General features: G+C 72.1%; 40 protein-coding genes (1 of these 40 running past the window's edge). 15 read left to right on the top strand and 25 right to left on the bottom strand.

Annotated elements, in window-relative coordinates; genetic code table 11:
* The 8 genes from KUM38_RS33380 to KUM38_RS33345 all read right to left on the bottom strand — a co-directional run.
* On the bottom strand, window positions 1–95 hold the start of the coding sequence (locus KUM38_RS33380; protein ID WP_217135078.1) for a DUF475 domain-containing protein. The gene continues 1,048 nt to the left of window position 1, outside the view; 95 of the gene's 1,143 nt are visible here — the first part of the coding sequence; the start codon lies at window positions 93–95; its stop codon lies beyond the left edge, outside the window.
* Between the two features lie 3 nt (window positions 96–98).
* A complete protein-coding gene (gene rraA, locus KUM38_RS33375) occupies window positions 99–590 on the bottom strand; it encodes a ribonuclease E activity regulator RraA (protein ID WP_106415460.1) in 492 nt (163 codons plus the stop codon).
* A gap of 49 nt (window positions 591–639) precedes the next feature.
* Window positions 640–1,284 carry a 3-oxo-tetronate 4-phosphate decarboxylase gene (gene otnC / locus KUM38_RS33370; protein WP_217135077.1) on the bottom strand — a complete coding sequence of 215 codons (645 nt, stop codon included), beginning with the start codon at window positions 1,282–1,284 and terminating at the stop codon, window positions 640–642.
* Window positions 1,281–2,555: a 3-oxo-tetronate kinase gene (gene otnK, locus KUM38_RS33365; protein WP_217135076.1), complete on the bottom strand. Its 1,275-nt coding sequence runs from the start codon at window positions 2,553–2,555 to the stop codon at window positions 1,281–1,283. The genes otnC and otnK overlap by 4 nt, the downstream gene beginning before the upstream one ends.
* Window positions 2,556–2,645: 90 nt before the next feature.
* Window positions 2,646–3,725: an isocitrate/isopropylmalate dehydrogenase family protein gene (locus KUM38_RS33360; RefSeq protein ID WP_254398150.1), complete on the bottom strand. Its 1,080-nt coding sequence runs from the start codon at window positions 3,723–3,725 to the stop codon at window positions 2,646–2,648.
* A gap of 36 nt (window positions 3,726–3,761) precedes the next feature.
* Window positions 3,762–4,598 carry a sugar phosphate isomerase/epimerase gene (locus KUM38_RS33355; protein ID WP_217135075.1) on the bottom strand — a complete coding sequence of 279 codons (837 nt, stop codon included), beginning with the start codon at window positions 4,596–4,598 and terminating at the stop codon, window positions 3,762–3,764.
* On the bottom strand, window positions 4,595–5,287 hold the full coding sequence (locus KUM38_RS33350) for an aspartate/glutamate racemase family protein (protein WP_217135074.1): 693 nt from the start codon (window positions 5,285–5,287) through the stop codon (window positions 4,595–4,597). The genes KUM38_RS33355 and KUM38_RS33350 overlap by 4 nt, the downstream gene beginning before the upstream one ends.
* Window positions 5,288–5,526: 239 nt before the next feature.
* Window positions 5,527–6,240, bottom strand: coding sequence for a FadR/GntR family transcriptional regulator (locus KUM38_RS33345; protein ID WP_106415466.1), 714 nt, complete (start codon window positions 6,238–6,240; stop codon window positions 5,527–5,529).
* A 352-nt stretch (window positions 6,241–6,592) separates the two neighbouring features.
* On the opposite strand from KUM38_RS33345, the gene KUM38_RS33340 reads away from it, so the two are divergent.
* The gene (locus tag KUM38_RS33340) at window positions 6,593–7,888 is read left to right on the top strand and encodes a CitMHS family transporter (RefSeq protein ID WP_217135073.1); all 1,296 of its coding nucleotides are present in this window, start codon (window positions 6,593–6,595) and stop codon (window positions 7,886–7,888) included.
* A gap of 124 nt (window positions 7,889–8,012) precedes the next feature.
* Here KUM38_RS33340 and KUM38_RS33335 read toward each other — a convergent pair whose 3' ends face one another.
* Window positions 8,013–9,308: a CitMHS family transporter gene (locus tag KUM38_RS33335; RefSeq protein WP_217135072.1), complete on the bottom strand. Its 1,296-nt coding sequence runs from the start codon at window positions 9,306–9,308 to the stop codon at window positions 8,013–8,015.
* Window positions 9,309–9,709: 401 nt separating this feature from the next.
* Complete coding sequence (locus KUM38_RS33330; protein WP_217135071.1) at window positions 9,710–10,642, bottom strand: amidohydrolase; 933 nt, start codon at window positions 10,640–10,642, stop codon at window positions 9,710–9,712.
* A 251-nt stretch (window positions 10,643–10,893) separates the two neighbouring features.
* Between KUM38_RS33330 and KUM38_RS33325 the strand changes: the two genes are divergently transcribed.
* The 6 genes from KUM38_RS33325 to KUM38_RS33300 are packed head-to-tail and all read left to right on the top strand — an operon-like array spanning window position 10,894 to window position 16,581.
* Window positions 10,894–12,297 carry a 2-hydroxycarboxylate transporter family protein gene (locus tag KUM38_RS33325; protein WP_254398149.1) on the top strand — a complete coding sequence of 468 codons (1,404 nt, stop codon included), beginning with the start codon at window positions 10,894–10,896 and terminating at the stop codon, window positions 12,295–12,297.
* A gap of 39 nt (window positions 12,298–12,336) precedes the next feature.
* On the top strand, window positions 12,337–13,416 hold the full coding sequence (locus KUM38_RS33320) for an isocitrate/isopropylmalate dehydrogenase family protein (RefSeq protein ID WP_217135069.1): 1,080 nt from the start codon (window positions 12,337–12,339) through the stop codon (window positions 13,414–13,416).
* Window positions 13,413–14,783: an NAD-dependent succinate-semialdehyde dehydrogenase gene (locus tag KUM38_RS33315; protein ID WP_217135067.1), complete on the top strand. Its 1,371-nt coding sequence runs from the start codon at window positions 13,413–13,415 to the stop codon at window positions 14,781–14,783. Before KUM38_RS33320 ends, KUM38_RS33315 begins: the two co-directional genes overlap by 4 nt.
* A 22-nt stretch (window positions 14,784–14,805) precedes the next feature.
* On the top strand, window positions 14,806–15,264 hold the full coding sequence (locus KUM38_RS33310) for a cupin domain-containing protein (RefSeq protein ID WP_217135066.1): 459 nt from the start codon (window positions 14,806–14,808) through the stop codon (window positions 15,262–15,264).
* Between the two features lie 19 nt (window positions 15,265–15,283).
* A complete protein-coding gene (locus KUM38_RS33305; RefSeq protein ID WP_217135065.1) occupies window positions 15,284–15,580 on the top strand; it encodes an antibiotic biosynthesis monooxygenase in 297 nt (98 codons plus the stop codon).
* On the top strand, window positions 15,577–16,581 hold the full coding sequence (locus KUM38_RS33300; protein ID WP_254398148.1) for a GntR family transcriptional regulator: 1,005 nt from the start codon (window positions 15,577–15,579) through the stop codon (window positions 16,579–16,581). Before KUM38_RS33305 ends, KUM38_RS33300 begins: the two co-directional genes overlap by 4 nt.
* A 64-nt stretch (window positions 16,582–16,645) precedes the next feature.
* On the opposite strand, the gene KUM38_RS43415 is transcribed toward KUM38_RS33300, so the two are convergent.
* The 10 genes from KUM38_RS43415 to KUM38_RS33250 all read right to left on the bottom strand — a co-directional run bounded on the left by KUM38_RS43415 (window position 16,646) and on the right by KUM38_RS33250 (window position 38,955).
* The gene (locus KUM38_RS43415; protein ID WP_308409123.1) at window positions 16,646–16,861 is read right to left on the bottom strand and encodes a GMC oxidoreductase; all 216 of its coding nucleotides are present in this window, start codon (window positions 16,859–16,861) and stop codon (window positions 16,646–16,648) included.
* Window positions 16,858–17,157: a transposase gene (locus tag KUM38_RS33290; RefSeq protein WP_217135064.1), complete on the bottom strand. Its 300-nt coding sequence runs from the start codon at window positions 17,155–17,157 to the stop codon at window positions 16,858–16,860. The genes KUM38_RS43415 and KUM38_RS33290 overlap by 4 nt, the downstream gene beginning before the upstream one ends.
* A 674-nt stretch (window positions 17,158–17,831) precedes the next feature.
* Window positions 17,832–19,130: a glycosyltransferase gene (locus KUM38_RS33285; protein ID WP_254398147.1), complete on the bottom strand. Its 1,299-nt coding sequence runs from the start codon at window positions 19,128–19,130 to the stop codon at window positions 17,832–17,834.
* Window positions 19,131–19,436: 306 nt separating this feature from the next.
* Window positions 19,437–20,324 carry a 3-hydroxyacyl-CoA dehydrogenase family protein gene (locus KUM38_RS43410; protein ID WP_308409122.1) on the bottom strand — a complete coding sequence of 296 codons (888 nt, stop codon included), beginning with the start codon at window positions 20,322–20,324 and terminating at the stop codon, window positions 19,437–19,439.
* A 13-nt stretch (window positions 20,325–20,337) separates the two neighbouring features.
* On the bottom strand, window positions 20,338–21,417 hold the full coding sequence (locus tag KUM38_RS33275; RefSeq protein WP_217135063.1) for an HAD family hydrolase: 1,080 nt from the start codon (window positions 21,415–21,417) through the stop codon (window positions 20,338–20,340).
* Window positions 21,414–22,595: an acyl-CoA dehydrogenase family protein gene (locus KUM38_RS43405; RefSeq protein WP_308409121.1), complete on the bottom strand. Its 1,182-nt coding sequence runs from the start codon at window positions 22,593–22,595 to the stop codon at window positions 21,414–21,416. The genes KUM38_RS33275 and KUM38_RS43405 overlap by 4 nt, the downstream gene beginning before the upstream one ends.
* Complete coding sequence (locus tag KUM38_RS33265; RefSeq protein WP_217135062.1) at window positions 22,592–22,846, bottom strand: acyl carrier protein; 255 nt, start codon at window positions 22,844–22,846, stop codon at window positions 22,592–22,594. Before KUM38_RS33265 ends, KUM38_RS43405 begins: the two co-directional genes overlap by 4 nt.
* Window positions 22,847–22,863: 17 nt before the next feature.
* Entirely contained in the window at window positions 22,864–23,871 is a 1,008-nt protein-coding gene (locus tag KUM38_RS33260) for a 3-oxoacyl-ACP synthase (protein ID WP_217135061.1), read from the bottom strand.
* Window position 23,872: 1 nt separating this feature from the next.
* On the bottom strand, window positions 23,873–30,811 hold the full coding sequence (locus KUM38_RS33255; protein WP_217135059.1) for a non-ribosomal peptide synthetase: 6,939 nt from the start codon (window positions 30,809–30,811) through the stop codon (window positions 23,873–23,875).
* Window positions 30,808–38,955 carry a non-ribosomal peptide synthetase gene (locus tag KUM38_RS33250; RefSeq protein WP_217135058.1) on the bottom strand — a complete coding sequence of 2,716 codons (8,148 nt, stop codon included), beginning with the start codon at window positions 38,953–38,955 and terminating at the stop codon, window positions 30,808–30,810. Before KUM38_RS33250 ends, KUM38_RS33255 begins: the two co-directional genes overlap by 4 nt.
* Window positions 38,956–39,042: 87 nt before the next feature.
* Between KUM38_RS33250 and KUM38_RS33245 the strand changes: the two genes are divergently transcribed.
* From KUM38_RS33245 to KUM38_RS33230, 4 genes are all read left to right on the top strand, one after another.
* Window positions 39,043–39,336 carry a hypothetical protein gene (locus KUM38_RS33245; protein ID WP_217135056.1) on the top strand — a complete coding sequence of 98 codons (294 nt, stop codon included), beginning with the start codon at window positions 39,043–39,045 and terminating at the stop codon, window positions 39,334–39,336.
* 58 nt (window positions 39,337–39,394) lie between these two features.
* Window positions 39,395–39,706, top strand: coding sequence for a hypothetical protein (locus KUM38_RS33240; protein WP_217135054.1), 312 nt, complete (start codon window positions 39,395–39,397; stop codon window positions 39,704–39,706).
* A gap of 392 nt (window positions 39,707–40,098) precedes the next feature.
* Window positions 40,099–40,305 (top strand): MbtH family protein, encoded by a 207-nt coding sequence (locus KUM38_RS33235; protein WP_254398146.1) that lies wholly within the window; start codon window positions 40,099–40,101, stop codon window positions 40,303–40,305.
* A 92-nt stretch (window positions 40,306–40,397) separates the two neighbouring features.
* A complete protein-coding gene (locus tag KUM38_RS33230; protein ID WP_217135052.1) occupies window positions 40,398–42,350 on the top strand; it encodes an AarF/ABC1/UbiB kinase family protein in 1,953 nt (650 codons plus the stop codon).
* Window positions 42,351–42,444: 94 nt separating this feature from the next.
* Here the strand turns inward: KUM38_RS33230 and KUM38_RS33225 are convergent, their stop codons facing one another.
* The 5 genes from KUM38_RS33225 to hppD all read right to left on the bottom strand — a co-directional run bounded on the left by KUM38_RS33225 (window position 42,445) and on the right by hppD (window position 49,635).
* Entirely contained in the window at window positions 42,445–43,653 is a 1,209-nt protein-coding gene (locus tag KUM38_RS33225; protein WP_254398145.1) for a cytochrome P450, read from the bottom strand.
* Between the two features lie 44 nt (window positions 43,654–43,697).
* Complete coding sequence (locus KUM38_RS43400; RefSeq protein WP_308409120.1) at window positions 43,698–44,654, bottom strand: hypothetical protein; 957 nt, start codon at window positions 44,652–44,654, stop codon at window positions 43,698–43,700.
* Window positions 44,655–45,053: 399 nt separating this feature from the next.
* A complete protein-coding gene (locus KUM38_RS33215; RefSeq protein WP_217135050.1) occupies window positions 45,054–46,166 on the bottom strand; it encodes a prephenate dehydrogenase in 1,113 nt (370 codons plus the stop codon).
* Complete coding sequence (locus KUM38_RS33210; RefSeq protein WP_217135615.1) at window positions 46,163–48,601, bottom strand: aminotransferase class I/II-fold pyridoxal phosphate-dependent enzyme; 2,439 nt, start codon at window positions 48,599–48,601, stop codon at window positions 46,163–46,165. Before KUM38_RS33210 ends, KUM38_RS33215 begins: the two co-directional genes overlap by 4 nt.
* Before the next feature lie 2 nt (window positions 48,602–48,603).
* Entirely contained in the window at window positions 48,604–49,635 is a 1,032-nt protein-coding gene (hppD, locus tag KUM38_RS33205) for a 4-hydroxyphenylpyruvate dioxygenase (protein WP_217135049.1), read from the bottom strand.
* Between the two features lie 303 nt (window positions 49,636–49,938).
* Here hppD and KUM38_RS33200 point away from each other — a divergent pair, with 303 nt between their 5' ends.
* The 4 genes from KUM38_RS33200 to KUM38_RS33185 all read left to right on the top strand — a co-directional run.
* Window positions 49,939–50,676, top strand: coding sequence for a thioesterase II family protein (locus tag KUM38_RS33200; RefSeq protein ID WP_217135048.1), 738 nt, complete (start codon window positions 49,939–49,941; stop codon window positions 50,674–50,676).
* A 13-nt stretch (window positions 50,677–50,689) separates the two neighbouring features.
* Complete coding sequence (locus KUM38_RS33195; RefSeq protein ID WP_217135047.1) at window positions 50,690–51,514, top strand: mycofactocin-coupled SDR family oxidoreductase; 825 nt, start codon at window positions 50,690–50,692, stop codon at window positions 51,512–51,514.
* 72 nt (window positions 51,515–51,586) lie between these two features.
* Window positions 51,587–54,442: an amino acid adenylation domain-containing protein gene (locus KUM38_RS33190; RefSeq protein WP_217135046.1), complete on the top strand. Its 2,856-nt coding sequence runs from the start codon at window positions 51,587–51,589 to the stop codon at window positions 54,440–54,442.
* 2 nt (window positions 54,443–54,444) lie between these two features.
* On the top strand, window positions 54,445–57,671 hold a 3,227-nt coding region (locus tag KUM38_RS33185), incomplete at its 3' end, for a condensation domain-containing protein (RefSeq protein WP_254398144.1).

Below are 57,671 nucleotides of genomic sequence, written 5' to 3'. Positions count from 1 at the left end.
ACGACACCGAAGGCGGCCCACCCCCCGTAGAAGATCGCGGCCACCAGGCCGAGCGCGGTGACCGCGAACGACCACCCGAAGGTCTTGAGAACCACGGGTCAGCTCACCGTGCCTTCGGGGAGGAGGGCGATGCCGTCGTCGTCGGCGTGCAGGATGTCGCCGGGGCGGAAGGTGACGCCGCCGAAGGTGAGGGGGACGTCGACGGCTCCGGCGGAGTCCTTGGCGCTCTTGCGCGGGATGGTGCCCAGCGCCTTGATGCCGAGCCGGAGTCCGGCGAGTGTGGCGCTGTCGCGGACGGCGCCGTGCAGGACGAGGCCGGCCCAGCCGTTGTCCTGGGCAGCGCCGGCGATGAGGTCGCCGACCAGGGCGGTGCGCAGGGAGCCGCCGCCGTCGACGACGAGGACGGCGCCTTCGCCGGGAGTGCGCAGCAGGTCGCGCAGGAGCCCGTTGTCCTCGTGACAGGAGACGGTGCGGACGGGTCCTGCGAAGCCGCGGTGGGCGCCGAACTGGCGGAACTGCAGGTCGCAGACGCGTAGTTCGGTGCCGTACCGGTCGACGAGGTCGGCGGTGGGGACGGGGGTGACCATCATGTGCTCCTTCTTCGCTGGGTGGCTGCCGCGCTCGCGGCTCATCCGGCCGTCAGGGGGATGGGGGTGCGAGTGCGGCAGCCTGCTCGGGGGTGAGGGGACGGGTGGTGCGTCCGCGCAGGAGGAGGTGCAGCTTGGCGGTCTCCTCCAGTTCCTCGATGGCGTCGGCGGCCTGCTCCATGGACGCGCCGGCGATGACCGGCCCGTGGTTGGCGAGGAGGACGGCGTGGTGGGTGCGCGCCGTCCGCTCGGCGAGCGGTTCCAGGGCGCTGTCGCCGGGGGCGTGGTAGGGGAGGAGGGGGAGGGTGCCCACGCGCATGGCGTAGTACGCGGTGAGCGGGGGTAGCGCGTCGGCGGGGTCCACGTCGGCGAGGCAGGAGACGGCGGCGGCGTGGGTGGAGTGCAGGTGGACGACCGCGTGGGCGCCGGGCCGGGCGCGGTAGAAGGCGGCGTGCAGGAACGCCTCCTTGGTGGGCCGGGGTCCGTCGAGGTGCTTGCCGTGCAGGTCGGTGCGCGACAGGTCGGTCTCCTCGACCGTGCCGAGGCTGGAGCCGGTGGGCGTGAGCAGCAGGCTGCCGTCGGCCAGGCGGACGGACAGGTTGCCGGTGGAGCCGTGGGTCAGACCGCGCGTGAAAAGGGAGCGGGCGGTGCGGACGATGAGCGTGCGAGCCGCCGACTCGTCGGTGTAGGTGGTCACTTGGTCTCCTCGACCGGGGCCGCGAGGGCGCGGGTGAACAGGTCGGGTGCGCCGAAGTTGCCGGACTTGAGCATGAGGGCGAGGTCGCCGTGCTGGGTGGTGGCATAAGTCCAGGGCACACCGGGGTCGGCCTCCTCGCCGACCAGGACCGCACGGACGCCGAGGGCCGTGGTGACGGCGCCGGACGTCTCCCCGCCGGCGACGAGGAGTCGGCGTACGCCGCGCTCGACGAGGTGGGAGGCGAGGGTGCCGAGGAGTTCCTCGACCTGCGCGGCTGCTTCCGTGACGCCCAACTGGGCCTGTACGGCCGACAGTTCCTCGGGTGAGGCGGAGGCGTAGATCAGGACGGGCAGTTCGGGGTCCTGCTGGTCGTACCAGGCCAGTGCCTCGCCGGTGACGTCGCGGCCGGTGGCGGCGGCGAGGACGTCGAGGTGGAGGGAGGGCAGGCCGGCGGCGTAGAACTGGGCGATCTGCTCCAGGGTACGGGCGGAGCAGCTGCCGGCCAGGACGGCGGCCCGTCCCTGGGACGGCGTCGGTTCGGCGACGGACGGACCGGTGGCGGGGTAGGCGTGCCCGAGTCCTTCGGCGAGGCCCGCGGCCCCGGCGGCGACCGGCAGTTCGAGGGTGGCGGCGCCGAGCACGGCGAGGTCGTCGTCGGTGAGGGCGTCGGCGACGACGTGCCGGACGCCGGCCTGCTGGTGGGCGGTCACGGCGTCGCGGACGGCCTCGACCCCGCGCCGCACGGTGGCCCAGTCGACCAGGCCCACCGGGTGGCGGGTCTGCGCGGACAGCAGACGCACCAGGGCGGAGTCCGTCATGGGGTTGAGGGGGTGGTGGCGCAGCGGCGAGTCGGACAGCAGCTGGTCGTGGACGAACAGGTGGCCCTGGTAGACGGTGCGGCCGTTGGGCGGGGAGGCGGGGCAGTGCAGGGTGACGGCGCCGCCGGCGGAGTCCAGGAGGGCGTCGGTGACGGGGCCGATGTTGCCCTGGGGCGTGGAGTCGAAGGTGGAGCAGTACTTGAAGTAGACCTGCGCCGCGCCCTCGGCCCACAGCCAGCGCTGGGCGGTGAGGGAGTCGGCGACGGCCTCGTCGACGGGCGTGGACCGTGACTTGAGGGCGACCACGGCGGCGTCGCAGTCCGCGGGCAGGGTCGTGGTGTCGTCCGGGGCGCCGAAGACCAGGGCGGTGCGCAGGCCGGCCCGCCGGAAGGCGGCGGCGACGTCCGTGCCGCCGGTGAAGTCGTCGGCTATGCAGCCGATGCGCAGGGTCATGGTCGGGCTCTCTCCTCGGGCTGTGCGTGTGCGGCTCATGGGGCCCGGGGCGGGCGGCGTGGGAACCCGCCCCGGACGACCGGGGTGCTGCTACCGGGCGGCGCCGATGGCCTTGATGACGGCGGCGGTGAACTCCGTGGTGGAGGCGGAGCCGCCGAGGTCGCGGGTGGAGGTGCCGGCGGCGATCGCGTCGGCCACGCCCTTCTCGATGATCTTCGCGACGGTGGCGAGCTTGTCGTCCCCGTGCTTCGCGCCGAGCCACTCGAAGAGCATGGCGCCGGAGAGGATCATCGCGACCGGGTTGGCGATGTTCTGTCCGGCGATGTCGGGGGCGGAACCGTGCGACGCCTGTGCCATGGCGGTGGTGGCGGAGGAGTTGATGGACGGGGCGGTGCCCAGCGAGCCGGAGATCTCGCCGGCCAGGTCGGAGAGGATGTCGCCGAACATGTTCTCGGTGACGATGACGTCGAAGTCCTGGGCGCGGCGCACCAGGTGGACGGTCATGGCGTCGATGTGGAAGTCGTCCACGGCGACGTCCGGGTAGTCCTTCGCGACTTCCTGGCAGACCGTGCGGAACAGACCGGTGGTGAGCTTGAGGACGTTGGCCTTGTGGACGATGGTGAGCTTCTTGCGGCGCGAGCGGGCCAGGTCGAAGGCGACGCGGGCGACGCGCTCGGTGGCCTCACGGGTGATGATGCCCAGCATGATCGCCGTGTCCGGGGTGGGCATGAACTCGCCCGTGCCGGCGAAGGTGTTGCGGTCGGCGTAGAAGCCCTCGGTGTTCTCGCGGACGATGACGAGGTCGGCGTTGCCGCAGACGGCCTTCGCGCCGGGGAAGGACTTGGCGGGGCGGATGTTGGCGAAGAGCTGGAAGTGCTTGCGCAGGGTGCCCGAGGGGTTGAGCGCGGACTTGTGCGGCTCGGGGTAGCTCACGGAGTCGTGCGGGCCGAGGTACCAGCCGTCCAGCCCGGCGAGGGCGTCCTTGGTCTCCTCGGGGACCGGGGTGCCGTGCGTCTCGATGGCGGAGGCGCCCAGCGGCAGGGTCACCCAGTCGACCTGGACGCCGGCGGCCTGCGCGGCGGCGGTGGCGATCTCGACGGAGGAGGGGACGATCTCGGGGCCGATGCCGTCGCCCTCGAGGACGCCGAGGCGGTAGGTCTTGCTGCTCATGGTGCGGGTTCCTCTCAGAACAGGGGGTGGGGCGGGTCAGGAAAGTGCTGTCGCGGCGTCGGTGAGCGCGGTCCAGGAGCGGGCGGCGGCCTTGGTGCTGTCGCCGTCCTGGGTGTGCTCCAGGGTCAGCCAGCCGGTGAAGCCGCCCGCGCGCAGCGCGGTGAGCAGGGCGGGGAGCCGGGGGTCACCGATGGTCAGGGGGCCGCGGCCGGCGGGGGCGGCGAGCTGCAGACAGCCGGTGACGGCGGCGTGCCCGGTGACGGCCTGGACCGCGTCGACGCCTTCGGCGTCGAGGTGGTGGGTGTCCAGCACCAGTCCGGCCGGAGCGTCGAGGGAGTCGATGACGGCGAGGGCTTCGCCGGGGGTGTGCCACAACGAGGTGGTGGCGCGTGACTGGGGTTCCAGCAGCAGGCGGCTGCCGCGCGCGGCGGCCTCCTCGGCCAGTCGCTCCACGGCCCGTTCGGCCCACAGCCGCTGCATGTCCGCCAGCCCGGGCAGGAAGGTGCCCCGGGTCTGGCCGAGGGTGACCGGCACCCCGAGAGCACCCGCGAGACGGGCCGCACCCAGCAGACGGGACAAGGCGTGGCGGCGGACGTCGGGGGAGGCGTCGGTCAGCGTCAGCCGGTCCTGGGCCGCGACCGGCCCGGTACCGACGCCCAGGACCTTCAGACCGGCGGCCTCGACGGTCCCGGCCAGGGCCTCGGCGTCCCGGGCACCGACCTCGCGGACCTGTACCTCCACACCGTCGTAGCCCAGTTCGGCCAGTTGGCGGGCGGCCTCGGCGAGCGGCGCCGAGTGGCCGAGCGGCATGGGGGCGAGACAGTCTTCACCGGAGACGGTGTAGGCCAGCGGCCACGGCAGCCCCGTGCTCATGACGCGACCACCGGTGCTTCCGCCGGGGCGAGCAGGCCGCGCAGTTCGCGCGCGGCGGCGCCCGCGCCGTCCAGCACCGGCACGCCCAGCAGGTCGGCCAGGGCGTCGCGGGCCGGGGTGAGCGAGTACTGCGCCAGCAGCACCGCGTCGGCGTCGGCACCCCCGGCTGCGCGCAGGGCGTCCGCCAGGTGCCGGGCGGCCTCCTCGGGGCGGGCCCTGGCGGCCTCCTCGCTCAGGGCGGTCACGATGCCGACCGGCCGGTCCGGGCGTACGGCCGGGACGAGCGCTTCGAGCTGGGCGACGGCCGCCGGTACGGCAGGCGGCGTCGAGGCGACGACGGCGATACGGCCGTACGGGCCGGCCAGTGCGGCCTTGAACATCGCCTCGTCGGACTTCAGGACGGGCACGTTCCACAGGGTGCGGGCGGTGTCCACGACTTCGCCGTAGGAGGAGCAGGTCAGCAGCAGGGCCTGGGCGCCGCCGTCCACCACGTGGCCGATCAGGCGCAGCATCCGCCGGCGCAGCGCGCCGGTGAGTCCGCCGGCGCCGCGGGCGTCGTCCAGGAGACGGTCGTCCAGCACGTTCCAGACCGTGGCCTGCGGGAACTCCCGTGCGAACGCCTCTTCGGCGATGCGGTGCGCGGCCGGCACGGCGTGGATCATGGCGACCAGAGGTTGGGGTTCGATCACCGGGGTTCTTACCTCTTCCGGTAGGCGGGGACCGGCAAGGGTCCCGACCGCGGGCCTGCCTCCGGCCGACGTGGGACATGTTTCCCGACGGCGGGGGCGCGGGCCCGAGATGGGGGACGGCGGCGTGGTGTCGCGGTGCCGTGCCGCCACTGTAGGCCGAACCGGTCAACCGGTCAACCGGTTGCGTCGACGGGGAGCCCGCGGGCGCCGGTACCGACCCGGCTGCCCGCGGTCTCCCGCTACGCCTCGCGCTGTTCGAGCGCCTTCATCAGGCGGCGGGAGGCGCCCTCCATGTGCCGGGCCATCGCCGTGCGGGCGGCCTCGGCGTCGCCCTTCGCGACCGCCTCATAGATCGGCACGTGGTCGGCGTAGGCCACCTCGCGGGACCGCACGGCGCCCGTGCGCTCGACCCAGCCGCGCTGGATCATCGCCCGCATGCCCTTGAGCATGTCGCGCAGCACCGTGTTGCCGGCCAGTTCGCCGAGGGCGGCGTGGAAGGCGGTGTCCGCCTCGGGGAACTCCTCGTCCGGGCACTCCCGCATCGCCGTCAGCCGGGCCCGCAGCAGTTCGACGCCCGCCTCGTCGCGCGCCTGCGCGGCCAGGCCGGCGACGATCACCTCCAGCTCGGCGCGGGCCTGCACCATGTCGCGGGCGCCTCGCTCTCCCAGGACGAGCCCCAGCTCGAACAGGCGGTAGAGCACGTCGGAGTCGGTGCCGCGGAAGTACGTCCCGCTGGACTGGCGGATCTCCAGCAGGCCGAGGAACCCGAGCGACTTGATCGCCTCCCGCACCGTGGGCCGGTTCACACCGAGCATCTCGGTGAGCTGCCGTTCGGAGGGGATACGGTCGCCGGGCTGGACCTCGCCGGACATCAGGTAGTCGATCAGGCGACGGGAGACCTCCGCGGCCAGCGGCTCACGCGGCTCGACCGTGATCCTGGCGAGTTCGGCCATCGATTTCCTCACTTCGGTATTGACGCGATGGCCGGATTCTAGTTACCTACCGGCAATCCGGTAAACCGGTTGTCCGGAAGTGGCGAGCCAATCCGCCGTCCGTGAGCGACCGGGTGTCCCGGTAGTCCCAGCCATGCCAGGCGCACTGATCACATCCTCATCGGGCCATCGCCCGCCGCGACCATGCGTTCGCCGAACCGCCGTACAGGAGCCCGCAGCCCCCGTGACCGATCCGACGCACGAGCCGAGCAAGGCACCGCGTGCGCTGCCGGTCGCCGCCTGAACCGACCCCACGCGCCGTCCTGCGCCGCCGTCCGACCGGCGGCCCTCAGTCCTGCCCCAAGGAGCAACGATGCTCGCCGTCCTCGGCTTCGCCACTCTGGGCAGCTTCATGCTGCTCGTGATGCGGAAACACCTCTCCGCGTTCACCGCCATCATGCTCACCCCGATCGTCGCCGCCCTCATCGCGGGCAAGGGCACGAAACTCGGCGACATGATCATGAACGGCCTGGACACGGTCGCGCCCACCGCGGCGCTGCTGCTGTTCGCCGTCCTCTACTTCGGCCTGATGATGGAGGTCAAACTCTTCGAGCCGATCGTCCAGGCCATCGTCCGCGCCTCCAAGGGCGACCCGGTCCGCATCGTGGTCGGCACCGCCGTGCTCTCCCTGCTGGTCGCCCTCGACGGAGACGGCACCACCAGCTACATGATCGTCTGCTCGGCGTTCCTGCCCATCTACCGGCGCCTGGGGATGAACCCCCTCATCCTGGCGACGCTGGCGGCCATGGCGCTGGGCACCATTTCCGGCACTACGCCCTGGGGCGGCGCGGCGACCCGCGGCATCAGTGTCCTGCACCTGAGCGCCACCGAGTACTTCGTCCACATGATCGGCCCCATGGCCCTCACCAGCCTGGCCATCGTCGCGGTCGCGTACTGGCTCGGCCTGCGCGAGCGTCACAAGATCGACGGTGAGAAGCTCGCCGCCTACAAGCTGGAGATCGCCTCCGGCGAGGCGTTCGAGCCGGTCAAGGCGGACTGGCGCATGTGGTTCAACGCCGCCCTCACCCTGCTCCTGATGGTCCTGCTCATCATGGAGGTCGCCGATCTCCTCGTGTTGTTCATGGTGGCGTTCGTCATCGCCCTGCTCGTCAACATCCGTGCCATCGGTGACCAGCAGGAACTCATCAAGCGCCAGGCCGCCAACGCCGTGCCGGTGATGATCCTCGTCCTGGCCGCCGGCGTCTTCACCGGCATCATGACCGACTCCGGAATGATCAAGGCGATGGCCGACGCGGCCCTCTCCATCGTCCCCGAGGGCTGGGGCGACATCATCCCGCTGTTCACCGCGATCCTGGCCCTGCCGCTCGGCTTCTTCATGTCGAACGACGGCTACTGGTTCGGTGTCGTCCCCGTGCTCGCGGAGTCCGCCGCGCACTACGGCATCCCCGCCAACGAGATCGCCCGGGCCGGCGCCATCGGTCAGATCCTCCACATGATGGGCCCCACTTCCGCGCCCCTGTGGGTCCTCCTCGGACTGGTCAAGGCCGAGCTGGGCGACTTCCAGAGGCACGCCCTGCGCTGGGGTGTCCTCGTCTCCGTCGCGTACATCCTCTTCGCCGTCGTCACCGGCGCCATCAGCGTCACCTGAGCCGCACACTGTGCCTCGCAGTTCTCCTCGTGCCCGGTGGGCCGCACCCCGTATCGGTGCGGTCCACCGGGTTCGTGCCGTGCCGGGGCGGGGGCCCGACGGTTCGTCGCCCCGGCACCCGGCGTCAGACGACCGTGATGGCGCCGGTCATCACGGCGAAGGTGATGTAGGCGAGCGAGACGGGAACGCCCCAGCGCAGCGCCGTCTTCTGGAAGTCGCCGAGGTCCGCCTTGACCAGCCCGAGCAGCACCCACAGGGGCGCGGAAGTGGGGCCCATGCTGTGGAGGATCTGGCCGATGGCGCCGGCCCGGGCGATCTCGTTGGCGTGGATGCCGTAGTGACCCGCCGATTCGGCCAGCACGGGGACGACGCCGAACCAGTAGGCGTCGTTCGACATGAAGAAGCCGAGCGGAAGCGCGAGGAGGGCGGTGAAGAGGGGCACCATAGTGCCCCAGCCGTCCGGGACGATCGAGAGGGCGGCGTCGGCCATCGCCTTGATCATGCCGGAGTCGGTCATGATGCCGGTGAAGACGCCGGCGGCCAGGACGAGGATCATCACGGGGACGGCGTTGGCGGCCTGGCGCTTGATCAGCTCCTGCTGGTCGGCGATGGAGCGGACGTTGACGAGCAGGGCGACGGCGAACGCCACCATGAAGAGCACCACGAGGTCGGCGACCTCGAGTATGAGGAGCACCATCAGCAGCAGGGTGAGCGCCGCGTTGAACCACATGCGCCAGTCGGCCTTCACTGTGGGGATGGCCTCGCCGGAGGCGATCTCCAGCTTGTAGGCGGCGAGCTTCTCGCCGTCGATCTTGTGACGCTCGCGCAGGCCGAGCCAGTAGGCGACGGCGACGATGGCCAGGCTGGTGAGCGTCATGGGGCCGATCATGTGGACGAAGTACTCGCCCGCGTCCAGGTGCAGGGCGCTGATGCCTCGGGTGGCGGCGCCGCCCCAGGGGGTGGTGCCGGAGATGGTGCCCAGGGCCATGGTGGCCAGCGTCGCCAGGATGAGGGGGTTCATGCCCAGGCGCCGGTAGATGGGCAGGAAGGCGGAGCAGACGATCATGTAGCTGGTGGTGCCGTCTCCGTCGAGGGCGACCAGCAGGGAGAGCACGGCGGTGCCGACCACGATGCGGACCGGGTCGCCCTTGGAAGCGCGGATGATGAGGGCCGAAATCGGGTCGAAGAGCTTCGCCTCCATCATCAGGCCGAAGTAGAGGACGGCGAACAGCAGCAGCGCCGCGGTGGGCGCGACCGTGTCCAGGCCGTTCATGATCATGTCGCCGAGTTGGGTGCCCTTGCCCGCGATGAGGGCGGCGACGATCGGGGTGAGCATGATGGCGGTGAACGCGGAGAGGTGTTTCCGCATCACGAGCAGCATGAAGCTGCCCAGAGTGGCGAAGCCGAGGACGGCGAGCATCGTTGCTCCTTGGGGCAGGGTGAGGCCGCCGCCGGGGAGGCGGCCGTGGTGCGATCAGCGGGCGGAAGCGGACCCCGCCGCGCCCGTGGGTCTTCTCGGGCGCGGACTGCGACGCGGCTCGCGGGGTCGCGGTGACCGGTGCCTCGGTGTCACGGCGGAATGCACGCCGGGAGGACTGTCACCTCTCACGCGAGGAGGCTCGGTACCTGGTCGGAGGCGGTGCGTGCACGAGGGCGGATCCCAGGGGCGCTCGGGGGTCCGCACCGGGCACGACCGGTGACGGGGCACCGGTTTACCGGTTGGCCGGTACACAACTAGAGTCCCGGCTGATCGTCAAGAGCCGCGCCGAGGAAAAGCGTCTTGCGTCGGAGCGGCGATGGCTGCCGCCGGCGGCGGCGAACTCACCAGCCGTAGAGCGCCGCCGGGTTGTCGACGAGGACCTGCCGCAGGTGAGACGCGTCGAGGTGCGCGCACAGACGGGTCAGGGAGAGGCCGTCGTCCACGGACAGGAAGGGCTCGACACGCTCGGGGTGCCGAGTGGTGGGGGAGCCGCCGGTGTGCGGCCAGTCGGAGCCCCACAGGGCCCGGTCGGCGCGCGTGCCGAGAAGGGCTTCGAGGGCCGGCCCGAGATCGTCGTAGCTCCCGCCGGCGGCGGCACGGTACGGGGCGGACAGTTTCACCCAGACGCGACCGGTTTCCAGCAGCCGGCACGTACGCGCCAGGCTGTCGGTGTCGGTGTCGGTGTCGGTGTCGGTGCCGGTGGAGGGCTTGATGCCGGCGAAATGGTCGAGGACCACCGGGACGGGAAGCCGGGGAAGCAGGTCGTCGACAGCGGCCAGGGCGGCGGCGTCCAGGTGCAGGTCCAGGTGCCAGCCGAAGGCCGCGATCGTCCGTGCCGTGGTGCGGATGCGCTCGCGCGCCCGCTCCAGGTCGTTGGAGGCGTTCGCGCCGAGGTTGACACGGACTCCGCGCACGCCGGCCCGGTCCATGGCCCGCAGTTCCCGGTGGTCGGCGCCGGGGTCGATGACCGCGACGCCGCGCGCCGACTCACCCAGCGTGCGCAGGCCGTCCAGGAGCCGGGTGTTGTCGGTGCCGTACGGGCTGGGCTGGACCAGCACGGTCCGGGTGATCCCCAGGTGGCGGTGCAGGGCACGCAGGTCGGTGGGGAGGGCGTCGGGCGGGAGGTAGCCGCGGTCGGCCGCGTACGGGTGCCGGTCGGCGGGGCCGAAGACGTGCACGTGGGTGTCGCAGGCGTGGTCGGGGAGGTCCGGTCCCGGACTGTGCCGGGTCCCGAGGACCTCGACAGTGCGGGCTTCGGACGGTGGTGCGGACACGCTGGCTCCTCGCGTGAGCTGGGGGTTACGCGGCGAATGTGCCGCGTTCGGACAGTACTCCCAGCCATCTTTTGGTACAACGCTCTTTCAAAAAACCAACGGATGTGCTTAACGTATCCGCAGCAGGGACCTGCCGGGGCGCGGCAAGTCCACTGCTCATCTCGGCGATCACTCGCCACGGACGGCCCGGACAGCCGCGTCACCCGTCCGGGGCCGGCCGTCTCCTCCCCGAGCCGCTGTAAGGACGCACCATGTCCGACCTCGCACGCTCCGCGACACCAGCGGAGCACAAGCCACCAGGCGTACCTGGCCGGCGAGAGCGCGACTCCGACGGCTTTCCGTCGGACGACCGCACCCCCACCCTGTGGCACCGGTGCATGGACCGGGACATCGGCATCGTGCCGCTGCCGGTGTTCGTGGTGCTCGCGGCGCTGATCGCCGCCTTGGCCGCCACCGGTCACATCACTGGTGAACTCGCCGTGGTCATCGGGATCATGGTGGTCTTCGCCTTCGCCTTGGCCGAGATCGGCAAGCGGGTTCCCGTCCTGCGTTCGGTCGGCGGAGCCGCGATCTTCGTGACGTTGGTGCCGTCCTGGCTCGCCCACCAGGGGTGGATCCCGAAGGCCGCCGTGGAGTCGATCGGAGGGTTCTTCACCGATACGAAGGTCCTGAGCCTGTTCATCGCCTTCGTCATCGTCGGCAGCATCATGAGCATGGACCGCACGGTGCTGGTCCGGGGCTTCGCGAGGATTTTCGTTCCGCTGCTGGCGGGCAGCGTGGTCGCTCTCGTGGTGGGTACCGCGGTCGGCACCGCCACCGGCCTCGGTTTCAAGCACACGGTGTTCTTCGTCGTCGTACCGATCATGGCCGGTGGCGTCGGCGAGGGCGCCATCCCGCTGACCATCGGTTACGCCGGTGTCCTCGGTGCCGCGCAGGGCGAACTCCTCGCCCGTGTGCTGCCCGCCATCTTCGTCGGCAACCTGACCGCCGTCCTGCTCGCCGGGCTCCTGAGCCAGGTGTGCCGCAGGCGTCCGGACCTGACCGGCAATGGACGCCTGGACGCCGGCGAGGGCCCCGATCTGCTGGAGGCCGCCGAGTCCGGTCCGGGTGAGCGCACGTCGGTGACCGCGCAGCAGGTCGCGGCGGCGGGCATCACCGCCGTCACCCTCTACCTGGCCGGCGTCCTCGCCCACAGCCTGCTCGGCTGGCCGGCCCCGGTCGTGATGCTGGTGCTCGCGGTGATCCTCAAGGTCGCCCACGGCGTCACCCCGCGCCTCCAGTACGGTTCGCGGTTCGTCTACGACTTCTGCCTGGCCGCCATGGCCTTTCCGATGCTGTTCACCTTCAGTGCCACCCAGACACCGTGGGAGACCCTGGTCGAGGGATTCTCCCCGGCCCCACTGGTGACCTGCGTACTCACGGTGTGCGCCATGGTCGGCACCGGATTCCTCGTCGCCCGCAAGGTGGGTCTCCACCCCGCCGAGACCGCCCTCGTCACGGCCACGCACAGCGGCATGGGCGGCGCGGGCGACATCGCCATCCTGACCGCGGCCGACCGTATGCGGCTGATGCCCTTCGCCCAGATCGCCACCCGCATCGGCGGCGGCATCACCGTGACCCTGGCCCTCGTGGCCGCGCACACCTTCGGCCTGTGACCGATCCCCTCCCCTCCACTCCCCACTGAAAGGCCCCCCGTGAACATCCTCGTCCTACCCGGCGACGGCATCGGTCCCGAGATCACCGCGGCCACCCTCGACGTGCTCGGCGCCGCCGACAAGAAACTCGGCCTCGCCCTGACCTACGAGACCCACGACATCGGCTTCGCGTCCCTCGCCGCTTCGGGCTCGACCCTCCCGGACGCCGTACTGGAAAGCGTTCCGCAGGCCGACGGCGTACTGCTCGGTCCGGTCTCGCACCTCGACTACCCGCCGCGCCCCGAGGGCGGCATCAACCCCTCGGCCGAACTGCGCACCGCCTTCAAGCTCTACGCCAACATCCGCCCCTGCCGCTCCCACCCCGACCTGAGCATCCTGCGCGATCCTATGGACCTGGTCATCGTCCGGGAGAACACCGAGGGCTTCTACTCCGACCGCAACATGTACGCGGGCGCCGGTGAGTTCATGCCCGACGAGGACTCGGCTTTCTCGATCCGCAAGGTCACCGCGACGGCCAGCGAGCGGGTCGCCCGGACCGCGTTCGAACTGGCCCGCGTCCGCCGCAAGAAGGTGACGGCCGTCCACAAGGCCAACGTGGTCAAGCTGTCGGACGGACTGTTCCTGCGCGAGGTGCGCAAGGTGGCCGAGGAGTTCCCCGACGTCGAACTGGAAGAGCTGATCGTGGACGCCACCGCCGCGCTCCTCATCCGCAGCCCGCAGCGGTTCGACGTCGTCGTCACCACCAACATGTTCGGCGACATCCTCTCCGACGAGGCCTCCGAACTCTCCGGCAGCCTGGGCCTCGGCGGCTCCGTGAACGCCTCCGACACCCTGTGCGTGGCCCAGGCCCAGCACGGATCCGCCCCCGACATCGCCGGCCAGGGCGTCGCCAACCCCACGTCCCTGATCCTGTCCGCCGCGATGCTGCTGGACTGGCGCGGCCGGCGCGACGGCGACGACCGGCTCACGCGGGCCGCCGCCCTGATCACCGACGCGGTCGGCACCGTCCTGGACAACCCCGCCACCCGCACCCGCGACATCGGCGGCAGCCTCGGCACCGCCGACTTCGCCGCCGAGATCGTCCGCACCATCGCGCACACCGGAGAAACCTCCCGATGATCGTTTCCAGCAACCCGGCCACCGGCACCGAACTCGCCCGCCACACCCCGCATTCGCCGCAGGAGGTGGACGGCTTCCTCGACGCGGCGGTCTCGGCCCAGGCCGCCTGGCGCCGACGCGACGTCACCGACCGCACCCCCCTGCTGCGGGAGATGGCCCGCCTCCTGCGCGAGGGCAAGGAGGAGTACGCCGCCCTCATCACCGCCGAGATGGGCAAGCCCGTCACCGAGGCGCGCGCCGAGATCGAGAAGTGCGCCATGACCTGCGAGTACTACGCCGAGCACGCCCCGGCCCAGCTCGCCGACCGGCCGGTCGCCTCCAACGCCACCGAGAGCGCCGTCGTCTACGACCCCCTCGGCGTCGTCCTCGCCGTCATGCCGTGGAACTACCCCTTCTGGCAGTTCTTCCGCTTCGCCGCCCCCGCCCTCGCCGCCGGCAACGGCACCCTCCTCAAGCACGCCAACAACGTCCCGCAGTGCGCCCTCGCCGTCGAGGAGGTCGTCCGCAAGGCCGGTGCCCCCGAGGGCCTGTGCCGGACCCTGCTGATCGAGGTCGGCCAGGTCGCCGGGATCATCGCCGACCCGCGCATCGCCGCGGTCACCCTGACCGGCTCCACCGAGGTCGGCGCGATCGTCGCCGCGCAGGCCGCCGCCGCACTGAAGAAGCAGGTCCTCGAACTCGGCGGCTCCGACCCGTTCGTCGTCCTCGCCGACGCCGACATCGAGGCCGCCGCCGCCACCGCCGTCAAGGCCCGCTACATCAACGTCGGCCAGTCCTGCGTCAACGCCAAGCGGTTCATCGTCGAACAGGCCGTGGCCGACGCGTTCGTGGCGGCCTTCACCGCCGCCGCGGCGGCCCTGAAGGTCGGCGACCCGACCGACCCGGACACCGCCATCGGCCCCATGGCCCGTGCCAACCTTCGCGAGACCCTGCACGACCAGGTCCGCCGCACCGTCGACGCCGGCGCCGTCCTCGCCCTCGGCGGCGAGATCCCCGACGGACCGGGCTGCTACTACCCGCCCACCGTCCTCGACCACGTGACCCCCGGCATGGCCGCCTTCGACGAGGAGACCTTCGGCCCCGTCGCCGCCATCACCCGGGTCGCCGACGCCGACGAGGCCATCGCCCTGGCCAACCAGAGCGAGTACGGTCTCGGCGCCGCCCTGTGGACGAGCGACCTCGACCGGGCCCGCCGACTCGCCCGCGTCCTCGACGCCGGCGCCGTGTTCATCAACGGCATGGTCGCCTCCGACCCGCGCCTGCCCTTCGGCGGCATCAAGAAGTCCGGCTACGGCCGGGAACTCGGAGCCGAGGGCATCCGCGAGTTCACCAACACCAAGACCGTCTGGATCGGCCCGGCCGCCTGACCACCCCCACCTGGAGAACACCATGCACCACCACGACACCGACGAGCCCTGCTTCAGCTCCTTCGAGCCCGCGGTCCTGCGCCCGGCCGAGCTGACCTCCTTCAGCCGCGGCGGCGGCGCCCGCACCATCCCCCTGGTCACCAAGGCGACCGGCGCCGAGGTCTTCCTCACCGGCCAGACCCTCTTCGACGGCGGCGCCGGCATCGCCCTGCACACCCACAACTGCCCCGAGAGCGTCACCATCCTCGAGGGCGACGCCATCGTGGAGATCGACGGCGCCGAACACCACGTCACCCGCTTCGACACCACCTACGTCCCCGCCGGCATGCCCCACCGGTTCCGCAACGCCTCCGCCACCGAGCCGATGCGCATCCTGTGGATCTACGCGTCGGTCGACGCCACCCGCACCATCGTCGAGACGGGTGTCACGGCGCGGGTCGACGCCGAGCACGACAAGGCCGCCGCCGCAGGCCGCGACTGACACCGGGAAGAAGCATCACTTGATCACCGAAATCGCGCAGATCGAGATCCATCCGGGCCAGGAGCAGGAGTTCGAGGAGGCCGTCGTCAAGGCTCTTCCCCACTTCCTCGCGGCCGACGGCTGCGACGGAGTCCACCTGCACCGCAGTGTCGAACGCCCCTCACGCTACCGGCTGATGGTCCGGTGGGAGACGGTCGAGCACCACACCGTCACCTTCCGCGCCTCCGAGGGCTTCGCCCGCTGGCGGGCCCTGGCGGGGCCGCACTTCGCCGCTCCACCGCAGGTCGAACACGTATACTCCGTTCTCGCACCATGACGTCGGCGGCCGGGACCGCACCGCCCGTCCCGGCCGGCCCCGGCACTCTCGCGGAGGCACAGACGATGACCCCGCCCACCACGCGGAACGGGACGTCCCGGCCGGACGAAGGAGCGGCACCCACTCCGCTGACGCGTCGGACAGCCGCACGTATCGTGGAGCACATCACGGCGGAAGGACTGGCCGTCGGCACCCGCCTGGTCGAGCGCGTACTCGCGGACCAGCTGAAGGTCTCCCGCTCACCCGTCCGCCAGGCCCTGCGTCTGCTGGCGGAGGAAGGTACCGTGGCTCCGGCCGAACGCGGCGGCTACACCGTCGCCCTCTCCGGACCGGCCCTCACCGAGGCGGCAGTGGGTCCGCCGACCGAGGACCACGCCGAGGACGCCTACCTGCGTATCGCCGCGGAGCGCCTCGACGGGAACCTGCCCGACCGGGTCACCGAGAACGCCCTCGCCCGACGCTACGACCTCACGCCCGGACAACTCGCCCACCTCCTGCGCCGCATCGCCGTCGAAGGCTGGATCGAACGCCTTCCGGGCTACGGCTGGGAGTTCCAGCCCATGCTCACCTCGATGGACGCCTACCAGGACAGCTACCGCTTCCGCCTGACCATCGAACCCGCGGCCATCCTCGAACCCGGCTTCGTCCTGGACCGCGAAGCCCTCGAAACCGTCCGCGCACAACAACAGCGACTGGTGGACGGCGACATCCGCGCCATCGGCAACGCCCAGTTGTACGACCTCAACAGCCGCTTCCACGAAGCCGTGATGGCGTGCAGCCGCAACTCCTTCTTCATCGACGCGCTGCGCCGCGTCGACCGCCTGCGCCGCCTCATGGAATACCGTCGCTCGCTGCAACGGGACCGCGCACTGGTCCGGTGTGCGGAACACGTGGAGATCGCCGACCTGTTGCTGGCCGACAAGCGCGACGAGGCATCCGCCTACCTACGTGAGCACCTTTCCTCGGTCGGTGTGGAGAAGGCGAGCCGACCGGACGGCTGATCCACCGACGGGCGCAGGTGGTCCAGGAGCGAAGCGGCGCCTCGGACGGCGAGGGCGACGGAGGTCAGGGTCGGGTTTTGCAGGCGGTGGCGGTCGGGATGACGTTGTTGCCCGCGACCCACAGGCCCCGGGTGCCCCAGACGCGGCCGTGGCTGTCGCAGACGCCGGTGCCGTCGTCGGCGGGACCCATGCGCGTGGTGCCCTGGTAGTACAGCGAGCTGCCGGCGGGCAGGAGGACGGGGGAGTCGTCCAGGGGGCCCCCGAACTGGAAGCGGTTCACCAGCGCGTCTCCCCGGCGAAATACTTCGCCGCCTTCCGCAGGATCTCGCGCTCTTCCTCCAGCTCACGGACCTTCTTGCGCAGAGCGGCGTTCTCCGCCTCCAACGGCGTCGGCGGCTCCGCCGGCACCTCCGCCCGGCGCCCCCGGGTCCGGCTCGCTCCGGCCGCCCGGACCCAGTTCCGCAGGGTCTCGGGGTTGATCCCCAGATCGGCAGCGCCCTGCCTGATCGCTGCCTCGGGCCGCGACCGGTACAGCGCGACCGCGTCCGCCTTGAACTGAGGCGGATAGTTCTTCATGACCACGAGATGTCCGTTCTCAGATCCTCAAGATCCAGTGTCTCGTGTGTTCAGGATCAAGGGTCAAGGCCCATTGCTGGCACCGGCGACCGCGGCTTTGTGAACACGGTCTGTGACCGCTGGCGAGCTTGGCTGGAGCGCGTCGCGGTAGCGTCCTGGATCGCCTCGTGGGCCTCTACCAGCACGGGGAGATCCCGGTGCTGGTTCGGTGCTGACTCGAACGCCCGAGATCAGTCGAACCCGCAGGTCCTAGCCCCGGTCGGATGAGTTGTCGTACCACTCGATGGTGGTGCCGATGAGGGACGTGGCGACGATGCGCTTGAGGTTGTTCGGGGCTGGTGGAGTGGTTGCGGGCGACGACATCGGCACCACTTCCTGGCGTTTCGACGGGGACGTTTGCGTGTCGCCACACCGTAGGAACACGCAGGTGAGAGGCGTATGTGGTGGGGCGTCATAGTTCCGGGTGCGGGAGTGCGTGCGTCCACCATGGAGAGGGCGTCGAAGGCCTCTTGATGGCTGGGATGAGGCCGCGAAGGGGACTGAGCTGTTTCCCACCTGACGGTGGCGCCCGGGTGTGGGCGACGGGAGGCCGGCACCGGGTGGCGGCGGCCGGCGGCACCCGGGGCGCGAGCGGTCGGGAGCACGGGGACCGGTTCGCCCGAGGGCCGGTGGGGTCAACCCGTGGCGGCCCGCTCGATCAGGTCCGCGGCCGTGTGCAGTCCGTCGCGCGCCCGGATCGTCTCACCGGTCTCGGTGAGGGTGCGTCGCAGAGCCGTGTCGCCGAGCAGGCGGTCGATCGCGCCGTGGAGTCGGGCGTCGGTGAAGCGGTACGGGTCGAGCCGGACGCCGTAACCCAGTTCGGCCATGCGCTGGGCGTTGTCGTGCTGGTCCCAGAACAGCGGCAGCAGGATCATGGGCTTGCCGAAGTGGAGGGCCTCGGTGGTCGTGTTGTTGCCGCCGTGCGTGATGACGAGGTCGACGAGCGGGAGGATCCGGGGCTGCGGCAGGAACTCCTCGCCCCACATGTTCGGCGGCAGCTCGATCTCCTCGTGCAGCGGGCCTTTGGAGACGATGTAGCGGTGCGGGGTGCGGGCGAGCGAGGCGATGACCCTGCGCATGAGGTCCACGTCGGCCGAGCCGAGCGATCCGAGGCTGAAATAGATCAGCGCGCCGCCGCCGTCGGCCAGGCCGGGCGGCAGCGTGAACCTCTCCCGCGTCTCGCGGACCGAGGAGTCCAGCCGGTGCCAGGTGGGGCCCAGCGGGCGGGCGTCCGTGTAGTCGGCCGACTCGGGATAGACGTACAGGTTCAGATCGCCCTCGTGGATGAACTCCAGGTCGGGCAGCGGACGCGCGCCCTGCTCGGTCACCCAGGCGCTGAAGTCGCTCCACAGGCTCCGGTGCGTGCGGTCGTATTCGGCGCGGAACGCGTCCCACTCGCTCCGGTCCCCGGCCGGACATCCGGAGAACGGCGGCGGAACGCGCTCGCCTTTCATCTCCAGCGGGTTGCACGAGACGATCCGCACGAAAGGAACGCCCGCCGTGGTCAACGCCGGGAAGCACACGACGTTGTCCTCGACTATCACATCCGGCCGGACCCGGTCGATGATCTCCTTCAGCTGCGGTTCGCAGTACCGGGCGCCGGAGATCAGCTCCTCCCACACCGGCTTGATCCAGGTGCCCAGCTGCTCGATGGTCGGCTTCCGGAACTCGGGCGCGGTGTCGCGTATGAAGTCTTTCCAGAACTGGCCCGCGTCCTGGGGCTGTTCGGGCGGCGGGGCCAGATCGACCAGGTCCTCCTCGAAGCCGAACGGCGTGAGGCGGCCCTTCCAGGACGCCTCCGCGGCGAACACCACACGGTGCCCCCGGCGGCGCAGGACATCCCCGATCCCCACGCAGTTGTTCGTCGGCCCGTACGCGCTCTCCGGTGCGAAGAGGACGGTCAGGGGCCGTGACGGTCCTCCCGTAGGCGACAAGCCCAACTCCTTTGCGTGTGAAGGATGTTCCGAAGTCTCGCACCGGATCCGGACGCCGGGCAAGACCGCCGGAACCACCGTCCGGCGGCGGGCCCGGGTCCACTCGTCGTCCTGAACCCGCCGATCACCCTGCCCCCGCGGTCACATCGGCGCGGAAGAGCCGCCGACGTGCGTCTCCCGACCGGCACTCGAGGTGAACGCCGCGATCGTGCGCGTGGATTCCGCCACCGGCGCGCCCCGGTGGCGGAAAACCCGCGTCGATCGCTGCGCGCGGTCTCTCGGGGCGCGCCGGCCGGGCGACGGTCGTCAGGCCCGCCGGGTCGCGTAGCGATGGAACCCCTCGCCGGTCTTGCGGCCGAGCTTGCCCTGTGCCACCAGGTCGGCGAGCAGCGTGCACGGGGTGAAGTGCGCGCCGCCGGTGAGTTCGCGCAGCACGTGCAGGGTGTCGACGATGACGTCGAGCCCGATCAGATCGGCGGTGCGCAGCGGGCCCATCGGGTGGCCGAAGCAGTCCTGGAAGATCGCGTCCACCGCCTTGGCGTCGGCGGTGCCCGCCTGGACCACGCCGGCCGCGTCGTTGACGGTGGCCATGAGAACACGGTTGGAGACGAAGCCCGGGGAGTCGTGGACGACGATGCCTTTCTTGCCCATGGTGTGCAGCAGATGGCGGGCGCGGGCCAGGGTGGCGTCGCTGGTGTGCTCGCCGCGGACGACTTCGACGCTGTCCGTGGCGTACGCCGGATTCATGAAGTGCATGCCGAGGACACGTTCGGGAGCCTGGACGCGGACGCCCAGGAGTCCGACGGGGATGGCCGACGTGCAGGTGGCGATCACGGTGTCGCGCGGGCAGAGGGCACCGAGTTCGCTGTAGAGGCCCTCCTTGAGGGGGATGCGTTCGGGGGCGCACTCGATGACGAAGGGCGCCTCGCGCACGTCCCGCAGTGTGCGGCTGAAGCGGACGCGTACGGCTGTGGGGCCTGTCGAGGCGGCGTCCTGCCTGCCCATCAGCACGGCGGCGCGCAAGCCCGTACGCAGCCGGCCGGGGGCGCTCTCCAGGGCGGCGGGGACGGGGTCGACAACGGTCACCCGGTGGCCGGCGGCGGCAAGGGCCTGGGCCACGCCCAGTCCCATGGTGCCCGCGCCGATCACGCCGATGTCCCCGGGCACGGCAGCGGGGGGCGAGGTGGTGTGCACAAGCGTCTCCGGATCAGAGAGGTGACGGGGCGGGGGGTACGACGATGCGGACCGCGCCCTCGGCGGGGCGCGGTCCGGCGGACGGGTCGAAGCCCAGAAGGATCCGCCCCGGGCTGCGGCTGATGACCTCGAAGCCCGCGAAGCGCAGGTTGACCAGCATCACGCGATTGAGGTCGGTGGGGACGAACTCGGCGACCGGGCGGCGGCCCGCGGCCAGGGCCTCGCGGACCAGGTGGCCGATCAGTGCCGGGCCCACGCCGCGCGACATCACTCGGCAGGACAGCAGCAGCAGTCCCAACGTGCTGGTGCCCGGGGTCAGTTCGCTGACTGCCAGCCCGATGGTGCCGTACGAGCCGTATCGGTCCTCGAGGCCGGCGACCAGGATCCGGTGGTGCGGCGAGCCGATCAGCGCGCGCAGCTCGGCCATGTCGTAGGTCCGGCCGGTGGTGTTCAGCTGATGGGTGCGGATCGTCAGCTCGTGGGCGCGCCGGAGATCGTCCAGGTCGGCGGGGCGGACGGTCAGGGTGAGGCCGAGGGTGGCGAGGAAGTCCCCGGCGGGCCCTTCGAAGGACTCCTGGGCCTTCTTCCGGCTCAGTTCGGCGCGGTAGAGGTGACGGCGGACGCGGCTCTCGTCGGTCACGGAAGGTGGCTGGAATTCGGGCAGTTCGGGCAGTTCGGCGGCCTGCTCGGCCCGGTAGCAGCGCACGGCGGGGTGAACGGAGGCCACTTCGGCGCGCTCGACGGCGTCGTTGTCGATGAACGCCAGAGTGCCGATGCCGATGTTGAGGGTCTCGGCGATGCGTCGGACGGTCCGTGACTTGGAGCCCCAGCCGACCTCCACGACGGTGAACAGGTCTTCGAGCCCGAGGGCCGTCAGGTGCGCGGTGGCCAGGGCGTGGTCGCCGCGGCTGGCCACGGCGTGCAGGATGCCGCGTTCGTCGAGAGCGCGCAGGGTGGCGAGGGCCCCGGGGTCGGGCCGGGGCACGTCGCCCTCCAGGACGGTGCCCTGCCACAGGGTGTCGTCGAGGTCCCACACCAGGCACTTGACCGTGGGGGAGGGGCCGGTCGCGGCCGCGGTGGCGGGCGTGGTCATGAGGCGGCCTCCGGAGGGTGGGAACCGTCCGCGCGACGGACGCCGTGCCGGCGCAGCAGACGGTCGGCGATATGGAGTTCGGACACGTGCTCGGAGCCTTCGATGAGCTGCATCACCTTGGCGTCGCGGAAGAAGCGCCCGGCCAGGCTGTCCGGGGCGATCCCGGTCGCGCCGAGTATCCGCACCGCGCCGGAGCTGACGTCGGCGGCGGTACGCGCGGCGGCGTACTTGGCGAGCACGGTCTCGGTCACGGCTTCAGGACGCCTTTCGGCGCGTGACCGGGTGGCCCGGGTGCACAGCGCGTGTGCCGCGGCGGTGTCCACGGCGGCGCGGGCGAGCACCGAGCGGACCAGCTGGTGTTCGGCGAGTGCCACGCCGCCCTGGGTACGGCGCGCGGCGTGGACGGCGGCGGCGTCGAGGCAGGCCTCGGCCATGCCCACGCACCCCCAGGCGACGGTGAACCGGCCGTGGTCGAGTGCGGTGCCGATGATGTGGTGCAGGCCCAGGCCGGGCGGGCCGACCAAGTGGGAGCGCGGCACGCGTACGCCCTCGAAGGAGACGTGCGCGATGCCGGCGGCGCGCATGCCCAGGTGTCCCTGAACGGGCTCGCGGTGTACGCCGGGCCGGTCTCCCTCGACGAGCACGGCGAGCGGGCCGCCCGCGCCCTTGCCCAGGACCAGGAAGACGTCGGCGGTCTGTCCGAAGGTGATCCACAGCTTGCGGCCGGTGATCAGCACGTCGTCGCCGCTGTCGCGCACGCGGGTGTCCACTTCGGCCAGAGCGGTGCCCGCACCCTCCTCGGTGGCGGCGAAACCGGCGAACACCTCCCCGCGCGCCAACGGCGGCAGCCACTGTGCGCGTTGCTCGGGCGTGCCCCAGCGCAGCACCGCGGCGGCCACCATCTCCTGCACGGTGACGAGCCCGCGCAGGGAGCTGCACACCGCGCCCACCCGGACGCACACCCGGGCCAGGTCGTCCGGTGAGCCGCCGGCGCCGCCGTAGGCGGTGGGCAGGGCGACTCCCAGCAATCCGGCGCTCGCGGCCTGCCGGCGCACCGAGTCGGGCAGGCGTCCCCGCAGGTCCCACACCGCGGCGTCGTCGCGCACCGACGCGGCGAAGGCGGTCGCGTCGACGGCCGTGGCCACGCCGGGCCCGAAGGACCCGGGCGTCGCGCTCACGGCCCCACCGTGACCGAACCGGGCGCCTTGTCGTGCACGAAGGCGAGGACGCGTGCGGCGGTGCGGAAGTGGTCCAGGTGCAGGTCCTCGACTTCGACGGTGAGCCGGAAGCGGTGCTCGACGAAGGTGACCAGTTCCAGGGCGAACAGCGAGTTGGCGAGCCCGGTGGCGAAGTAGTCGTCGTCGGGGCCGACTTCGGTGCCCAGTGCCGTGGCGAGGAACGCGAGGAGATCCGCGGTCGCCTTGTCCATGAGGTTCTCTCCTTGGGCTACAGGTGGTGCGTACGGTCTTCGGCGTGACCGGTCTCGATGAGGAGCAGGCTCCAGGCGGCCACCGGGCTCACGTTGATGAGGACGGTGCGGGCGGCGTCGGGAAGCTGGCCCCGGTCGAGAGCCGTGTAGAGATTGAGCAGGACGTCGTTGGGCCCCAGATGGCCGTAGCCGTCGAGATTGTCGCGGCAGGCGGGCAGCAACCGGATGCCGAGCGCGTCCTCGGTGAAGGCGAAGCCGCCGGCGGACAGGTTCTGGCAGGCGTACCCGTCGATGTCGTCGCGGCTCAGGCCGGCGCGGTGCAGCAGGCCGGTGAGCATGGTGCGCAGCCGGTGGCGGGTCTCCAGGGCGAGTTGGAAGGAGTAGGCCGCCGTGTCCCGGCACTCCTCGCGCCACTCGGCCACCGGGCGGTCGCGGAAGGGCACACGGAACAGGTCCCAGTGGGCGCCGTTGGTCTCCTGGGCGATGTCGAGGACGCGCACCGGGCCGGTGCGGCCGAGCAGCAGGGCCTGGCCGCTGTCCCCGTTCACGGTGACCGGGTGCCGGTAACGGGCGGGCGTGGCGGGTTTGTTGCCGTGCACCACCAGGACGTGCTCCAGGTGCGGGTCGGCGGCGAGCAGGCCGCGGGCGGTGAGCAGCGCCGGGGTGACGGAGACGCATCCCAGACCGCCGACGGAGAACACGGTCGCCTTCCGGGCGCCGAGCAGGTCCTGCAGCCGGGTCGCCTCCGAGGCCATGAGTGAATCCGGGGCCCGGGATTCGACCACCACGAGGGCCTGCAGGTCGGCGGGGTCCAGGCCGACCTCGGCGAGGACCTGACGGGCGGCCGCGAGCGCCAGCCCGTCCGCGCCGAGGGTGTCGTCGGCGGTGACCGTCTCGATGCCCAGCGACCGGCAGGTGTGCCGCTCGTGGGGATCCAGCGCGGCCAGCTCGGGCAGGTCGGCCACGGCGATGCGGTGGCTGGGCAGGTACCAGGAAGCGGCGCGGACGGCGAGCGGGGCGGCCATGTCAGTCCTCTCCGGCGAGCTCGGCGAAGGCCTCGACGAGAAGATCGGCCAGTTCATCGAGGCGACGGTCGTCGAGACGCGCGTCGTGGGCGACGATGATGTGCAACTCCCCGTCGGTCACTTGGGTGACGATCGCGAGCGGCAGGTAGGACAGGAGCGCGTTCTGCGGCAGAGCGAGCGGCTCTCCGATGTGCGCCGGTCCGGACGACGCGTTGAGGGTGTGATGGCCGGTCGCGTTGTGTTCGACCAGGATCTCCGGCTCCGGCAGGGCGCGCAGCGCGCGGGTGGCGGGGCTGTCGGGGCTCAGATGGCGCAGGACGCCGTAGCCCACACCGTCGTTGGGCACCGCGCGCAGGACTTCGGCGACCCGGGGCAGCGCCTCATCGGCGCGTTGCCCGGTGGCGGCGGGCAGGACGAGAGGGAAGGCGCTGGTGAACCAGCCCAGTGAGTTGGCGCGGTTCTCGGGCCGGTACGCGTGGGGCGAGCCTTCGCTCACGGTCAGCACGTAGGCGTCCGGCGCGCCGCGCCAGCGGCTGACGGCGCAGCCCACGGCCGCCAGGGCGGCTTCGCGTCCGGGTGTTCCGGAGGCGGACAGCACCCGGGCCACCCGGTCCACCGGCACCCGCCGCCGCAGTACGGCCGTCCCGGTGCAGGGGGACGCGGGCCGGGAGGACAGGGCGACGCGGGCGCGTCCGGCGTCCAGGACGTCGCGCCAGTAGACGACTTCGCCGGACAGTTCGTCGGACCGGGCGATGCGCGACAGATGTTCGGCCCAGGCGCGCCAGGCGCGCCGTGAGGCGGCCGGCACGTCCGGCAGCGCGCCGGGCCGGGGGTCACGCAGGGCGGCGTTGAGATCCTCCAGGAGCGAGACGACGGAGATCTGGTCGAAGGCGAAGTGGTGGATGGCCAGCAGCAGGACGCCGGGGCGGTCCGGGCCGCGGTGGTAGTAGCGGCCGCGCAGCATGGGCCCGCGCACGGGGTCGACGCCGGCGACCACGTCGGGGGCGTCGCCGGCCACGAAAGCGGTCAGGCCGTCGTCGTCCAGGTGCGGCACCGCCCGTGTGTCGAGCAGGTCGGCGTGCTCGCCGTCCGCGCATTCCAGGCGGTGGCCGAGCGCGTTGCCCCTGAGCCGGTAGCGCAGCGGTTCATGGAGAGCGACGAGCCGGTCCAGGGCGGCCCGGACCGTTTCGGCGGGGACGCCCGGGTCGATGCGCAGGGTCTCGGCGACGACGAAGTCACGAGCCTGATCGGGGGCCCGTTCCAGCAGCGCGTGCATGATCGGGATGAGCGGGACCGGCCCGCGGGGCGGTCCGGACCCGGCGGGTCCGGCAGCGGCGTAGGTGGGCAGGACGCGCTCGGCGAGGTCGCTCAGGGTGGGGTGTTGCAGGACGTCGTGGGGGGTCAGGGCCAGTCCGGCGCGTTCGGCGCGGGCGGCGACGGCGATGGAGAGCACCGAGTCGCCGCCGATGTCGAAGAAGTTGTCCTCGGGCCGCACCGGACGGTGCCCCAGCAGTCCTTCCCAGATCCCGGCGAGCACGCGCTGTGCCGTTTCCCTGTCGACCGCGGGAGCGGGCCGGGTGGACGGGTCGGTCACGATGGTGTTCCCGTCGTCGTGGAGCGTGGCGGCGCCGGCCGCCGGAGGCAGCAGCGCGGCACGGTCGTACTTGCCGTTGGGGGTCTGCGGCAGACGGTCGTGCGTGGTCAGCAGGTCGGGGACCAGGTGACCGGGCAGGCGCTGCTCCAGCCATGCCCTGAGGTCCGCCGGTGCGGGCGCGTCCTCGCCGGCGATGTGCGCGCTCAGTCGGTTCCCGGTGGCGGTCGGCTCGGCCAGGACGGCCGCCTCGGTGACCGCGGGGTGTTCCAGGAGGACGCGCTCCACCTCGGCGGGTTCCACCCGGCGGCCGCGTATCTCGACCTGCCGGTCGTTGCGGCCGTGGAACTCCAGCACCCCGTCCGCGGTCAGGCGTACCAGGTCGCCGGTGCGGTACATGCGGGCGCCCGCCTCCCCGGCGTGGGGATCGGCCACGAAGCGGGCGGCGGTGGCCGCGGGGAGGCCGTGGTAGCCGCGGGCGACACCGGCCCCGCCGAGGTACAGCTCGCCCGTCCGCCCCACCGGGCAGGGCCGGAGACCCGGATCGAGCACGTAGGCGTGGGTGCCGGGGATCGGGCCGCCGATGTCGGGCAGCGCGGGGCCCGTCGAGGGAACGACCTCGCCGCAGGTGGAGACGACGGTGCATTCGGTGGGCCCGTACATGTTGGCCAGCCGCCAGCGGGCGGGCCGGCCGGGGCGGACGCGCAGCCGGTCGCCACCGGCCGCCAGCGCCCGCAGGGCGAGGTTCCCGGGGTGCTCGTCGTGCTGGAGGACGAGTTCGGCCAGCGCGGTCGGCAGGCAGGCGACGGTGATGCGGTCGTCGGCGAAGCGGCGCAGCAGTGCCGCGGGGGTCTGCAGGGTGTCGTGGACGATGTGCAGGGTGGCGCCGTGCCTGAGGGTGCCGAGGATCTCCATGACCGCGCCGTCGAATCCGGCGGCGAAGCACTGGGCGACCCGGTCGCCCGGCTCGAGGCGGGCCCAGTCGCCGAACCAGTCCAGCAGGCTGTCCAGGGAGCCGTGGCTGATCGCGCATCCGTGCGGGCGGCCGGTGGAACCCGAGGTGAAGCAGACGTAGGCGAGGCTCTGCGGGTGCGGCCCCGGGTCGGGCACGGGTGCGGCGGAGCTCCCGTCGTCCGGGCACAGGGTCAGCACCGTGCGCCCCTCGGTGCGGGACGGCGTCAGGGAGGCCGTGGTGACGAGGACGCGGCAGCCGAGTTCGTCGAGGATCTCCTCGATGCGGCCGGCCGGGGCCGCCGGGTCGAGGGGCACGAACGCGGCTCCGCTCCTCAGAACGCCGAGCCAGCCCGTCACCAGCTCCACACCACGCGGCGCGAGGACCGCGACGGGCTCCTGCGGGCCGACCCCGGCGGCGGTCAGGCGGGCGGCGAGCCGGTCGGTGAGCCGGTCGAGTTCGGCGTAGTCGCAGACGCGGTCGCCGTCGACGACGGCCGGCTGGTGCGGCCGGCGGGCGGCGAACGCGCGGAGCGCCCGCGTCGCCGGCGGACCGGCGGGCCGCGCGGCAGGCGTGGTCAGGATGCTCGGCGGGGTCTGCGCGGTGTCGTGCGCCAGGTCGGCCAGCCTGCGGTCCGGTTCGCTCAGCACGGCACCGACGAGTGTCACGAACCGGGAGAGCAGAGCGTGCATGGTGCGGGAGTCGAAGAGGTCGACGGCGTACTCGAGATAACCGCTCATCGGTCCGTCGACGTTGTCGTAGACGCCGAGGGTCAGGTCGGCCTTGGCCGTGCCGGGCGCGACCCCGGCGAGGTCCTTCTCGGACACCAACGTCAGCCCCGGCAGGGCGCGCGGGCGGGACGCGGCGTTCTGGTGGGTGTACATGACGGTGTACAGGGGGTGCCGGGAGGGATCACGCTGCGGCTTCAGATCAGCGACGATCTTCCCGAAGGGAATCTCCTCGTGGTCGAGGACGCCGGTCACGGTCCGGGCGCTGCGCCGCACCAGCTCGCGGAAGCCACAGGTGGGATCGACCGGCGTGCGGAAGGGCAGCACGTTGTTGAAGTAGCCGATCAGCGGATGTGTCGCGGGGTTGAAGCGGCCGCTGGTGGCGGCACCCACCACCACGTCCTGCCAGCCGGCCCAGTGGTGGAGCAGGGCGTTGACCGCGGCCAGCATGGTCACGAAGGTGCTGACGCCTTCTTCCTGGCTGAACCGCCGTACCCGGGCGGCGTGCTCCGCGGGCAGGGTGAACTCGATCAGGGCTCCCGCGTGCGACTCCACGGCCGGGCGGGGCCGGTCAAGCGGCAGCTCCGCGGGCCTGACGCCGGCCAGTTCCGCACGCCAGAACCGCAGGCCCGCACGGAGACGCTCGTCCCGGAGCCAGTCGTGCTGCCACGCCGCGAAGTCACCGAAGCCGAGGGGAAGCCGGGGCAGCTGCGGGGCCCGGCCCTCGCGGCGAGCGGCGTAGCTCTCCTCCAGTTCGTCGAAGAAGATGTCCCAGGAGGCGCCGTCCCACACGATGTGGTGCCAGGTCAGCAGCAGAACGTGCTCGTCGTCGGCGACAGTGATGAGGGTGGCGCGCATCAGCGGCCCGGTGGCCAGGTCGAAGGGCGCGAGGGCCTCCTCGGCCCGCAGCCGCGCCACCTCGGCCTCGCGCAGGTCCTCGGACACTTCCCGCAGGTCGACCTGGTGGAGCGGTGGGACGGGCGCGTCGAACACGACGTGGGGACGCCCGTCCTCGTCGGGTATCCGGGTCCGCAGTACCTGCTGGTGGGTGACCACGTCGGCGAGGGCGGCGCGCAGCGCGGGCACGTCCAGAGGGCCCCGGTAGCGCAGCACACCGGGAATGTTGTAGAGCGGGCCGGGGGACGAGACGCGGTCCAGGAACCACAGCTGTTCCTGGTTGTACGAGAGCGGGACCCGGCTTCCGGCCGCCAGCGGGGGGATCTCCCAGTCGGCGCGTTCCCCGCCGCCGGCGCGCCGTTCCTCGATGACGGCCGCCAGTTGCCGCACGGTGCGGTGCCGGTACAGGTCGGCGAAGGTGACGCGGACCCGGAAGTGGGCCTCGATCCGGCGGATGACCGTGATACCGCCGATCGAGTTGCCGCCGAGCGCGAAGTAGTCCGAGTCCGGGCCGACGGCGGGTTCGTTCAGCACACGCGACCACAGCTCGGCCACCGTGCGCTCGGTGTCGTCGTCCGTCGGCGCCGGACGGGTCTCGGGAGGCGGCCCCGCCGCACCGCGCCGGGTGGGCTGGGGGCCGTACCAGCAGGGGGTCTCCTCGAACGGGTAGGTGGGTACCTCGACACGAGCCAGGTCGGTGTGTGCGTAGGCGCGGTTCCAGTCGATGGCGGCACCCAGTCCGTACAGCTGGGCCAAGGCCTCCAGGACACCGCGGCGTCCCTGGTCCGCGGGCAGGGACACGATCGGGAGGCCGGGCCCGAGGCCGCGCATGCGCCGGGAGAGCACCCCGTCGCCTCCCACCTCGACCAGGAGGGCACCGCTTCGGACGAAGTCGCGGACGGCGCGGCCCAGACCTTCGTCGTCGACGGCGTCGGTGAGGTCCCCGTCCGCCGCGCTCTCCAGCGCCTCGGCCAGCGACATGCGCCCGCGGGCGACGTGCACGGCGAGATTGCCCGGCCCGCTGCCGACGAGCCGGCCGGTGTCGAGGCCGAGAGCCTCGAGGATCCGGCGGAGGACGTGCTGGCGGCGCAGCAGCCGGGCGGCAGCCGTCTCCCCGGCGGCGGGGGCGCCGTCGGCCACGTCCAGCTCGGCGCACAGCCGCAGCCAGGCCGCGTCGTCGACGCCGGCGACGGAGCTGTCGCCGGAGAACAGCAGCACCACGGGCGGCGCCGTGGGCGGCACCGGCTCCTCGGGCGGCACGGCCGCGGCGAGCGTCTCGGACAGTTCGCCGGTGCTGCGAGCGACCACCGCGAGGCGGTGACGGTGGTCGTCCCGGCCTCGGTTGAGGGCATGGGCCACCTCGGCCAGATGGTGCTCGGTGGTCGCGGCGAAGGCGCTCAGCCGTCGCGTGTAGCGCGCCAGCGCGGCGGGGCTCGCGGCGGAGACGGTGACGAGTTCGGCGGGGGTCGCCGCGGGCGCGGGGCGGGCCGGCCGCGGCGCTTCCTCCACCATCACGTGCACATTGGTGCCGGTCAGCCCGAAGGAGCTGACCCCGGCGCGGCGCGGCTGCCCGGCCCCGCGGCTCCGCCAGGGGCGCGGCACGTCATTGACCCGGACCGCGCCGCCGTCCCGCATCGCGGTGTGCGGGGTGGTGAAGTGGGCGGTCGGGTACAGCGTGTGGTGGCGCAGCCCGGCCAGCACCTTCAACAGTCCCGCGACACCGGAGGCGTGGTCGAGGTGTCCGACGTTGCCCTTGACCCCGCCGATCCAGTACGGCTCCCGGGCGTTCGCGCCGTCCAGGACGCGTTGCAGGCCGGCGATCTCCACCATGTCGCCCAGAGGCGTTCCGGAACCGTGTCCCTCGAAGTAGCCGGCGCTGGTGAGGGGCACGCCCGCGTCCTGCCAGGCGGCGGTGATCGTGTCGGCCTGACCGTCCTGGCTGGGGGCGCTCATGCTGGTGGCGCGGTAGCCGTTGTGGCTGATGGCGACACCGCGCAGCACGGCGTGGATGTGGTCGCCGTCCGTCAGGGCCTGGGCCAGCGGCTTGAGCAGCACCACGCCGCCGCCTTCACCGCCGACGGAGCCGTCGGCCGCCGTGTCGAAGGGGCGGCACAGACCTGTCGGGGACATGATGCCGGGCAACTCGTCGACGCTCTCGCGCGGGTGCAGCACCGTGTGCAGGCTCACCCCGCCGGCCAGGGCCAGATCCGTCTCGCCCCTGCGCAGTTCGCGTACGGCCATGGCCACGGCCGCCAGGCCGCTGCTGCACGCGGTGTCGACGGTCAGGACGGGACCGTGCAGACCGAGGAGGTAGGCGACGCGGGCAGGGGTCGCCGACGGGATGGTGCCGAGGATCTGCTGCGGGTCCGGCTCGGTGAACAGACTCGCGTAGCGGGAGTGGGGAGCGCTGAGCATCACCGCCGTACGGGAGCCCTTGAGCGCGCCCGGTGCGTAGCCGGCGTTCTCGATGGCCCGGTGGGACAGCTGAAGGGCGATGCGCTGCTGCGGGTCCATGAATTCCGCTTCACGCCGCGAGAGTCCGAAGTAGGCGTGGTCGAACTGGTCGATGCGGTGCAGGTAGGCGCAGGGGGCGTAGGCGGCGTCGGGGTCGCCTCCCGCGTGGCGGACGCGGTCGGTGGCCGGCGGCCGTACGCTGACGCGGCCGGCGCCGAGGTTGTCGTGCAGTGCGGACAGGTGTTCCGCTTCGGGCAGCGTGAACGCCACCCCGATGATCGCGATGGCGTGCTGAGCCGGGTCGCTTCCCTGCGTCACAGTTCCCAGTCCTCCGTCTGCTCGTGGTCTGCCGCGACCGGTCCGCCCACCGCGGTGGAGGTGCGGGGGCGATCACGCTCTTCCACCAGGCGGGCCATGGCCTCGATGGTGGAGTTCTCGAAGAGGGCGGCCAGCGGAATCTCGGGCCGGCCTGCGGCCTGCAGGCGGGCGGCCAGTTCGAGAAGGGTCAGTGAGGTGCCTCCGGCCTCGAAGAACTTCTCGTGGACGTCGATGACGTCACGGCCCAGAAGTTCGGTCCAGAGCCGGGCGACATGGCGTTCCACGTCGTTGCGCGGGCCCTGGACCGAGGCGTCCCGGACGGCCGGGACGGCGTGCAGCGCACGCCGGTCGGTCTTGCCGTTGGGCGTCAGGGGCAGTCGGTCGTGCACGACGAAGACCGAGGGCACCAGGTGGCCGGGCAGCCGTCGCACGAGGCCGGCGCGCACGTCGGCGACGGTGCCGTCCTCGCCGAGCACCACGTGCGCTGTCAGGCGCCGCCGGTGCCGGGCGCCGTGGGCGGTGACGGCGGCCTGCCTCACCGCCGGATCCGCGGTCAGGGCGGCCTCGATCTCGCCGGGCTCCACCCGGAAGCCGCGGACCTTGACCTGGTCGTCGCTGCGACCGATGAAGTGCAAGGTGCCGTCGGCCTGTTGGCGCACCCGGTCGCCGGTGCGGTACATCCGGCTGCCCGGAGGCCCGTAGGGGCAGGCCACGAACCGTTCCGAGGTCAGCGCGCCCCGGCCCCGGTAGCCGCGGGCCAGCGCCGGACCGGCGAGGTGGAGATCGCCGACCGCGCCGAACGGCACGGGGCGGAGCCCGGAGTCCAGCACGTACACCGCCGTACCGGGGACCGGAGCGCCCAGGGGCGGCTCACCGTGGGCCGGCAGCGGCCCGGTCAGGGTGGCGCACACGGTGTTCTCGGTGGGGCCGTAGGCGTTGTGCACCGGGCGTTCGGCTGCCAGGGATCCGGCCAGGTCGGCGGGCAGCCGTTCACCGGCGGCGATCACCGTCGTGCCGGTGGGCACGTCGGCGGCGGAGAGCAGGGAGAGGACCGCGGGCGGCAGCGTGACATGGGTGATGCGCTGCCGGGCGAGGGTGCCGGCGAGCGGCCGGCCGGATCTCAGGTCCTCCGGCTCGACCAGGACGAGGGTGGCGCCGGTCAGCAGCGCCATGCCGAACTCCCACAGGGACGCGTCGAAGCCGGGAGGGGCGAATTGCAGCACGCGGCCGCCGGGGCCCGCCCCGGTGCCGCGCACGGCGGCGAGCAGCCCGGTGACTCCGCGGTGCGAGACGTCGACCCCCTTGGGGCGCCCGGTGGACCCGGAGGTGTAGATGGTGTACGCGAGGTGGTCGGGCCGTCCGGGCACCCCGGGCGCGGTGGCCGGCAGGCCGGCGAGCGCGTGGTCCAGGCCGTCCAGGGCAAGGGCGCGGACGGCGGCCGGCTTCCAGGAGGCACCGGCCTCGTCGGCGGTGAGGAGCAGGGCCGCACCCGAGTCGGTGGTCATCCACGCCAACCGGTCGGCGGGATGGGCGGGGTCGAGCGGCAGATAGGCGGCGCCGGCCTTGAGCACGGCCAGCAGAGCGACGATCTGATCGACGCCGCGCGGCAGGGCCACCGCGACGAGGACCTCGGGGCCGGCCCCGTGCCCGGTCAGCAGATGCGCCAGCCGGTTGGCCCGCTCGTCGAGTTGCCGGTACGTCAGGACGGTGCCGTCGGAGTGGCTGAGGGCGGGGGCGCCGGGGGTGAGGAGGGCCTGCCGGGCGTACAGCCGGTGCAGACACGCGGGCGCCGGGGCCGGGACCGCGGCACCGCTCACCTGGCGCACGGCGCGGTGGTGCTGGTCCGGCCGCAGGGCGCTCAGGTCGGCCACCGGCCGGTGCGCCACTTCCGCCATGCCCTCCAGCAGGGTGCGCAACTGCGCGGCGAGCTCCGCGGCCTCCTCCGCTTCGTACCGGAGGGTGTCGTGACTCAGCCGGAGGACGAGTTCGCCGGAGGCGTGGACGACCAGGGACAGCGGATAGTGCGTGGTGTTGGCGATGTCGAGGTCCGACACGCCGATGCCCGTGGCCTGTGCGACGCCCGGGTCGAAGGGGACGTTCTCGAAGGCGACCGCGGTGTCGAACAGGACGGTGCCCTGCTCGAGTCCGCTCACCGCGAGTTGGTCGGACAGCGGGAAGGTGTCGAACCGGCGGGCCTCGACCTGCTCCGCCTGGAGACGGCGCAGCCACTGCACGAGCGGGGCTGCTTCGTCGACGCGGACGCGTACCGGCAGTGTGTTGATGAGCAGCCCGATGACGGAGTCCGCCCCGGTGAAGTCGGCGTCACGGGTCGATACGGTGGCGCCGAACAGCACGTCGTCGCGGCCCGCGTGCCGTGCCAGCAGCAGAGCCCAGGCGGCCTGCACCAGGGTGTTGACGGTCAGCCGGTTGTCGCGCGCGAAGGTGCGCAGCCGGTCGAAACCGTTCCCGGAGAGCGTGATCACCTGCTCGGCGGATGCGCCCGGCCGGTGGTACGGCCCGCTCACCCGCCCGTACGGCAGAGGGGTGGGGCTGTCGAACCCGGCGAGGACGCGGGCCCAATGGGCGCGTGCCCCACCGCGGTCGCGGCGGTTCAGCCACGCCCCGTACTCCTGGAAGGTCCTGCGGGCGGGCAGCCGCGGCGTGCGGCCGTCGACGAGCGCGGCGTAGGCGGTCAGAACGTCGGTGAGGACCTGCGCCATGCTCCAGCCGTCGAGGAAGAGGTGGTGGAAGGTCCACACGACGACGACCTCGTCGTCGGCGGCGTGGGCGAGGGCGAGGCGCATCGGGACCGTCGCGCGCGGGTCCGGCGCGTTCGCGCGTTCCGCGTCGACGAGTGCCCGCAGGGCGTCCCGGTGCGGGGCGGCGTCGGCTCCGCGCCAGTCGTGGTGGCCGACCGGCAGGGTGAAAGCGGGGTGCACGACGTGCGCCGGCGGTCTGCCGCCGCCCCAGCGCACGCTGCTGCGCAGCGCGGGCACCCGGTCCACGACGCATTGCCAGGCCCGGGCCAGCGTCCGTGGGGCGCGCACGCCGGTGAGCGTGAAGACGGCGCGGCGCAGGTAGACGTCGTGTCCGCCGGCGGCGTGTCCGGCCAGGGAGTGGTACAGCAGCCCGGTCTGCAGAGGCGTCAGCGGGTGGGCGACGGGTATGCCGGAGCCGGCCGCGGCCGGTGCGGCGGCCGTCCCGGAGACGGGGAGCGCCTCATGCCCCGAGGGCGTGCCGACGTCGGTCACCACCTCGGCCAGGGACCGGATGGTGGGCCGCTGGAACACGTCCTTCGGAGTCAGGACGAGGCCTGCCGCCCGGGCCGCGGTGACCAGCAGCATGCTCGTGACGGAGTCCCCGCCGAGCTGGAAGAAGTCGTCGTCGATGCCGATCCGCTCGCTGCCGAGGACCCGGCTCCACACGTCCACGAGGGTCCGCTGCACGCCGGTGGTGGGTGCCGCGTGCACCGTCTCCGCCGGCGCGGGGGGCGGCAGGGCCTTGCGGTCGGCCTTTCCGCTGCTGTTCAGGGGCAGCCCGGCCAGCGGCACGAAGGCCGTGGGCACCATGGCCGCGGGCATGGACCGGACGAGGTGGGCGCGCAGCTCCGAGGCCGGGGGGAGTTCGTGTCCGGGCTCGGGCACGAGGTAGCCGACCAGCCGCTGCCGTCCCCGGTGGTCCGGCCGGACGGTCACCAGCGCCTCGGCGACGTCCGGATGCGCGAGGAGTTCCGACTCGACCTCGCCGGTTTCGACGCGGTGGCCGTGGATCTTCACCTGGTCGTCGGTGCGGCCGAGGAAGACCAGCTCGCCGTCGGCGGTCCAGCGGACGAGGTCGCCGGTGCGGTACATGCGGCTGCCGGGCGGGCCGAACGGGTCCGCGGTGAAGCGCGCGGCGGTCTCCCCGGCCCTGTCGTGGTACCCCCGCGCCAGAACGGGGCCCGCCAGGTACAGCTCGCCGGGTGCGCCGATCGGCGCGGGACGCAGCCACCGGTCCAGTGCGTAGTGGCGTACGCCGGCCACCGGGGCGCCGATGGGGACACGACCCGTCCGGGCGGGCAGGGTGCCGCGCGGCACGGTGTGCAGGGTGGAATAGACCGTGGCCTCGGTGGGGCCGTACAGATTGGCGAACGGGTGCACGGCCGCCCAGGCTTCGGCCAGGGGGACGGGGCACTCCTCCCCGCCGACGCAGACCAGGTCCAGCGCGGGCAGCCCGGCCGGGTCCAGGGTGCCCAGGATCGAGGGCGTCAGCAGGAACAGTGTGATCCGGTCCTGCCGGATGCGATCGGCCAGAGCCTGGGGGTCGTCGCGTTCGCCGGGCAGGCTGAAGCACACCGCCGCGCCCGTCAGCAGCGGCATGAGCATCTGCCACAGGCCCGCGTCGAAGGCGGGCGAGAGGTGCTGGAGCATCCGGCTGCCCGGGCCGAGGCCGATGCTGCGCCGGCTGTCGGCGGCGAGGTGGGTGAGACCGTCGTGCTGCACCTGGACACCCTTGGGGCGCCCGGCCGAGCCGGAGGTGTACACGAGGTACGCGAGATTCGTGGGCCGCACGCCGGTGTGGGGGGCGGTGCCGGGCCGGCGCGCGAGGCGAGTGCGTTCCGCCTCCCCGTCGAGGCACATGACGGGCACGTCGCCGACGGGCAGCGAGCGTTGTGCCTCGTACGTCGTCACCAGCAGCCGCGGAGCGGCGTCGGCGAGTGTCGCGGCCAGCCTGTCACGCGGGTGCCCGAGGTCCAGCGGCAGGACCGCGCCGCCCGCTTTGAGCACCGCGAGGGCGGCGACGGCGAGGTCCGCTCCGCGTTCCAGGCCGAGCGCCACCACGACATCGGGGCCCACGCCCCGCGCGGTCAGGTCGTGGGCCAGGCGGTTGGCCCGGACGTCGAGTTCGGCGTAGGTCAGGCGTCGTTCACCGTGCTTGACCGCCAGTGCCTCGGGCCGCGCGCGCACCTGCCGCCCGAAGAGGTCGTGGGCGCAGGTGGCCTCGGCCACCGCGGGGACGGCGGTGTTCCACGCGTCGAGCAGGGCCTCGTCGGCCTCGGGCAGCGAGGGGAACCGGCGCAGCGGCCGGTCGGGAGCGCGCACGACCTCGGCCGGCAGATCGGCCAGCGCGGTGGCGAGGCGGGCGATGAACCGTGCGTCGAACAGGTCCGCGCGGTAGCGGAGGTCGACGCGCAGCCCTCCGTCGCTCTCACGGAAGCGGACGTCGAGGTCGAAGGCGGTGGTGACCGTGGGCGCGTCGGCCGTGGTGACGGTCAGGCCCGTGAACCCGGTGACGCGGGAACGGGCGCTTTCCATGCTCACCATCACGTCGACGAAGGGGGTGCGGCTGGGGCGGCGCGACGGCGCGAGCTCCTCCACCAGCCGGTCGAAGGGCAGGGCGGCGTGAGCGAGGGCGCCCGTCAGGGTGTCCGCGACCGAGCCGACCAGGTCGGTGAACGTCGCGTCCTCGGTCACGGTCGAGCGCAGTACGAGGGTGTTGACGAAGAGGCCGACGACGTCCTCGTACGCCACCTCGTCGCGGCACGAGACGGGTACGCCGACGAGGACGTCCTGGCGGCCCGTGCAGCGGGAGAGCACGACGTCGCAGGCGGCGAGCAGGGTCGCGAACAGTGTCGTGCCGTTGTGCCGGGCCAGTCGGCGCAGTGCCTCGGTGGTGCGGGCGTCGACGGTGCGGCGCTCCAGCAGGGCGGGGGCGTGGCTCGTGTCGCCCCGGGGGCGGTCCGTGGGCAGCTCCAGTGGGGCCGCCTCATCCAGTTGCCCGCGCCAGTAGGGCAGTTGATCGGCGGCGAGCCCTGACTCCACGCGACGGCGCTGCTGTGCGGCGTAGTCGGTGTAGCGAACGGTGGGTGCGGGCAGGCGGTCCGGCTCGCCGGTGACGGCCGAGGTGTAGGAGGCACCCAGTTCCTCCGTGAGCACCTCGAACGTCCGCTCGTCGCTGATGATGTGGTGGAGCGTCAGGACGAGAAGGTGCTCGGTGCCGCTGAGGCGGATCAAGCGGGAGCGGAGCAGCGGGCCGGTCTCCAGGTCGAACGGCTCGGTCATGTCCGCCCGCCACAGCCGGTCGGCTTCCGCGTCGCACTCGGCCCGGGGGAGCGCCGAGAGGTCGGTGTGCGCGAGAGGGACCGGGGCGGGCGGGCGGACGACCGGGACACAGCCGCCGGCCACCGTGGCGAACGTGGTGCGCAGCCCCTCGTGGCGTGCGGCGAGCCGGTTCAGCGCCCGCGCGAGGGCATCGGTGTCCAGGGCCCCGGTCAGGCGGAGGCCGCCGCTGACGTGGTGGGAGGGGCCGCGTTCGAAGCGGTCCAGGAACCACAGGCGCTGCTGGGCGTAGGACGACACCGGGCCGGCGTCGTGCTCTGCCGACGGGTCGGGGCGGACGGGCGTGATGCCGTCCGAGGTGCCGACCGCCGCGGCGAGAGCCGCGACGCTCCGGTGCCGGTACAGGGCACTCGCCGGGAGGTCGGCCGACAGCGTCTCCCTCACCCGTGCCACGACACGCATGGCGAGGAGCGAGTCGCCCCCGAGCGTGCCGAAGAAGTCGTCGTCGACGCCGACCCGGTCGAGTCCCAGGGTTTCGGCGAAGACAGCGGCGAGGCCGGCCTCGACCGGGGTGCGCGGAGCCCGGTGGACGGCACCGCGGAACTCCGGTTCGGGCAGCCTGGCGCTGTCGAGCTTGCCGTTGGGGGTCAGGGGGAGTGCGTCCAGGACGGTGAAGGCCGCGGGGACCATGTGGTCGGGCAGGTGCCGTACGGCATGGTCGCGCAGCTCGGGGAGGGACGGGACCGCCGCCGGACGGGCTGCGACGACGTAGGCCACCAGCCGTCTTCCCGCACCGGGGGTTTCGTGGGCCGTGACGACGGAGTGGGTGACGCCGGGGTGGGTCTCCAGGACGGCCTCGACATCACGGGGCTCGACACGGAATCCGCGGATCTTCACCTGGGCGTCGGTGCGGCCCCGGAAGACCAGCTGCCCGTCCTCGTTCCGGACCACGAGGTCACCGGTGCGGTACATGCGCGCGCCCGGCTCGGTGGCGAACGGGCAGGCCACGAACCGCACGCTGGTCAGGTCCGGGCGGCCCGCGTAGCCTCGGGCGATCGCCGGGCCGGACACGTACAGCTCCCCGGTCTCCCCGGGACCGACGGGCTCCAGGGCACCGTCGAGGACGTGCAGGCCCGCGTCGGTGACGGCCGTGCCGATCGGCGGTGCGGTTCCGTCGCCCGGCAGCGGGTCGCTGATGGTGACGCAGACGGTGGTCTCGGTGAGACCGTACGCGTTGATCAGGCGCCGTCCGCTCGACCAGGTGGCGGCGAGTTCCGGCGAGGCCGCGTCCCCGGCGACCACCAGGGTCCGTACGCCCTCCAGCGCTCCGGCCGGAAGAGCGGCCAGTACGGGAGGCGGCAGCGTCATATGGGTCACGCCGTACCGGGCGGCCGTCTCCGCGAGCCGTGCGCCGGCCTCGAGCCGCTCCTTGTCCGCGAGCACCAGGGTCGCTCCCGTCAGCAGGCTCATGACCAGTTCCCAGACGGACGCGTCGAAGCCGGGCGAGGCGAACTGCAGGACCCGGCTCCCCGGGCCCAGGTCCAGGTGCTTGTGCTGGGAGGCGAGCAGGGAGGCGAGGCCCGCGTGGCTGACGACGACGCCCTTGGGACGGCCGGTCGATCCGGACGTGTAGATCACGTACGCGGCGTTCGCCGCGCGCGGTGCCCCGACTCGTCCGGTGACCGGTGTCGCGTCCCGCGCGCCCACCGCGGCGGTGAACGCCTTCTCGTCCAGCCGTACGACATCGGCGGGCAGTTCGGGCAGCTCGGCCGCGGTCGCCCCGTCGGCCAGCACCAGGCCGGCCGCGGAGTCGACGACCATGAAAGCGAGGCGCTCCGCAGGGTGGGCGGAGTCCATCGGCAGAAAGGCCCCGCCCGCCTTGAGCACCGCGAGGACCGCCACCGGCCACGCGGGGGAGCGCCGCAGCGCCAGCCCCACCACGGACTCCGGGCCGACCCCGCGCCCGACCAGCTCGTGTGCCAGCTGGTCGGCCCGCGCGTCGAGTTCGCGGTACGTCAGTCCCGTGGTGCCGTGCATCACCGCGAGCGCGTCCGGCGTCGCGGCGACCTGCCGCCGGAACAGCTCGGAAAACGTCCCTGTCGACACCAATCGCCTCCGCACGACTCGGCTCCCGGGCAACGGTCCATCGTCGAGGCCCGCTGGTTGCAGCAGTGATTTCGACTTGTTGACAACATGACGCGGCTTTTGGATCCGGCGCCGGTCGCACACGAACTGCGGCAGGGTGAACGGCGATCGGGATCCGGAAAAGAGAAAGCAGATGAAGAAATTAACCAGTTGGCGACACTGGCACGGGTGTACAAGTCCGTCAAGTGGTCCGCCAAGTTCCTGTGCCTGACCTGTCGCCGGAACAGTTCTTATTCCCGGATGGCATCTTCATGCAAGGCGGCGGTATTGCGGGCCGACCGGTTCGGGCCTGATTTCAAAACCCTTGATGCAGGGTTGAATGCCGGTCGCCGCGTTCATTGAATGAGGTTTTCGGGATGTCCGGCTGTGCGGATGTCCCGCCTATCAGGAGGGAGAAGGCATGAGGAAGCTGGCTTCGGCGATCGGTGCCGGACTGTCCGGGCTCGTGCTGCTCGGTGCCATGCAGGGCAGCGCGCAGGCGGCGCCCCAGTCCGTGCCGGCCTGCGTGGAGGGCGAGGCGACGTACCTGGTCTCGATCTTCGTGAGCATCACCAACAACTGCAGCTCCACCCAGCAGGTGAAGGTCGAGTACACCAAGGGCGGGGTGACGGTGATTCCCGACCGGTGCCACACGGTCGCGCCGGGACAGACGGTCTCGACCAGCGCCCCCATCTATGTCGCCGACCGCTATGTGGGGCTCGTTCCCTGCTGAGTCGCGCCCCGTACGCGACGGCCCGGAACCGGACGACCGGTTCCGGGCCCGTCCGCCTCCGTCCACGTCCCGGTCCGGGCACGGACCTCGAGGCCGCGTGCGGCCCCGCGGAGCACCGTGCCGTGGGCGGGGCGGCTGGCAGCTTTATGCAACCGACCTTGTCGGTGACGACTCCCGTCTCGTAGAAATACTCCGACCGAGTTCGCCATTGCGGCCGGAAATGATCAGGGTGACGAGGGGGCTGAATGATCCGGTACGGGCACCGGTCACCGAGACCGGGAAACCGACCGGGACGGGCGTAGCCGGCTCTGCCGCGGCGGTCCGGGCCGCCCGGGCCGCCGCCCCTCCACCGACGTAACCACTGCTACGACCCGCAGGGAAGGTACCGCATCATGAGCAACCCGTTCGAGGACGACAGCGCGCAGTACTACGTCCTGGTCAATGACGAGCTGCAGCACTCCCTCTGGCCGGCCTTCGCCGAGGTCCCGGCCGGCTGGACCACCGTGTTCGGTCAGGACACCCGCAAGGCGTGCCTCGACTACGTGGAGGCCAACTGGACCGACATGCGCCCCAAGAGCCTCATCGAGGCCATGGGATAACCGTCCTGCCGCCTCGCGAAGCCCGGAGCCGTTCCCGGCTCCGGGCTCTCTTTCCGTTTCCTGACAGCTCCCTACTTCATTGAGGGATGTACATGATCGTGGGAATCGCTGTCCTCGTGGCGGCCAGTTTCGCGTTCTTCCTCGTGGTCTTCCCGGTGATAGCGCGCAGGCTGCTCGGAATCCAGGTGGGCATCACCAGGACCGTTCTGACGGGGGGCGTGGCGACCGGGGGGATCTCTCTGGCCAGCACCCTCATCCGTACCCCGGAGCGCCAAGGGCTGCTGATGGGCGTGCAGATGGGCATCGCGCTGATGCTGGCCATGGTGTTCCTGGTCGTGTCCGAGATGGTCGTGCCCAGCGCGTCCGGTGCCGGCCGGCTCCGCACGATCCGCTCCCGCATCGCCAGGATCCGCCGCTACTCACAGATCAGCGGTATCGCGGTGCGGCACGGCCTGAGCCCGTACCTGCGCGGCCGGGGCGATCGATCGGGAAAGGGGAAGGCGCCGGGCAGCGCCCGTCTCGCCAAACCACTGCGACGGGCGCTGGAAGAGGGCGGGCCGACCTTCGTCAAGCTCGGACAGGTGCTGTCGACCCGGCACGACCTGCTGTCGCCGGAGTTCATCGCGGAACTGAGCCGGCTGCAGTACCAGGTGCGTCCGGAGTGCCCCGAGCGCATCGCGGCACAGTTGCACGAGGAGTTCGGCAGGCCTCCGGAGGACGTCTTCGCCCACTTCGAGCACGAGCCCCTCGCCGCGGCGTCCATCGCGCAGGTCCACCTGGCCCGGCTGCACTCCGGTGAGAACGTCGTGGTCAAGGTGCAGCGCCCCGGAGTGCGCGCGGGCATCGAGCGGGACCTGGACATCATCTGCCGCATGGCGCGCATGCTCGACCGGCGCGCCCGTTGGGCCCGTGACCTCGGAGTCGTCGAACTGGCCGAAGGATTCGCCGGGTCCGTACGGGAAGAGCTCGACTTCCGCGTGGAGGCACGCAACCTGGCCACCGTCCGGGCCGCCTGGGCACAGCGCGACGCCGGCCCCTCCGTGATCATCCCGGGCGCGGTCGACGACCTGAGCGGCGAACTCGTCCTGGTCCTGGAACAGTTGCCCGGCCTGCCCATCGGCGCGGGCGGCACCGAGCTCGCCGGGTCCGAGGAGGAACGCGCTGACCTGGCACGCTCCTTGCTCGGCAGCCTGCTGACGCAGGTCCTGGTCGACGGCACGTTCCACGCCGACCCGCACCCCGGCAACATCCTGCTGCTGGACGACGGACGGATAGGACTGATCGACTTCGGCTCCGTCGGCCGCCTCGACGGTCAGGTACGGTCCGCGCTGCGGCGCTTCCTCATGGCGGTGCACCACGCGGACTCGGCGGCCCTGCGGGACGCGTTGCTGGACCTGATCACCCGGCCGGAGGAGATCGACGAGCAGGGGCTGGAGCGTGCCCTGGGCCGGTTCATGGCACGCCACTTCAGCACCGGTTCCGCCCCGGACGTCAAGGTGTTCGTCGATCTCTTCCGGCTGGTCTCCGCGCACGGTCTCGGCATTCCGCCCGAGGTCGCCGCGGTGTTCCGCGCGCTGGCGACGCTGGAGGGGACACTGACCCGGCTGTCGCCGGGCTTCGACATCGTGGCGGAGTCCCGGGCCTGGGCGTCCGACGACCGGGGCGGCGCACGGGCGGGCGGCTTCGCCTCCGTCGGCGCTCCGCTGGAGAGCGAGCTGTACTCCGCCCTGTCCGCGCTGCGGCGCCTGCCGCGCAGGCTCGACCGGGTCACCAGCGCCCTGGAGGAGGGCCGGCTGTCGGTCAACGTCCGGGTGCTCGCGGACAGCCGCGACCGCCGTTACCTCCGTGTGCTGGTCCACGAGATCCTGCTCACCGTCCTCGCGGGCACCGCCGGGCTGATGGCGGTGATCCTGATGCACGCCACGGGCGGCCCCATGGTCACCGAGTCGATCCGTCTCTTCGAGGTCATCGGCTACCACCTGCTCGTCTTCAGCGGTGTGCTGTGCCTGCGGATGCTGTACGTCATCTTCCGGGCCCAGCGCTGAGCCGCACCGCACGGGCCGGGAACGGTCCCGCCCCCGGCCGGGAACACCGGCCGGGGGCGGGAACCCCTCGGTGAGGGCGCGTCCGCGGCGCCTTTCACCACACCACGGGCAGCGACTCCCACGGGCGTACGACCATGCTCTGCGTGTGGCGGAGAGCGGACGGAGCCACGGCCAACCGGGCGTCGGGGAACCGCTCGAAGAAGCGACGCACCGCCACCTCCGTCATCAGCTTCGCCAGGTGTGCCCCCGAGCAGTAGTGGATGCCGTGGCCGAAGCTGAGGTGGGCGGGCTTGGGCCGCTTGAGGTCCAGCTCGTCCGGCCGCTCCGGGAAGGGGCACCGGTCACGGTTGGTCGAGATCACGGAAATGATCACGACCTCGTCGGCCGGAATGGTCACACCGCCGATCTCCACCGGTTCCAGGGTGACGCGCTGCAGTGTGTTGGTGATGGGGCTGACATAGCGGATCAGCTCGTCCATCTCCGCCACCCAGCGGCCGGGCACGGCCAGCAGCTCGGCCCGTTCCTCGGGGTGGGTGAGGAGGGCGTGGAGCACCCCGCCCAGGAGGCTGGCCGTCGTGTCGTTGCCCCCGGTCATCAGCGCGAAGCTGGTGGAGAGGATCTCCGTACCGGTCAGCCTGCGGTCCGGGGCGGCGTGGATGAGAGCCGAGATCAGGTCGTCGCCGGGCTCGCGCTCCTTCTCGGCGATGAGCGCCGACATGTAGGAGGAGAGTTCCTTGACGGTGCCGTCCGCCGCGGGATCGGTCGCCTGCACCGCGCGCAGCTGCGTCGACCAGCGCAGGAAGTCGGGCCAGGCCGCGGCCGGCACACCCATCAGCGTGGCGATGACGATCACCGGCAGCGGATCGGCGTACGCGGCGATGAGATCGGCGCCCCCGGCTCCGGCCATCTGGTCGAGCAGCTCGTCCGCGACGGTCTCGATCTGCGGCCGCAGCGCGTCCGCCCGCCGGGGGGTGAACGCCGAACTGATCGCCTTGCGCAGCGGGGTGTGCCGCGGCGGTTCGAGATTCGCCAGGTGGTTGGCGTGCTCCGGGGGCGGCGTCAGGGTGGTGCCGGTCAGCCGGGAGACCAGGTCGAAGTGCACGTTGATGTCCCGGCTGAGCCGCGGATCCGACAGGGCCGCCTTGGCGTCCTCGTGCCGGGTCACCACCCAGGCGCGGCCGCCGTCGGGGAGCGACAGCTCACAGACCGGCTGTTCCTCGCGGACCCGCTCCAGCACCGGATACGGGTTCTGGGTGAAGTCGTCGGTGAGCATCCAGTACTTGGAAATCTTCCGCTGTTCCATCGTGTTCTCTCCCCGCATCCGGGCATCGGCCGTCGACGCGGCACTCAAGAGGGGCGCAGATGGTCACCGGGCCGGAAGGCCATCACCATCTGTCCTACGGACATCACCGGACCCGCGCAGGTCCGGCTTTCGCCTTCGAAGATCACCGAATCGCCGAGCGACCGGGTGAGCGTGACGCGGTGCTCGATCAGGTCGCCGGGGAGCACCGGGCGGTGGAAGACCGCGTTCGACACCGAACCGAAGAGCATCACCTGACCGCGGGCCTGCGGGGCCGCCGCCGACGCGAGCAGCCCCGCCGACTGGCCCCAGGACTCGACCAGCAGGGACTCCGGATAGGCGAGATCCTGGCCGGGGGCGAGCCCCGCGTACCAGGGCTCGTTGTGCGTGATCGCCTTGACCGCGGTGATCCGCTCACCGGGCCGCAGTGCCGTGATGCGGTCGACCAGAAGCATCGGGTACCGGTGCGGCAGCAGGCTCGTCACCTCGGGCAGTCCGGCCTCCGCCCGGTCGGGCACGGGTACGGCGTCCGCGAGCGGGGCCGGTGCTTCGGGTTCCGTGCCCGCGCTGCGGTACCGCAGGCGCATCGACGCGGCGTCGCCCCGCGCGGTGACGGCGGTGGCGGACACCTGCCAGCCGCCGTCCCTGCGGCGCCACTTGAGGTGGAAGTCGAGGACATCGCCCGGGAACGCGGGGCCGGTGAACCGGGCGGAGTGCACCGCCGACAGTTCGACCGGCTCCGGTGCCGTGGCCAGCGCGCCGCGGTGCGCGCACTCCACCACGCACACACCGGGAAAGATCGGGAAGTCCGGGTAGTGACCGGCGAACACCGGCTCGTCCGGCGAGACCACGACCCGCACCGCGGCGCTTCCGTCGTCGCCGCGCGGGGAGACGACGACCGGGGCGGCCGAGACCGGACCGATACCGGGCGCCGCGACCCGGGCGCCCGCCCGGCCCGCGGCCTCCTGGACCGGCGCTGCCGGCGGCATCGACGGCTCGCTCATGACGCCGCCGGCCACAGCACGCGGGGACCCCCGTGGCGACCGGCCGCCGGCCGGTCCCCGTCGACGGCGGAGCGGCCGGCGTGGCCGTTGCTCCGCACGTCCGTCGTGCGGGCCGTCGTGGATCCGGGAGTACTGATACCGGCATGGGGCACCACGCCGCATCCGGAGAGCACCACGCGGTGCCGTTCCGGCGTATTGCCGGGAAGCGCTGGAGACATGTCCGTCCTTCGGTCTGATCGCCTCGGCGGGAGGGGATTTCGGTGCGACACCACCCGGGAAGCGGGCGGATCGGTGAGTGGTGGGGACGACGATCGGTTCCAGGTGCGCGTCCACACCCTGGCCGCGGCGCGGAGCCGGTTCAAGGGAGGGGGCGACGAGCTGTCATGCGTACCGGCCGACTCAGCGCAGAGGGGCGGTCAGGACCCCCGCGTCGGGCATGCTCCATCCGTCCAGGCTCAGCAGCCGTGAGAGGCCGGGTGCCGCCTGCCGGTCGACGAGGATCTCGATCAGTCCGCGCGGCTGTTCCGGTGTGTGGTCGATGCGTACGTCCTCGATGTCGATGCCGGCCCTGCTGATGCTGCCGAACAGCCGGGTCAGGGCACCGGGCTGGTCGGGGACCACCACCGGCACCGGCACCAGGCCCCTCGGCGGCTCGCCGGGCCTGTGCCCCACCCGCGCGTGCCCCCGGTTGCCGCGCTTGAGCAGTTCGTCCAGGTCGGCCGCGGCCCGGGCGCGAACCTCCTGGTCGGCGCTGCCCAGCCCACGCAGCGCACCCACCGCCTCGTTGAGATCGGCGGCGTACGCGTCCAGGACATCCGCCACGGCATCGGCGTTGGCGCCCAGGACGTCCCGCCAGAACTCGGGATCCCCGGCGGCGACACGGGTCACATGCCGCAGCCCGTGGCCGGAGATACGGACGCTGTCGTCCGGCGCGCCCACCAGCCGCGCCGCCATGAGCGTGGACACCAGATGCGGGGCGTGCGTGGTGAGGGCGACCGCGCGGTCGTGCCGCACCGGGTCCATGATGACCGGCACTCCGTCACAGAGCGCGACGAGTTCCAGGACCTGGTTGAGCACGGTCTGGTCGTAGGGATCCGACGGGGTGAGCACCCACCAACGGCCCTCGAACAGATCGGGCCTGGCGGCCAGCGGACTGGACCGTCCCTCGCTCGCCAGCGGATGGCCTCCGACATAGCTGACCGGATCCCCTCCGGCGGAACGGATCTCGTCGCGCGGCCGCGACTTGACGCTCGCGATGTCGGTGTACGCACGGGCGAGCCCGGCACGCTGGACGCGCACCAGGAGCGAGGCGACCTCGGTGGGCGGCACGGAGAGCACGGCGAGGTCCACCGGACCCTGCGGTACCTCCAGGGTCCCCGCGCCCATCGCCTCGGCGGTTCTGGCGGCGGTGGTGTCCTCGTCGTCCAGGTACACCTTCACGCCGCGCCTCGTCAGGGCCAGCGCGATGGACGTCCCGATCAGTCCGGTTCCGATCACCTTGGCGGTCTTCATCGCCCGCGCTCCGTCTCCGACTCGATGAACCGCGCCAGCCGCGCGATGCCCTCCTCGATCTCGCCGTGCGACAGGGAGCTGAAGGAGAGCCGGATGGCGTGGTCACCGCCGCCGTGGGGATAGAAGTACGACATCGGTGTCCAGATGACGGCGTGCTCCCGGGCGGAGCGCGACAGCGCACTGTCGTCCGCGACGAACGGCACGCGGACGGTGAGGAAGAACCCGCCGTCGGGCTCGTTCCAGCTCACCCCGGACTCGTGCCGGCGGGTCCCGGGGAAACGGCGCGCGAGCTGTTCGAGTGTGACGCGCAGCGCGTCGCCGTAATGTGCGGCGGGACCGGTGTTGAGCTGCGAGAGACGGCCGTCGGACGCGAGCAGCATGCCGGCGATCGCCGCCTGGCTCAGCGGCGGGGTGTTCACCGTCACCATGCTCTTGATCTTCGCGAGCTCGTCCGCGAGCAGGCTGGTCGCGCCCGAGGCGTCACGAACCCGCTGGTCCGCGATCACGAAGCCGATCCGGGCACCCGGGAAGGCCGTCTTGGAGTAGGAGCCGAGATGCACGACACGCCGCCCGCGGTCCAGCGACTTCAGCGTCGGCAGCCGCTCGCCCGCGCTGACCAACCGGTACGGAGTGTCCTCCAGAAGGATCAGACCGTACCGTTCGGCCAGTTCGAGCAGCTCGGTACGCGTCCGCAGCGGCAGGGAGTTGCCCGACGGGTTCGAGTGGTCCGGCACGACGTAGAACGCGCGCGGCCGCCGCCCTTCGTCCCGTGCGGCCCGCACCGCCGCCTCCACATCGGCGACCGACAGCCCGTCCTCCCGCTCCACCACCTCCGTCAGCGGGATGTCCAGCAGTTCGGCGGCCCCGGTGATCCCCACGTAACAGGGGCTCGCGACCAGCAGGACGTCCCGCGGGTCCGCGAACAGCGCGCGCAGGGTGAGCAGCATGGCCTCCTGGGCCCCGACCGTGACCACGATCGAAGCGGGCGGGACGTCGATGCCCTCGTCCTTGCGGAGCGAGTCGGCGATCAGGTCCCGGATCAGGCCGGTGGTCGGGCCGTACTGATAGACGGCGGTACGGACGCCGTCCTCACTGACGCCGCTCTCCCGCAGGTGGTCCAGATACCGGCGGATGTGCGTGAAGACGTCTTCCGTCTCGAAGAATCCCTCGTACGGGCGGCCCGGCGCGAAGGAGACCGCGTCGGGGAAGCGCCCGGTGATCTCGTTGAGGAAGTTCATCGTGTCCAGCACGGGGGCGGAGACGCTGCTGTGCAGGTCCTCCTTCCGCAGCCCGGCCGCCGGGGACCGCTCGGGCTCCGGATCCGGCTTCGCCGCGGACGGCCGTGCGGACACGGCGGCGTGCCCCTCCAGGAGCGGGGGTGCGGCGTCGGCGACCGAGGGCGTGCCGGTGAGTACCAGCGCTTCCGCCAGTTCGTCGACGAGAGTGCCGAGCACCCGGGCGACGCCCTGGCTGCCCTCGGCCGCCAGGCCGTGCAGCACCGGCCGGCCCACCAGCACCGCGTCGGCGCCCAGCGCGAGGGCGGCCAGGACATCCGTACCGCGCCGTATCCCGCCGTCCATGAGCACCGGGCAGCGGCCCGCCACGGCGGACGTGATCTCGCTGATGACGTCCAGCGTTCCCTGACCGCCGTCCAGCTGCCGGCCCCCGTGGTTGGAGACGATGACGCCGTCCACGCCCGCCTCGACGGCCCGCACCGCGTCGTCCGCCGTCATGATCCCCTTGAGGAGGACCGGCAGCGTGCTGACCGACCTGAGCCAGGACACCACGGACCAGTCCAGGGCGGGATCGATCTCGGCACGGCCGTGATCGGCGGGGGAGGAGTAGTCGGCCCCGGTGGACGGGAGGTTGGCGGGCACGATGCCTGCCGGCAGCCGGAAGTCGTTGCGCAGGTCACGCAGACGCCGGCCGAGCCGCGGCGTGTCGACCGTGAGGACCAGGGCCTCGAAACCGGCCTGCTGCGCGCGCTCGATGAGGCGCCGGGTCGTCTCCCGGTCGCGGAAGCAGTAGACCTGCAGCCACAGCGGCGACGACGCGGCGTCGGCCAGCTTCTCGAAAGGCTGCCCGGCGAAGGTGCTCACCACGGTCGGCAGGCCCGACGCACCGGCGGCGCGTACCGTGGCGAGCTCGCCCTCGGGGTGGACGAGGGTGTGATAGGCCATGGGCGCGATGCCCAGCGGCGCCGCCCAACGGCGGCCGAGCAGCGTGGTGGAGGTGTCGGCACCGGCCACCCCGGACAGCACCCGCGGACGCAACCGCACCCGGTCGAAGGCCCGGACATTGGCGGCGAGCGTCCGCTCCCCGCCCGCGCCGCCCTCGATGAAGTCCCAGACGGCCGGGTCCATCGCGGTGCGTGCGAGCTCGGCGTAGTCGTCCAGGGTCAGCGCCGGCTTCGCCGCGATCCCCACCCCGGACATGGTCACGAGGTGATCTCCCGCGCACGCTCCACGGCCTCGTACAGCGCCCGGATGTTGGAACTGCCGAAGCCCTGCGCACCCTGGCGCTGGATGAGCTCGAAGAACAGCGTGCGCCGTTCGAACGGGGAACGGCTGAACAGCTGCAGCAGGTAACCCCATTCGTCCCGGTCGGCCAGGACATTCGCCTTGCGCAGGTCCGAGATCTCCGCCTCGAGGCCCGGGATGCGCTCCGCGAGCACGTCGTAATAGGTGCCGGGCGTCTGCAGGAACTCGATGCCGCGGTGCTGGAATTCGAGGACCGAGGGGATGATCTCGTCCACCAGGAAAGCGAGATGCTGCACACCACCGCCGCCGTTCCGGACCAGGAACTCGTCGATCTGTCCCGACTTCTTGGTGGTGTCCGGCTCGATGATGGTGAACGTGATGTTGTCGGACGGGCTGCGCACGACGATCGAGTCCATCGCCTGCTCGCCGACGGCGACGTACTCGCTGTAGTACTGGCTGAAGCCGAAGCCGTCGATGTAGAAGCGGACGACATCGTGCAGCGTGCCGGCTTCCAGACACACCGCGACATGATCGAGCTTGCGGAGTACCGGCGTCGACGGGGTGACGACCGCGCTCCGCGCCGTCGCGGTCCACTCCCGGTCGCCCGGGAGCGCCGGGGTGCTGCCGACGGGACGCTGGACGAGCGTGTGGCGGACCGCACCGAAACCGGAGACGACCGGAGCGCCCGTACCGCCGGCCCTCAGCGACTCGGCGCCGGCCGCGAGCGCGCCGTCACGGGCGCCGGCGACGTCCTCACAGGCGAACGCGATGTCCGCGATGCCGTCACCGTGCTGCGCGAGGAAGTCCTCGGTCGCGGGGCCCGACGTGACCACGAGCTGTACCCCGCCCTGGCGCAGCAGCACCGAATCCTTGCCGCCCGCCGTCGAGCGGCCCGCCTCCGTGAACCCGAACGACGAGACGAAGTAGTCGACGGTGCACTTCCAGTCGCTCGCGTAGAGTTCTATGTATTCGATGTCATGCGCGGTCATGATGCTCCCTGTCAGGAATTCTTATGGTCGGCTTCGATGCGGGACATACCGAAGTCATTCCCATGGCGGGTCGAAATCCGCACCAGCGCCTGAGGGTGTCGTGCGCTCATCGTGGCGGGCGTCCCGGAATCCGCTCAAGGACCTCTGCAACAAGCTGCCAGGAGGCGCGACGGGGAGTGCGGCCACCGATGGCAGCTTCTTGCAGGGGCGATTGCCGAGGAAATCGGGTGCCCGCAGGATGGCACGGGCCAGGTGCAAGTCGACCTGCCGGATCTGCTCTTTCGTCGGAAAAGGAAGACATCGATGACGGCGACCAATCCCTTTGACGGCGATGCCCGAGTCCGTGCGGACTGCGCATTGATCTGCCTTCCCTTCGCGGGCGGTGGCGCGGGGTTCTACCGGGGGTGGAAGGACCTGCCGGACGGCAGCCCGGACGTCGTCCCGCTGCAACTGCCGGGGCGTGAGGAGCTCTTCCTCGACGAGCCGTTCCGCGACGCCGTGCAGGCCGGTGAGCGGCTCGCCACGGAGGTCGCGGAGAAGACGCGGGGGTACCGTCGCGTCGCGCTGTTCGGACACAGCCTCGGCGCCGTCCTCGCGTACGAGATCGCCCGCCACCTCGACCGGGCGGGAACCGGCCGGCCCGCTCGCCTCTTCGTGAGCGGATCGCCCGGTCCGTGGGCCGGCCGCAGCGACCGGGCCACCGGACTCGACGACGATGCCTTCCTCGGTCAGGTCGAGGCGTTCGCGGGCTACAAGCACGAGGCGCTGGAGGACCCCGACATGCGGGAACTGCTGCTGCCGCTGCTGCGCGCCGACGTCGAGATGCACGAGAACTACCGGCCCGCGTCGCGGGACCGCCTGGGGATTCCCATCACCTCGCTGCGCGGCAGCGAGGACGAACTGGTCTCGAGGGAGCAGGCCGAGCAGTGGCGGGAGGCGACCGCCGCGGACTTCGAGGTGTGCGAGATCCCGGGCCACCACATGTATCTGGCCGACGATCCGGCACCGCTGCTGGCGGCCATCACCCGGACCCTCGGCTGAGAAGGGCCGTACTGTGCAGCTGAAGGGAAAGACAGCCGTCATCACGGGCGCGGCCCGCGGCCTCGGGCGTGCCTGCGCCACCCGGTTCGCCGAAGAGGGCGCCGACCTCGTCCTGCTGGACATCGGGCAGGATCTCGACGGAGTGCCCTATCCGCTCGGTTCCGGCGGACAGCTCGAGCACACCGCCGACCTCTGCCGCCGGCACGGAGCCGCTGTGCTCGCGGTGAGAGCCGACGTCCGCAGCGCCGAAGCGTGCGAGGCGGCGGTCGGGCAGGCGCTCGACCGCTTCGGTTCGGTGCAGGTGCTGGTCAACGGCGCGGGCATCGCCGCCCCTTCGGGCAAGGCGGTGCACGAGATCACCGAGGACGAGTGGGACCTGATGATCGACACCGACCTGACCGGTGCCTGGCGGATGATGAGGGCCGTCGTCCCCTCGATGGTCGCCAGGAACGAGGGCAGCGTCATCAACGTCGCCTCGACCGCCGGGCTCGTCGGCTACCGCCACTTCGCCGGTTATGTCGCGGCCAAGCACGGACTGATCGGCCTCACCAAGGCGGCTTCCCTGGACTACGCGCCGCACCGCGTGCGCGTCAACGCACTCTGTCCCGGCTCCGTACGGGACGAGCCGCTGGTGGAGGGCCGCATGCTCGCCGAGATCGCCCGCTCCCTCGACGTGGCCGTCGAGGAGCACGAGGAGATCTTCGTCCAGGCACAGCCGATGAACCGGCTCATCGAGCCGGACGACATCGCAGGAGCCGCCCTGTGGCTGGCGGGGGACGACTCACGCCAGGTGACCGGCACCACCGTCACCGTCGACGGCGGCTTCACCGCCCGTTGAGGGCACCTCCCCGCGCACCCCCTCCCGCCCCACCCGTAGTTTCGATCGCCTTCGTCCCGCAGGAGTCCGCACATGTCGACAGCTGTCCGCCACCGTGTGGCCGTTCCCGTCGGCGCGGGCCGACTGCCGGTCACCCAGGCAAGGTCCTGCCACAGCCTCACCGTTCGGATCAGTGACGGCTCCGCCGTCCCGGAAGCCGTGAGCGGCCTTCCCCTCTGGCACCACGCGGTACCGGCCGCCTCCTCCGCCCCGGCCGCCCGGGCGCGTCTGGAAGCCGAGGCCGGGCGGCCGCTCGCCCCCACGGGCCCCCCGGTCCGTACCGTCCTGCTGCGGTACGCCGACGGTCCCGCCGACCTCGTCCTGGTCGCCCGGAGGACGGCGCTGAGCGAGCAAGGACTGCGGGATCTGGCCGCGTTCCTCCTGGAGGGCACCGGACCCGAACCCCGGATCGCGGCGGATGCCGGGCCGGCTCCCGCCGGCGGCGCGCGTCCCCTCACCGGATGGGGTCTCGGCGACCCGTCCCGCGCGGGACGCACCGGCACGGTGGAGGTGGAGCTCAAGGCGCCGGAGCCGTCCGACGAGACGCTGCTCGCCGCCGTCGGCCTGGTGCTCGCCCGGTACTCGGCGGGAGAGGACACCGCCGTCGCGGTGTTCGGCCCGCGAAGCGCCGACGGCGAGACTCCGGTGTGCTCCGTACCCCTGGACGAGGACCAGGAGGCCGCCGCCTACGTGGCACAGTGGCGCGCGCCCGACGGCGGTCCGGACAGGGCCGACGGGCCCGTACCGGCCGTGGGCGTGTACGTCAGCGCGCAGCGGCCGGGCGCGCACTACCGGCCCTTCCTCGCCCCGGTGCTCCCCGTCGTCCTGCACTGGCGGCGCGAGACGGACCGCTCGGTGTCCGGCGTCCTCAGCTACGACGAGGGCGAGACGGCGCCCGAGGTCGCCCGCGCGTTCGCCCGCCACGTCGCCCATGTGGCCGACCAGTTGGCGGGTCTTCGGCCGGCTGCGGACCGCGGCCCCGCCCTCCTGGAGATCGACCTCATGACCAGGGCCGAGGCGCTGGAGACCGTGGACCGCGGCGCCACGCCCTCCGTCGCCACCCCGGACACCCTGGACCGGACCATCCACGGTCTGTTCGCGGACGTCGTACGCAGCAGTCCCGACGCTCCCGCCGTGAACGACGGCGAGACCCGGCTCAGCTACGCGCAGCTCGACGAACGCGCGGAGCGGATCGCCCGGGGACTGCGCACGCTCGGCGCCGGGCCCGGCGACCTCATCGGCGTGGCCCTGGACCGCACGGCCGAACTCGTCGTGACGCTGCTCGGCGTGCTCAAGGCGGGATGCGTGTACGTCCCCATGGACATCCGCTACCCGCAGGAACGGCTGCGTCGCACCGTGGGCGACGCGGGGACCCGGATCGTCATCGGGTCCGCCGACGCGTTCCCGCACATCGAGGGAGTGCGGGTCGTCTCCCCGGGAGAGCTGACCGGGCTCGCCGACCGCACGGCCGACGAGCCGTACCCGCGCGCCGAGGACGGAGCGGCAGCCGCCTACGTCATCTTCACCTCGGGCTCCACCGGCCGCCCCAAGGGGGTCGTCGTCCCGCACCGCAACGTCGCCGCACTGGTGGCGGCCACCCGCGAGGACTTCGCGCTGAACGGCTCCGACGTATGGACCCTCTTCCACTCCAGCGCCTTCGACTTCTCCGTCTGGGAGATCTGGGGCTGCCTGCTGACCGGCGGTGAACTCGTCGTGGTGCCCTACTGGGTGACGCGTGACACCGAACTGTTCTACGACCTGCTCGTCGAGCGGGGAGTGACCGTCCTCAACCAGACCCCGTCCGCCTTCGCGCAGCTCATCGAGGCCGATGGGCGACTGCGCTCCCCGCTCTCCCTGCGCCTCGTCGTGTTCGGCGGGGAGCCGCTGGACGTCTCCATGCTCGCCCCGTGGTTCGCACGCCACTCCCACACCCACTGCCGGCTCTCCAACATGTTCGGGATCACCGAGACGACGGTGCACGTCACCGAGCAGACCGTGACTCCGGCCGATGTCGTCGCCCGGACCCGGTCCGTGGGGCGCGCGATGCCCGGCTGGACCCTGTCGGTACGCGACCCGCGGGGCCGGATCCTCCCGGCCGGAGCGTCCGGAGAGATCCACGTCGGCGGGGCGGGCGTGGCACAGGGCTACCTCCACCAGCCCGGACTCACCGCGGAACGCTTCATCGACGACCCGTACGGCAGTGGCCGGATCTACCGCAGCGGTGACCGGGGACGGCTGCGCCCCGACGGCCGCCTCGACCATCTGGGCAGGCTCGACAACCAGGTCAAGATCCGCGGTCACCGCATCGAACTCGACGAGATCCGCAGCGTACTCCTCGGTCACCCGGCGGTGTCCGGAGCCGCGGTGGTGCTCCGGTACGACACCCCCGGCGACACCGCGACGGCGCGCATCGACGCGTACGTGTCGCTCGGCGGATCCGGTGTGTCCGAGGCCGAGCTGTTCACCCACGCGAGCGGCGTGCTGCCGGACTACATGATGCCCGCGTCGGTCACGGCCGTGGACTCCATCCCGCTGACCATCAACGGCAAGGTGGACACCGCCGCCCTGCCGGAGCCCACCACCCGCCAGAGGACGACCGGGGACAGCGCCGCGCCGGCCGCCGTTCACGACGGCACCGGTCCCGCGGGTCCCGCGGCCCTCGACCCCCTGGCCGACGACATCCTCGCCCTGTGGCGCCAGGTACTGGGGTGCGAGGTCGAGCCCGGCGACAACTTCTTCGAACTCGGCGGCAATTCCCTGCTGGTGATCCGGCTGCTGCGGGAGATGCGGGACCGAGGGCTGCCCCGGGTCTCCACCCAGGACTTCTACCGCAACTCCGTCGCGACGCAGTTCATCCAGCTTGTCCGCGGCGCCCAGGGAGGGAACTAGCCATGTCCGTACGACGCGACGCCCCGCTGCCGCTGACCGCTGCCCAGTCGGGCATCTGGTACTCGCAGCAGCTGAACCCGCAGAACACGATCTTCCACCTGGGTGAGTACCTCGACATCGAGGGCCCTCTCGACACGGAGCTGGTCGAACGGGCCCTGCACCGCGTGGTCGAGGAGGCGGAGACGTTGCGCGTCCGCTTCGAGCAGGTGGACGGCGAGCCGGTGCAGCGGGTGGTGCCCGTGGCGGACTTCGACTTCGCGCCCCGACGGCTCGACTTCACCACCGAGGCCGATCCGCAGGCCGCCGCCCGCGCCTGGATGGCCGCGGAGCTGGAACGCCCGGTGGACCCGGTGCGTGATCCGCTCTTCCTCTTCGCCCTCCTCGAAGTCGGTGCGGAACGGCACTTCTGGTTCTACCGCTACCACCACCTGCTGGCCGACGGCTACACCGTCGTCGCCATCGCGCAGCGCGTACCGGAGATCTACTCGGCGCTGGCAGCCGGAGTGCCCGTCGGCGACGGCCCCTTCGCACCGCTGTCCGACCTGCTCGACGAGCACGCCGCGTACAACGGCTCCGAGCGCCGGGCCGAGGACAGGAACTACTGGTCGCGACGGATGACCGGCGCTCCCGAGCCGGTCAGCCTGTCCGGGCGGCAGCCCGACGGGGTGTTCCGCCTCGTCCACCGGACGGCGCGCCTGCCGCAGGAGGACACCGGCAACCTGCGCGACCTCGGCCGTGCGGCGGAGACCTCCTGGCCGCCGGTGCTGTTCGCGTCGGTCGCCGCCTACCTCCAGCGGCTGACCGGCGAGCAGGAGATGATCCTCGGTCTGCCGGTGTCCAACCGGCTCGGCCGCACCGCTCGCCGCGTGCCCTCCATGGTGTCCAACGTCCTGCCCCTGCGGATCACCTTCCACCCGGGCATCACGGTCGCCGAGCTGATGCGCCAGGTCTCGGCCGAACTGCTCGGCGCCACACGCCACCAGCGTTACCCGTACGAGGACATCCGCCAGGACCTCGGCCTGCTGGCCGCCGACCGCCGACTGGTCGGCCCGCACGTCAACCTCATGCTCTTCGACCACAAACTGTCGTTCGGCGACACCCCCTCCCGGCCCCGCACCCTGGCCACGGGACCCGTCGACGACCTGTCCTTCCTGATCTACGACCGCACGACCGAGGCAGGCCTCCAGATCGACTGCGACGCCAATGCGGACCTCTACGGCGAAGACGACCTGGAGGCGTACCAGGAGGGCTTCGTGACGTTCCTCCGGGAACTGGCGGAGGCGGGCCCGCTCCAGCGCGTCGACACACTCGCCGTGTCCGACCGGGCCCAGCAGGCGCATGACCGGGCCCGGACCGCCCGCGCCGGCGGCCAGGACCACGCCCGGCAGGAGGGCGCCCCACAGCCGTCCCCGGCCGAAGGGGTCTCTGCCGGCCGTCCGCACACTCCTCAGGTGGACATCGTCCGCGGGATCGCCGCGGAGGTCCTGGAGGTCGAGGAGGTCGGGGCCGACGACAACTTCTTCCTCCTGGGCGGGCGTTCCCTGCACATCACCCGACTGGTCAGCAGGATGCGCAGGGTCTTCCAGGTGGAGATCCCGCTGCGCAAGGTCTTCGAGAACCCGACCGTCGCGGGCCTGATCGAGCAGTTGGACAGTGCACGGGGGGCGAGGAAGCCGCTCGTCGCCGCCGGGCGCCCGGCGGAGATCCCGTTGTCGCCCGCCCAGCAGCGGCTGTGGTTCCTCAACCAGCTCGGCCGGCAGGACGCGGTCTACAACGAAGCGGTCGCCATCAGGCTGCGGGGAAAGCTTGACGCACCGGCGCTCCGGGCGGCCCTGAACGACGTGGTGGCACGCCATGAGAGCCTGCGCACCGTCTACCCGGAAACCGAGGGCCGTCCACGGCAGTCGATCCTCGAACCGGCGGTCGCGCAGGTCGAGATGCCCGTGGTGCCGGTCACGCGGGACCGGCTCCCGGAAGCGCTGGCGCAAGGGGCGGAGCAGGGCTTCGACCTCGGCGCCGAGATCCCCGTACGCGCCCGGCTGCTGGCGCAGGCCGACGACGAGTACGTCCTGCAGCTCGTGGTCCATCACATCGCCTGCGACGGCTGGTCCGTGACTCCGTTCACCCGGGACCTGTCCGTCGCGTACGCGGCGCGGTGCGCCGGCGGGGCCCCGGTCTGGGAGCCGCTGCCGGTGCAGTACGCCGACTACGTGCTGTGGCAGCGCGACCTGCTGGGTGACGCCGCCGACGACGGCGGTGAGCTGGCCCGGCAGCTGCGCCACTGGCGCGAGACGCTGGACGGGCTGCCCGAGGAGATCGCGCTGCCGACCGACCGGCCACGGCCCGCCACGGCGACCTATGCCGGAGGACGTGTCCTGTTCGAGCTTCCCCCCCAGACGCACGAGCAGCTCAGAGCGCTGGCGGTGGAGCACCGCGCCAGTCTGTTCATGGTCGTGCAGGCGGGCCTGGCGGCTCTGCTGTCGCGTTTCGGCGCGGGCTCGGACATCCCGATCGGCTCGCTCATCGCGGGGCGTACGGATGCGGCGCTGGACGATCTGGTCGGGTTCTTCGTCAACACGCTGGTGCTGCGCACGGACACGTCGGGGGATCCGACGTTCGGTGAGCTGCTGGACCGGGTGCGTGAGACCGACCTGGCGGCGTACGCCCACCAGGACCTGTCCTTCGAGCGGCTGGTGGAGGCGGTCAACCCGGCCAGGTCGCTGGCCCGCCACCCCCTCTTCCAGACCGCGCTCGACGTGCGGAGCGATGTCGGTCCACGACTGGACCTGCCGGGACTGGAGGTCGAATCCGAGCTGCTGGACACCGGAAGCGCACGCTTCGACCTGTTCTTCCGACTCGTGGAGTCGCGGGACGGGGAGGGTCGTCCCGGTGGTGTCGAGGGCCGGTTGGAGTTCGCGCGGGATCTGTTCGACGAGGAGACCGCGCGCCGGCTGGCCGAGGGCCTGGTGCGCCTGCTGAAGGCGGTGGCGGCCGATCCGCGGGTGCGGGTCGGTGAGCTGGAGGTGCTGTCGCCGGTCGAGCGTGGCTGGGTGGTGGAGGGGTGGAACGCGACGGGGCGCGAGGTCGCCGCGGGGACGCTGGCGGGGGTGTTCGAGGCGCAGGTCGCGCGAACTCCGGACGCGGTCGCGGTCGTCTTCGAAGACGAGGTCCTGTCGTATGCCGAGTTGGAGGTGCGGGCGAACCGGCTGGCGCACGAGCTGATCGCGCG

This window comes from Streptomyces sp. AC558_RSS880 (assembly GCF_019049255.1).
Lineage (GTDB): Bacteria > Actinomycetota > Actinomycetes > Streptomycetales > Streptomycetaceae > Streptomyces.
This window is presented reverse-complemented; position numbering and strand designations above follow the sequence as displayed.

Coding starts and splice junctions, on each gene's coding strand:
- KUM38_RS33360 (WP_254398150.1), bottom strand. CDS start 3,725: ATGAGCAGCAAGACCTACCGCCTCGGCGTCCTCGAGGGCGACGGCATC.
- KUM38_RS33275 (WP_217135063.1), bottom strand. CDS start 21,417: ATGACCACGCCCGCCACCGCGGCCGCGACCGGCCCCTCCCCCACGGTC.
- KUM38_RS33260 (WP_217135061.1), bottom strand. CDS start 23,871: ATGGCCGCCCCGCTCGCCGTCCGCGCCGCTTCCTGGTACCTGCCCAGC.
- KUM38_RS33300 (WP_254398148.1), top strand. CDS start 15,577: ATGACGTCGGCGGCCGGGACCGCACCGCCCGTCCCGGCCGGCCCCGGC.
- KUM38_RS33335 (WP_217135072.1), bottom strand. CDS start 9,308: ATGCTCGCCGTCCTCGGCTTCGCCACTCTGGGCAGCTTCATGCTGCTC.
- KUM38_RS33315 (WP_217135067.1), top strand. CDS start 13,413: ATGATCGTTTCCAGCAACCCGGCCACCGGCACCGAACTCGCCCGCCAC.
- KUM38_RS33290 (WP_217135064.1), bottom strand. CDS start 17,157: ATGAAGAACTATCCGCCTCAGTTCAAGGCGGACGCGGTCGCGCTGTAC.
- otnK (WP_217135076.1), bottom strand. CDS start 2,555: ATGACCCTGCGCATCGGCTGCATAGCCGACGACTTCACCGGCGGCACG.
- KUM38_RS33230 (WP_217135052.1), top strand. CDS start 40,398: ATGATCGTGGGAATCGCTGTCCTCGTGGCGGCCAGTTTCGCGTTCTTC.
- KUM38_RS33245 (WP_217135056.1), top strand. CDS start 39,043: ATGACGCGGCTTTTGGATCCGGCGCCGGTCGCACACGAACTGCGGCAG.
- KUM38_RS33265 (WP_217135062.1), bottom strand. CDS start 22,846: ATGGACAAGGCGACCGCGGATCTCCTCGCGTTCCTCGCCACGGCACTG.
- KUM38_RS33225 (WP_254398145.1), bottom strand. CDS start 43,653: ATGGAACAGCGGAAGATTTCCAAGTACTGGATGCTCACCGACGACTTC.
- KUM38_RS33215 (WP_217135050.1), bottom strand. CDS start 46,166: ATGAAGACCGCCAAGGTGATCGGAACCGGACTGATCGGGACGTCCATC.
- KUM38_RS33310 (WP_217135066.1), top strand. CDS start 14,806: ATGCACCACCACGACACCGACGAGCCCTGCTTCAGCTCCTTCGAGCCC.
- KUM38_RS33325 (WP_254398149.1), top strand. CDS start 10,894: ATGTCCGACCTCGCACGCTCCGCGACACCAGCGGAGCACAAGCCACCA.
- KUM38_RS33240 (WP_217135054.1), top strand. CDS start 39,395: ATGAGGAAGCTGGCTTCGGCGATCGGTGCCGGACTGTCCGGGCTCGTG.
- KUM38_RS33355 (WP_217135075.1), bottom strand. CDS start 4,598: ATGAGCACGGGGCTGCCGTGGCCGCTGGCCTACACCGTCTCCGGTGAA.
- KUM38_RS33235 (WP_254398146.1), top strand. CDS start 40,099: ATGAGCAACCCGTTCGAGGACGACAGCGCGCAGTACTACGTCCTGGTC.
- KUM38_RS33190 (WP_217135046.1), top strand. CDS start 51,587: ATGTCGACAGCTGTCCGCCACCGTGTGGCCGTTCCCGTCGGCGCGGGC.
- rraA (WP_106415460.1), bottom strand. CDS start 590: ATGATGGTCACCCCCGTCCCCACCGCCGACCTCGTCGACCGGTACGGC.
- KUM38_RS33200 (WP_217135048.1), top strand. CDS start 49,939: ATGACGGCGACCAATCCCTTTGACGGCGATGCCCGAGTCCGTGCGGAC.
- KUM38_RS33210 (WP_217135615.1), bottom strand. CDS start 48,601: ATGTCCGGGGTGGGGATCGCGGCGAAGCCGGCGCTGACCCTGGACGAC.
- hppD (WP_217135049.1), bottom strand. CDS start 49,635: ATGACCGCGCATGACATCGAATACATAGAACTCTACGCGAGCGACTGG.
- KUM38_RS33340 (WP_217135073.1), top strand. CDS start 6,593: ATGCTCGCCGTCCTCGGCTTCGCCACTCTGGGCAGCTTCATGCTGCTC.
- KUM38_RS33345 (WP_106415466.1), bottom strand. CDS start 6,240: ATGGCCGAACTCGCCAGGATCACGGTCGAGCCGCGTGAGCCGCTGGCC.
- KUM38_RS43400 (WP_308409120.1), bottom strand. CDS start 44,654: ATGAGCGAGCCGTCGATGCCGCCGGCAGCGCCGGTCCAGGAGGCCGCG.